A 57,671-nucleotide genomic window follows, 5' to 3' on the forward strand; every position below is an offset into this window, starting at 1 on the left:
CCGGTATTCATGGAGAACTGCCATTTCTGCGATTTCTTAAATTGCTTGTTTAGGTTAATTCCCCCGTTTATCGACGATCTGCCGTCCTTGTTTACCACAGTGGCGGTTGTGAATCCGTTCTCGTCGGTGAGCGTCTGCTGAACGAAACTATTTTCATAAAAGGTTGCGTTGGCATATCCGCTCAGTCCGAGCATTCTTGGTGTGTTGTATTTGTAGAAGTTGCCGTTCAGTCTCCGAACCCTGATTGCGCTCAATTCAGGGTTTCCGACAAATTTGTATTGTGCCGAACTTACTCTTTCCAAAGGCTGCATGTTATACAATGAGGGCAGGTCTATCCACTCTGAGTAAGAAACGGAGAAGCGATCGTAGTCGATGGTTAATGAAGGGAACCAAACCGTAAACCGTTGTCGGATATCATTCGCGGAAGCATTAAACTTGTTATTAACGTTTTGAATCTCCAAGTCGATGGCAGCCCTTATCCTAAGTTTGGGGTTAACCTGGTAGTTCAATAAAGGTTTGATGTTTTGGAAAAAGCCTGTCCGCACAAAATCATTGCTTTGGTCATCAATAAACCGGTCGTATTGTGTGGTTGAAGGGTTTAAATCATAACTTTCGACGGGTTGTGCCCAGCGGTAGTATCTGCTGTTTGTGAAAAATTCGGCTGTTAATTTTTTCGTGAGCGGCAGGTTGTACAATATGGATAGGCCCGACCATCGTGTACTGCTGCCTGATTTAACATGCCTGTCCAGCAAAAAAGGTTCGACCGTAGATGTTAATGGAGTCAGCTGACTGAAGTTGTATGCATCTGTTCCACTTCCGTCGAGCGTGAGCACATTGTTCAGCGTTAATGACCGTCCTTTTTTAAATCTTTTATAATAGTTCAGATTGTGGGAAAAGGCATCGCTATAAGATCTGTTGTAGTTGTGCCCGTCGGTCTCGCTGATTCTGTCCACTATTGTATTAGACAGGTTCAAGAGACTCTGATAACGACTATTTCCGGGTGAGAAGTTCATGGCGGGGCGATAGCGCAATACCGTGTTTGTGTCCGGTTTCCACTCCATCAAGCCTCCTACAACATGTGAGTACGAGCTACGGCGGGATGCATCGGTCCGCCAGGAAGTGACTACAGTATTGTCGAGAAACTGCTCATTAAGCACCCTGGTTTCATTGGAGTGAATGGTGTTGCCAAAGAAATAGGCGAGGTTAAGTTTCAATCTGGTGCCATAGTCGTTGTTGACATTTAGTCCGCCCGAACGGACGGTCGTGAACCCGCCGCCCGGGCTTCCACCGAAGTTTCCGTTATCAACCAGATCACTTCCCGACCGGTTGAAACCGCCCATACTAAACAATTCGTCTCTGCTAAAACCGGTGCTGTTTAAATTGTTGGTGGCACCTAATACGCTAAACTGAAGTGTGTCGCGGAAACTGCTCAGTATACCGCTGGCCTCGTATCGGTCGCGCGTGCCGGCGCCGCCCGCAAATCTGCCGATAGTACTCTTCTTAACCGCACTTTTTAGTTTAAGGTTGATAATGTTCTGAAGGTTGATCTCGCTTATTCGTCGGTCGGGATCATTCTCACGATCCAGGTACACCTGTATTTTGTCTATCAGCTCTGCATCAAGGTTCTTCAGGGCCACGAGCTGGTTGGTGCCGAAAAACTCCTTGCCGTCAATTAATATTCTACTGGTACCGCGACCGTTTACCAGTATTTCGCCGTTTTCATTTACCTGAACCCCGGGCAATAGTCGCAGCAACTCCTCCACAGCAGCGTTAGGCCGGGTCTTAAAAGCTTCTGCGTTAAACTCAATGGTGTCCTTCTTTAGCATCACCGGGGTTTGTTCACCTTTGATGACGATCTCGTCAAGGCTTCTACCGTTCAGCTTTATGATGCCGAGGTTGAGCTCGCCTGGCTTGAGCATTAGTTCACGTCTGTATGTGTTATACCCTACATACGAAACGATAAGTTTTAACGGCCTGGTAGTGGGCAGTCTTGACAACTGGAATGTTCCGTCGTCTTTGGTAACGGTGTAAGACACTAACGAGGTGTCCCGCGCATTTACAACGGCTACGGTCGATAGTCCGAGGTTTTTGTTGGTTAAGGAATCGCTTACCACACCTTTTATAGAGGCCGTGTTTTGGGCATACGAAATGCCGCCGGCAAGGCAGAGCGAGAGCATTAAGAGGATCTTCTTCATGAAAGCGTTGATATCTGGTTGTATTCTGGGATTAAGATAAGGATTTTCAATTAAACAGGAGTTAAGAAATATTTTGACATTTATTTGCGAAACTGATTGGTTGCGTATATATTTGCAACCAATCAGTTTCGTATTACAAAAAATGAGAAGAGATATTTTTCAGGCCATAGCGGATCCCACCAGGAGAGCTATTCTATTGCTTCTGGCTGTACAATCCATGACACCGAACGGTCTGGCCGAACATTTTGATACAACACGGCAGGCGGTGTCTAAGCATCTCCGGGTGCTCACAGAATGTGAGATTGTAAAGCAGCAGCAACAGGGCCGGGAAATTTATTATCATTTAGAGGCGGAAAAGATGAACGAAATAGAGCAATGGCTGGAGCGCTTCAAACAACTTTGGAGAGCGCGTTTTGATCAGCTCGACGATGTGCTGGAACAACTTAAAAAGAACAGAATATAAAACCTGAAATCTTAATGATCATGAACAAAGCAATTCTTTTTGATTTTATTGTAGACAAGGAGGCAAAAAAAATTAATGTAAGCCGTTCCTTTAATGCACCACTTGAGCTGGTCTGGGCGGCCTGGACCGACGCTAGCATACTAGACCTGTGGTGGGCGCCTAAACCATGGAAAACGGAGACTAAGTCGATGAACTTTCGTGAAGGCGGTCGCTGGCACTATGCCATGGTTGGCCCCGAAGGCGAGCGACATTGGTGCCTGTTTGATTATGACGAGATCGAACCAGAGCGCCGCTACTCCGGCCAGGATTCGTTTTGCGACGAAAATGAAGTACTTAGCACCGAAATGCCTCGGATGCGCTGGAATAATAAATTCGCGGCCAATGAGGAGGAGCGCACTATGGTTAATGTAGAAGTTAGCTTCGACAAACTGGAGGATCTCGATAAGATCATCGAGATGGGCTTTAAAGAGGGCTTTACGATGGGAATGACCAATCTCGACGAATACCTGGATGCCCGGCTTAATCGTTCTGCCGGCTCCTGATCTGTTTATAAGGCAGCGACAAAGAAATTTTTGTGCCGCTGCCTTTTACAAAAGTTATCCTCATATTATTGTATGGCCGCTACCCAATCAGAATGCTTACACATTTCGCACTCGCTTTGGTTGTATTCAGTCGTGTTTCCGCAATGCCGGCAGGCCTGGCGCTGGGGATCGTGCTCGAACTTGTCTATAAATTCCTTATCCCAGTCCGGCAATATGGTCAGTCCCGGTTCGGGTTTGTCGCTGCGTATAAGGGTGAATGTGCCCGGCGCCTCGAGGTATAACCGACGCACCTCGCCCAGATGGCGTATTTCACTGGCGCGGAGTTGAGCAAACAAGCGTTCTCGACTTATCCTGCTGTTCTTCATATTTTCAAGGTGCATCCTGCCGTCGGCCACAAGCGTTGCGTCACTGCCCTGGGAGAACGCTTCAAAAGCTTCATTGCGTGCGGCGCGGCGGGCTATGATCCGCTGATACCAAATCAACACAGCTGCAATGATAATTGCCGGCAAGATGCCCCGGTCCGGGTTCATAAGCGGAACGCCGATCGCTGCGGCCAGTGATACCATAGCCGCCATCTCATTACGGTTCATGTGGGCCGACATCCGTTTGCCCATCAGGCGCATAGACACCATAAGGATAACGTAAATGACCAGTGCCCTGAATATCGCTTCGGCAAAAAAGCTGTAGGGCACCTCGCCGAAAAGTATGCGGTAAATATCTGTAATGTTGATTTGATCGGGTTTCATGATGTTACTGGATAGCTGGTTGCCACTTCATTTTCTTGCAGTTGCTGCAGTGCTCGTGTTTGCCCTCGTGTTGCTCCTGAATATGTCCGCAAACCTCGCAGGCAAGCATACGCTCGGGCATGGCCAGTATGTTTTGTACCTCCCTGTCTTCTGGCGGCAACACCGACAAGCCCGGGCGGGGTTCTCTGAATTTGTATACATTGAAGAGTCCGCATGCTTCAAGGTACAGTCGTTCCACTTCACCCAGGTTAAATATCCCTTTATTGCGCAACACGGCATATAATTGCTGCCTTGAAATTTTCTCTTTAGTGAGGGTGTCGATCTGCAATACGCCGTCTTTTATGAGCAGGGATTCCCGGCCGTTTATCACTTCTTCTGCCTTGGCATTTTTGAAGCCAAGCAGACCGAGTCCCCGCTGAAAGGCCAGTGCACACAACAAAATAAGCAAGCCGTGCAGTATGCCCCGCTCGGGCATTTGCATGGGAACTGATACGATAGCACCGAGGGTGATCATCACGGCCATCTCCGATAGCGTAAGCTGTCCGCTCATCCGCTTGCCCATGTATCTGAGGATAAACAGCAGAAGCACATAGGTGATTACGGTCCTGATCAGTACTTCGACCAGAAAAATGGCCGGGGCGTTGCCCACAAGAATGCGGTACCAGTCGGTCCAGAGTATTTCTTCCTTTAGCATTGTGTGGCGAATTTTTATTAGTCTTTTCGGATAAGCAACAATTAAGTGGGTTGGTAGTTCTACTGTTTTGCAGGCATAAATACCTGTTTCATACGATCAGGAGCCTTGCCCGGCATGGGGTTTGAGTTTCATATTGCAGAACAGATAGACGATGATGAAGACAGTGCTAAGATTTATGATGCCCGTAATTTGTATGATGGCTATGGCTATGGGCTGCAACCAGGGCTCGCAGGACAGGGATATAAGAGGTGCTATTGCCGCCAAGACTAAAACGGACATTCATTTTGCGGGTGTGCAATACACTGTAAAGGATGGTGTAGTAACGCTTGTCGGGACCTGTCCAACGTTAAAAGCGAAAGAGCAGGTCTTGAAGACACTTAGGGGCATCCGGGTTATCAAAGATGTTAAAGATGAACTGCGTATTGCTCCGCTTGTGCTGGATTCGACGCTGGTGTTCAGGCAGGCGGTCGACAGTGTTCTTGCGCGGTATCCTTACGTGCTGGCTAAGGTTTCTGATAGTGCTATAGCTTTGCAAGGTGAGGTGATGTCAGGCGAATTGGCTGGGTTGGCTAAGGCGCTGAAACAGGTTAATCCTTACGGGTCCGTGGATACGACCGGGCTGCGCGCGGTTAATTAATGCTCGCTACGGCCGGTTCTTCTTACCCAGATCGGGAAGGTTGACAATCGTGTCTTCATCTGCCGACTCTTCAGGCATGCTTTTGTCTGTACGGCCTTTGTCTTCGTCGTACGTAAACCCTGAGCCGCGTACGGTTTCCGCATCTTTTTGAGGTTCTCTGGGCTTGTCGCTGTTTCGATCTTTTTCGTTCTGATCCATGATGTGTTTTTTCTTGAACAACGATTTAGCTGGTAGAATGGTTTTCTTCCATAATAATTTATATGTATGTACATATTTATCTTATATTTGGTTTGCTAACCAGTATACTATGAACATCACCCACCAATCGAAAGTCTTTTTTCTTTTATGTAGTTTTTTATTATGTGGCTCAATGCTGCAGGCTCAGCACACGGTATGGACCGTCGGCAAAGCCGATAACAAAGCAGATGAATTTGCCCTTGGCCCCAACCGCTACCAGCACTTTTTGGAAAGCGATTTTGGTTGGGAGGACCGTTTTTTCCTGGTAGGACATTCCCTTGCAGCGAATGATTTTCCGTATGTACTGCCTGGTCCGCAAGACGGATGGGGAGGTACCGGTCCGACAGCCGGGCTGCGCACACATCAGGCTAATATTCTGTTTGGTTTGCAAAGTGTCCCGGCCGGGGGCAACTGGAACTTAACCATTGACTTGGTTAGTTACCAGGGGAGCGGCCCACCACTGTTTAAAGTGGTGGTCAACGGCCAGCCCTTCGTTCGTCAGCTCCCTAAAAAGACCTTAGACAAGTCGGTGGAGGGCGATCTAACCAATGCGAGCGAGTACAAAATAGAAATTCCCGTGTCGCCAAAGACCCTCCGAAAGGGCGGGAACGAGATCACGATGACCACGCTAAGTGGCTCCTGGTTGTTGTTTGATCAGGTGAAGCTCACCGGCCCGACGGGCGTTAAGCTGATTAAGCCGGAGAAGCTATTTGTGCGAAATGTCAGGGCGGCCGATTATGAGATCTCCGAAGGTGGTCGGTCGTTGCAGCCCCTGCTGGTCGACCTGCAGCACTTGTCGGGTAAACCGCAAGTTACGGTTAAGCTGGATGGTAAAACCGTGTTCACCACGCAGCTCGATAGTGCCAGATATGACTTTGAGGTCCCGATGCCACAGGTTAAATCGGCCAGGGAAAGCAAGTACGAGATATGGGCTGATGGCACGGTGCTGGAAAGCGGACTTGTGCGGCGGTCGCCCCAACCCATGCGTACACCTGCGGGATATGTTGATACAAAGATGGGCACTGCGCATTCCCGCTGGATGATAGCGCCAGGTCCATGGATGCCTTTCAGTATGGTTAAGCTTAGTCCCGATAACCAAAACTCGGGCTGGCAGGCGGGTTACGATCCAAGCTTCGAAAGTGTAGGGGTGTTCAGTCATATTCATGAATGGACGATGGCCGGTTTGGGTATGCTGCCGGTAAATGGTCCCTTGAAGATCAAGACAGGAGATGAGCGCAATGGCAGCGATGGGTATCGGTCACAAATAGATAAGACGACAGAAGAGGCCCCGCTGGGGTATTATAAAGTGCTGCTGAGCGATTACCAAATTAAGGCCGAACTTACGGCTACCACACGCTGCGGTTTCCAGCGTTATACGTATCCCAAGGCGCTTGATTCCCGCGTGATGATCGATCTGCAAATTCCTTCGGAATACCCTTACCAGCTTAAGAATGTTGCCCTGAAGAAGGTGAGCGATTACCGGATTGAGGGTGTAAGCAGGCAGTTCAATAAAAGCGTGTGGTCCGACGACGCTGGCCAGGATTACAACCTGCATTTTGTGATCGAGTTCGACCGGCCGATAAAGAGGTTTGGTACCTGGGCTAACGATGTGGTGGGCGACGAAGACATCATCAATTCCGGAGATCTGGCTGATGCGGGTGCGTTCGTTGAGTTTGATACGCGCAGTAATCCTGTGGTGCAGGTCCGTACTGGTATATCGATGGTAAGCATAGCTAATGCTTCAGATAACCTCAAGAAGGAGATCAGCGTACCTTATGGCTGGAGTTTCGAGAAGGTAAGACAGGGGCATACCGATACCTGGGATAAGCTCATGGGACGTCTTTCAATAAGCAGCAACGATAGGCGCGAAAAGATTCGTTTTTATACCAATATGTACAGGGCCCTGGCCAGTCGCAATACCTGGAGCGATCTGGACGGGAGTTGGGTAGACGCTTTCCAGAAGGTTCAGAAACTTAAAGACCCCAATGCCGTTGCGCTTGGCTGCGATGCGTTCTGGAATACGTTCTGGAACTTAAATCAGTTCTGGAACTTGGTTACGCCCGAGTGGTCGTCGAAATGGGTGAAATCACAGCTGGCCATGTATGATGCCAACGGCTGGCTGGCGAAAGGTCCGGCCGGAATGAACTATGTGCCCGTGATGGTGGCTGAGCATGAGATACCATTGATTGTGGGCGCATACCAGATGGGCATTCGTGATTACGATGCCAACAAAGCCTTGCAGGCAGCGGTGAAAATGCAGACGACCCCGGCGCAGAAGGTCGGGATGGGCTATGCGGGCAATCGCGACCTGGTTTCTTATCTGGAGCATAAGTATGTGCCGTACGATAAAGGGCGGTTTTCCAATACGCTGGAGTATGCTTACGACGATTGGACGGTATCCCAACTGGCCAGGGCGGTGGGCAACAAAGAAGTTGAAGAGGAGTTTGCACTAAGAGGTAACTACTGGAAAAATGCGATAGATAAGGAGACAGGTTATGCGCGTTTGCGCAAGGCTGATGGCAGTTGGATGCCAGATTTTGATCCTTTTAAATCCGGGGCCAACGAGCACTATGTAGAGGGTAACGCCTGGCAGCTAACCTATTTTGTGCCTCAGGATGTGCCTGCACTGGCTAAGGAGATTGGTGAGAAACGGTTTGTCGACCGCCTCTCCTGGGGCTTTACAGAAAGCAACAAACTCAGGTTTAATGCGCCGGGCGACCAGTACTGGGACTACCCGGTGATACAGGGAAACCAGCAGTCTATGCATTTTGCTTTCTTGTTTAACTGGGTGAAGAAACCTTGGCTTACACAGCATTGGAGCAGGGCCATCATAGACCGATATTATGGCGATGGCCTGGCAAACGCTTATCTCGGCGATGAAGACCAGGGGCAAATGAGTGCATGGTTTATTATGGCCGCATTGGGCCTGTTTCAAACCGACGGCGGTTGCAGCGTAGATCCGGTTTATGAGATCGGCAGTCCGATTTTCCCTCGGGTCACCATCGATCTTGGTAAACAATACGGCCGCGGACGGACATTCACCATAGAAGCCCGGAACGCGTCGCGGGCCAACAAATATGTGCAAGGCGCAGTGCTCAACGGTAAGCCGCTGGACTCCTTTAAATTTCCTGCTTCGGAATTGCTGAAAGGCGGAACCCTGGTGCTTCAGATGGGCGATAAACCGAATACCGAATGGGGCTTGCACTAATCAGCTAAACATTTGTCGTATAACGCTGTTGTTATGTAAAAAACCTACAGCTATGAAAAACATCAGATTGATACGCGACATTTTTGATCGTACATCCGAAAGCAAAACACCCGCTGTGATTGCATTGGTAGCGGGACTAGCCGTTGGTGCGGCATTAGGCGTTTTATTTGATCTAAGGAAGAAGATTGCCGGACTTACAGACCGCCTTCGGGGTGGCCAGGAAAGTGAGGAGCCAGCTGAAATGTCGCATCCAAGACAACATGTAAAGGGTGGACAAAAGAAACCGAAATCGGATATCAAGGCCCTCATTCATGAGGCGCATGAAGCGCAGGCGGGTGCAGCAGAAGATACTCGCGAATCCGAATCGTAAAATAAAAATGGCCGCATAATCGATGCGGCCATTTATTTTCACAAGAATGTTAGAACGAATAGCGTAGTGTTGCGCCAAAAGTTCTCGGATCACCGAGTACACCTGCATACAGACCAGAGTTACCCGCTGCTGCCTGTAGTTGTTCGAAATAGTTGGCATCTCCGATATTTCTGCTCCAGACGAAGATGGAGAATTTATCGCCTCTAAACCCGGTACGTGCGTTAACCAGGGTATAACCTTCCACATTCAGAACCCTCGACGGGGTGGGGTTTGAAGAGTATTTAGAGCGGTAGCTGATATCACTTGCTATAAACCATCTGCCTTCAGCTGTCGACAGTTTCCCTGCTGTGCTAAGTTCAAACCCGCCAGAGGTGTTCCATTTTGATATGCCGGGCAGTCTGCCGCCAGAGGCGTCCTTGAATGCCACTTGAGTGGCCACACCATTAATCGGTTCGGTGTGTCCCGTTTCTTCCAGTGGAAGCGGCGCATTACTAAACTTGTCATATTTTCCGTCCAGGTACGCAACAGCCGCATTTAAAGTCAGAAATCTTCGTAACTGATAGCTGCCGTCTACTTCAATACCTTTCACAACAACTTTTTCGGCATTCGCCAGATATCCTCTGTTTACACCAAGTTGCGGTGATTGCACGTTGGTTTGATAGTCCTTAATGTCCGACTGAAAGACGGTAGCATTCAGAATAGCACCCTTCGCGGGCTTTGTTTTTATACCCAGCTCGTAATGTTGTACATACTCTGGTTTTACCACGGCCAGTGATAGGTCGGCATTCTGGCTACCGGTTATAGTTGGCAAGCCTCCCACATTTACACCTACAGGTTTATAGGCCGTAGAGAAGGTACCATAAATGTTCAAAGTGGTGGTCGGACGATATGATATCGTTAAGTTACCAGATAAATTTTCATTATCTGTGCTTGTACTAAAGTTCTGGTTGGTATACACCATAGCTTTAAGAGCCAGCAATTTCGGATCAGTGGTTTGCAGACCGCCGTAAGTTACCCTGTCATAATCCACATCTTTCTTATCATAAGTGAATCGCAAGCCAGGTAAAATATGCAGGTTTTCTGCGAATTCCCAGTCAGCCTGCGCAAAAATGGCAGCACTTAGCGACTTAATGTTAGAGTTGGTCCGGATACCAAAGTTGTCCAAAAGACCAGGAGTGCTGAATAGCGGCTGATCGCCTGTTGTTCCCGTCTGCACAAATCTCCATTGGTCTTTGCCAACTTCCTCTGTCTGATTCAGGCCTTTCAAATTCTGTCCGAGTAAAAAGACGCCTACCACACCACTTATTTTTTCGTTGATGTTGCCCGCGTATCTGAACTCCTGCGAGTATTGGTCGTGGCGAGAGTTACCCTGCGATTTCGTCAGCGCCGAGAATTCTGTAAAGTCCCTGTCGTTGGTCGGGTCCCAGTTCCAGAACCTCCATGCGGTTGTGGAAGTCAGCGTTCCGTTACCAATCTTGTAATCTATGTTTGCTGAGACGCCGCCTATCGATTGATTTTGCTTCCAGGGCGTATTCGTATAGATCTTCCTCGAAAATGGATCAACTTTAGGTTGTTCATAACCCAAGTCTGCAACAATCGCCGCATACTGCCGGAAAGCACTTCTCTCCGTTGTTGTAACACCCGCTACAACAAGCGGATATCCTGCAGGGTGTTGGAAGCTCACATCACCACTAAGCAATACCTGCAGTTTTTCCGAAGGAGTGTAATACAGCTGGCTTTTCAAACCAAGGTTGTTCTGTCCGCTGTAATAGCGCTGTTCAGGAACGTTATAAATGGTACCGTCTCTTTGTGTTCCTGATAATGCCAGTTTCAGCGCCAGATCTTTTGCTATACTACCCGAAACGGAGGCCTTGGCCTGGATAAAATTATAGTTTCCGACACTGAATTCTGCTTTGGCAGTAGGTACCAGGGTCGGTTTTACGGTCGTTATATTGAAAGCCCCCGCTGTGGTGTTTTTCCCAAACAAGGTGCCTTGCGGGCCTCGTAAAACCTCTATCCGTTCAATGTCCAGAAAGTCAGTTGAAGTAGCGGCAGGTCGGGCCTGATACACGCCGTCAACATAAAAGCCAACACCCGGGTCAATACCATCGTTGGTAAGACCAAATGTTGAACCTAAACCGCGAATATTTAATGTCGTATTACGGGCATTCGAGGCATACAGCTGCACGGAAGGAACCAGTTCTTTCAGTCGGTTAACGTTAAAAGCCCCGGCATTCTCTGCGGCCTGTCCTCCTATTACGCTGATCGCGATTGGCACGTCCTGTAAAACTTCGGCACGTCTTCTCGAGGTAACTACAATCTCATCAAGTTCCGCGTTGTCTACCAGGGTTAACTCGAGCGGCGTGTCCTGAAATTTCAGAACCTGAAAATCCTGCGGACTGAAACCCACGGAGCTCACCCGGATGTAAAAAGGAGGTTCGAGCGTAGTAGACAGTGCAAAAGCACCGTTATCGTCTGCGATCACGCTTGTGCGCGTACCGCGGATGGACACATTTGCACGGGGCACATTAACGCCCTTCGCGTCTTTAACAACCCCATTTATGGTCGTTTGGGCAAAAGCACTTACAGAGAGCGCGAGTGAAAGAAACAAAAGTAAATGTCTTTTCATTTTTTTAAGATTAGGTGTTACTTACAGATATTGGCAGACAGATATTTTCCTGCTGTCCAGGGCAGCAAATATATAAGTAAATTCCTAAAGTCTATAAAAAAGGTAGATTTTATAGTTTATTACCAAATACAGTCTTTTTGTATGCCGTAGGCGTCATTCCGTACCGGTTTTTAAATAAGGTAGAGAAATAGGTGGGAGAGGAGATCCCCACCAGATAGCTGATCTCCGATACAGAGTGATGCTCATTGGCCAGATAATACTTCGCCTTTTTCAGGCGCCTGTTCATCACATAGTCGGTCACCGTACAATTCAGCAGTGCTTTTACTTTACGGTACAGCTGCACTCTCGAAACGCCAACAGCCTTGGCGAGCTCGTCGACGCTCAATTGTTCGTTGGCAAGGTTTTGTTCCACCAGCCGCGCAAAATCGTTCAGGAATTTCTTATCAATATTGCTTACAGGCGCTTTCTGATTGCCAGATAGCGGAAGATCGCTGATATAATGCGCTTTCAGCACCGCACGGTTTCGCAGCAGGTTCTCCACGCTGGCGCGGAGATAATCAAAATGGAAGGGTTTGGTCAGGTAAGCGTCTGCATTGCTCTGTATGCCCGATATCTGCTGTTCCACGCTATCCTGAGCGGTGAGAAGAATAACGGGAATGTGCGAAGTTCGGACATCTGCCTTCAGCTGTTTGGTGAGCTCTCTGCCTGATATTCCCGGAATGACCACATCGGAGATGATCAGATCGGGTATTTGCTCAAACGCGATATGCAAGCCATCGGTTCCACTATTGGCTGTAAATACCTGGTAATCGTTCTCAAATTTACTGGTCAGGTATTCAAGCAGCTCTAAATTGTCTTCCACAATCAGCAGCGATTGCTCTTTAACGAGGGATATAGGCGAAGGGGCCTCTTCCGGGGCTTCGTGGTAGGGGGCCAACTGCCGGCCAGCGGATGGCTTTCTTTCCGTCTCGCTCAGGTGTGCCTCCCCCAAGGGCAGGTGTACACTGAAAACAGTTCCTTCGCCTTTCTTACTGGCAACCTTTATAGCACCCTTGTGAAGCGCCATTAGTTCTTTAGACAGACTGAGGCCAAGTCCCGAACCTCCGCCGCGGCGGGCGTCCGATTGGTAAAACCTGTTAAATATTTTGCCCTGTTCTTCTTCATCCATGCCCAGGCCGTTGTCCGACACTTCCACAACAGCTTCCCTGTCGTTGCGGTCAACCGACACATAAATGCGACCGTGATCAGCCGTAAACTTAAAGGCATTGCTCAGCAGGTTAAAAAGCACCTTGTCGAGCATATCGGTGTCGAACCATACGGTATTCGGATCTGCCTTAACCAATAACCGAAGGTCTATATGACGCTTCGCTGCGATATGTCTGAAGTGGTCGACGATCTCGCCAACAAAAGCAGTGAGGCTATTGGGTGTTGCATGTAGTTTAAGTTCTTTGTGCTCTATTTTGCGGTAGTCCATCAGTTGATTAACCAATCGCAATAGCCGGTGTACGTTTTTATGGATCAAGTTCAGCTCCCTGCCGGCGGCAGTGGCCACCTTGGTATTTTTCTGCAGGTCCTCCAGCGGGGAAATGATCAGGGTAAGCGGAGTTCTGAACTCGTGTGAGATATTGGTAAAGAAGTTCAGTTTTGCTTCTGTAGCAGCTGCGGCCTTTTCCGACATCTCGATAAGCTGGTTGCGCTGGCGACGGATGGTCTGCAGCGCACGGAACGCCAGTCCACCGAATACCACAGCCAGCACGAGGGTAACCACGATCAGGTTAAGCACAAAGCGCTGGTTACGATATATTTCCTTCTGTTCAGCCATGAGCTTCTGCTGCCTTTCGATGTCTTTTTGCTGATCCCTGATGCGTGCCCATTGCAGTTGCATAAGCTGCACATTGCTACGATCTATGACCACACTTTTAAGAAGGTTTTCTTTCTGAAAGGCCTGTTTGCGCAGGATACGGAAGGCAATATCGATAGCCTCTTTACCACCCGTAGGGTAAAGCACACTTGCCGTAAGGGTCCCCGAACTTACCATATCGAGCCCGCCTCCGGCGCCCGGCAGGGCATCGACGCCGATCACTTTAATGGCGCTGTCGAGACCCAGTTGCCTGAGGGTATGTCTAGCGCTTTGTGCCATCCGGTCGTTGTGCGCAAAAACGGCATCTATATCCGCTAGTTTATCGCGCTCTGCCTGCAGTGCGCGCTTCGTATTTTCAGGAAGCCAGTCGCCATGAACCTGCGCCGCAACCCTAATGCCGGGGTAGGGACGAAAAGCTTCTTTGAGACCGCGCGACCGCTCCATGGCCGGCGAAGATCCGGGTAACCCGGTGATCTCGAGCACGTTTCCCTTAAACCGGAGCAGCCTTGCCAGATACCCTCCCGCCATTTTTCCCACCTGAAAATTCTCCGCACCAATATAGGCCGTGTATACCGACGAAGCGGTCTTACGATCTATCACGATCACCGGAATGCCCTTTTTAAAAGTTTCCTCTACAATATCGGTTAGCGGCAACGCCTCGTTTGGCGAGATGATCAGCACATCAATGCCCTTCTTCAGCATGTCTTTAACCTGTGCAATCTGGGCTGCACTGTTGTTATCCGCATCCGCATACAGAAACTTATGGTTCGGCTGCAGCGATAACTCCGTCTTCATCTCTTCCAGCATCGTCCTGCGCCAGAGGTCGGAGCCCACGCACTGGGAGAAACCGATCGTCCAGACCCTCTCCCTACGCTTATCCTTACATGCCGCCATAACAAGCAGGGATATCATCATCAGGGCAACACATAAACGAGGGATAGTCATCAGCAATTATATCTGGCTTAAGGCACTAAACTAGCTAATATCCTTTTCAATTAAAAGCTGCACTTCCGGCGGCCACAACCGGGGTGTAACCATATTGAAGAAAGCAGGTAACCAAGTTTAAAAACTGATTGTTACGCCGGCTGATTCCTGATTTAAAGCATTGTAAATCAAATAATAACACTTAGTCTAATTTTTTAAAGTTTATGACCGAAAATTTCTGTTCGCTGTTTTGAAATAAGCCTAGATTGCAGCATTAACCATTTATAAACATTTATATGAAAAGTAGATCCGTTGTCGGATGGTCGGTAGTTGTAGCCCTGGGCGGCTTTTTATTTGGGTTCGATACGGCCGTTATTTCAGGCGCCGAGAAATCCATTCAGCAATACTGGAAACTTAGCGTATTCCAGCACGGGCTTACCATTTCTATAGCCTTAATCGGAACGGTGATCGGAGCCATGCTCGGATCAAGGCCGTCCGACCGGTTCGGGCGAAAGAATACATTATACTTTGTCGCCATCGCCTATTTGCTTTCTTCATTGGGAACCGCACTGGCGGAAGACTGGTGGGTGTTTTTGGTATTCAGATTCCTTGGCGGTTTGGGTGTTGGCGCCTCCTCTGTAACGGCGCCAATCTATATTTCAGAAATTTCGCCTGCCGAGAGCCGCGGACGTCTTGTTGGATTGTTCCAGTTCAATGTCGTGCTTGGCATCCTGATCTCCTACCTTTCCAATTACCTGCTCAGTCAAACCGGCGAACACTCCTGGCGCTGGATGCTCGGCGTACAGGCGGTGCCCTCAGTTATTTTTCTTGTCCTGATGCGCTTTATCCCCGAGAGCCCCCGCTGGCTTATCCTTAAAAAGCAAGCCTATGAAAGGGCTTCCAAAACACTTCGAACGATCAATCCGCTCAACTGGGAGCAGGAACTGAATAACATTAAACAGTCACACAACGAGCTCAGTGACAAGAAAGACAGTGAGCGTCTTTTCTCCGGTCGTTATACCAGACCTATCACGTTCGCTGTCATCTTTGCTTTTTTTAACCAGGTGTCGGGCATCAATGCCATCATTTACTATGCGCCGCGAATCTTTGAAATGGCAGGCTTGGGCGCACATTCTTCGCTGCTGTCTACCGTCGGCATCGGTCTGGTCAATTTCACCTTCACATTGCTGGCGCTCAATTTCATCGATAAGGTAGGTCGGCGCATGCTAATGCTCATTGGATCTGCCGGACTCATCATCTCGCTTTTCCTGGTCGCCTATACTTTCTATGTGCAGGCATTTTCTGGCATAGCGATTCCCATTTTTATCATGCTCTTCATAGCCTTTTTTGCCTTTTCGCAGGGTGCGGTCATTTGGGTATTTATTTCAGAGATCTTTCCAAACCAGGTGCGGGCCAAAGGGCAAACGCTCGGTAGCTCCACCCACTGGGTCATGGCAGCCCTGATTGCCTTTAGTTTCCCTTATTTTGCGGAAATACTGGGCGGGGCCGTTACCTTTTCATTTTTCGGTGTTATGATGGTCCTGCAACTTATTTTTGTATGGCGCTTTATGCCCGAAACCAAGGGTAAGTCGTTGGAGCAAGTCGAAAAAAGCATTATTTTACACTGAGAATGAAAGAACAGGAAAAACAAAAAGACCGGCACACAGCCATATGTTTCGGCGAAGTGCTGTGGGACGTGCTTCCCGACGGACCCCAGCCCGGCGGGGCTCCGCTCAATGTAGCTTATCACCTCACCAGGCTTGGTATGCCCGCCAAAGTGGTCAGCAAGATAGGGCAGGACGATAATGGCCTTAAACTGGAGGCCCTCATGAACAACTGGGAGATATGCACCGGTCTGCTCCAGCGCGACGAAAAACACCCAACCAGCCAGGTACTTGCCAGAATGAACAACGGCAATGAAGTGACCTATGAAATCGTATTTCCGGTGGCATGGGACTTTATCTCTGGTACCAGGCAATTGACTGATGCAATGGCTGAGACCGGCTACTTTGTATACGGCAGTCTTGCCTCAAGGCACGATGCAACGCGTCAGACACTGCTTGAACTGCTTGAGGTTCATCAGTCGGTACACGTGTTCGATGTAAACCTGCGTCCGCCTTTCGTTAGCCGTTCGCTGCTTCAGTCGCTCCTGCTCAAGGCCGATATCGTCAAATTCAACGAAGCGGAACTTGACATCATGCAAACGATGTTCGGCGGCAGTTATTCAGGTGAATACAGCAAGGTAGCTTTTATTTCCGAAGCTTTTAATGTGCCTGAAGTGATCGTGACCAAGGGTGAATTCGGCGCGTCATATTATAAAGAAGGGCATGCATTCCACATGGCTAGTCAGGAGGTGAAGGTTGCAGATACCATAGGTAGTGGCGACTCCTTTCTGGCTGCATTCCTTTCTGGTCATTCGAAAAAGACCCAGCCTTCGCAGCTTTTACGCAATGCCGTTGCCATGGGCAGTTTCATCGCAACCCGCAAGGGTGGCTGCCCCGATTATACACTTTCTGAGTACCAGTCCTTTAGCGAATCTCTAACCACAATATAATATCTCAATCACATGAAACACTTAATGAAGCATTTACTAGCTTTAATGCTATGCAGTGCGGCTACCTGCGCGGTTGCGGCCGACATTAGCATTAAAATTACCAAACGTTACCTCAACCTCCCCGTATCGCAGAAGGAAAAGCGGTCGGTGATGAGCTATACCATAAACGGAAAAGAAGAGCAACGCTTCGTGATCCGCCTCTCCGCTAACCCCGAATACTGGGTATTCTCAGACATGAGCGCTTACAAAGGAAAAACCGTCAAGATCAGTTTTGAAGGCGATGCCACTGCTTTGAGTAAGATATATCAGGACGATCAGATCAACGGACAGGACTCTTTGTACAAGGAAAAGAAGCGTCCGCAATATCACTTTTCTACCCGCAGGGGCTGGATAAACGATCCTAACGGTATGGTGTTTTACGAGGGCGAATATCATTTGTACTATCAGCACAACCCTTTTGAAAGGGAATGGGAAAATATGTCCTGGGGCCACGCCGTAAGCAAAGACCTCGTACATTGGGAAGAACTGCCGGTGGCCCTGCACCCCGACAAGATAGGAACCATGTTTTCGGGTTCTGCAGTGATCGATTACGACAATACCTCCGGTTTTGGTAAACCGGGTAAGCCCGCAATGGTGGTGTTTTACACGGCCGATAACCCCGACCGGCAGGTACAATGCGTGGCCTACAGTCTGGATAAAGGCCGGACGTTTACCAAATACAATGGCGGTAAACCGGTTATAGACTCCAAGGAGAAGTGGAACAGTAAAGATACGCGAGATCCAAGAGTATTCTGGTACAAGCCCTCAAAACATTGGGTGATGGTACTCAACGAACGTGACGGACATTCTATTTATACCTCGGCAAACCTGAAGGACTGGACTTTTGAAAGCCATATCACCGGATTCTGGGAGTGTCCCGACCTGTTCGAACTGCCGGTAGACGGAGACCAGAACAACAAGAAATGGGTGATGTATGGCGCTTCAAATACCTATATGATCGGCTCGTTTGATGGCAAAGTGTTTAAGCCCGAGGGCGGAAAATATTATTTTTCATCCGGATCTATTTACGCTGCACAAACCTTTAACAACATTCCAGAATCAGACGGTCGCCGCATCCAGATAGGCTGGGGCCGCGTTCCACAAGCAGGTATGCCCTTCAACAACATGATGTTGCTGCCAACAGAATTGACCCTTCGCAAAACCAAAGACGGCCTGAGGCTTTACAGCCTGCCGGTAAAGGAGGTGGAACAATTGTGTACGCCAGTAAAGAAATGGTCTGGACTAAGCTCCGCTGAAGCCAACGATAAAATGAAGGAATTTTACGATGCTGATAAGCTCCGTATAAAAACAACCATAAAGCTTTCGCACGCCACCGAGGCGGGCTTCAATCTATTCGCGCAACGCATGGTGGGCTACGACATGAATTTCAATATGCTCAACGGCATGTTCTATTCACCACAGGACCCGACCAGTATGGAGCTTACGGCAGATATTTATATCGATCGCAGCTCCATTGAAGTATTTATTGATGGCGGAGCATACTCCTATTCCATGGAGCGCAAGCCCGACCGCAATAACAGGGAAGGTTTCCATTTCTGGGGAAACAATATTGAAGTAAAAAACCTGGAGGTATTTACCGTTAAATCCATATGGGAGTAACTAATACCGGGGCAGTTGCGAACAAATACCTGTACACCCTCAGCGACTACGTGATTTGAGGCCAAGCTAAAACATGAGGGGTGTATTACCGTTTTTTCTGTAAACATCCCTATCATGAATAATCTGACATTGAACCACGAAATTTGCGACTGCCGGCACTCCCTGGAAGGGTATGCCACTTCGCTCACCAACGACTACGATGATGCCAACGACCTTGTACAGGAAACGCTGATTAAAGCCATACGCTGCAGTCACCTGTACAAGGAAGGCACCAATTTAAAAGGCTGGCTTTTCACGATTATGAAAAACACCTTCATAAATAATTACAGGCGCTCGATAAAGAAAAAGTCGCTCGTAGAAACCACCGACGAACTTACTTCATACCAGTTGGCCAACAGTGCCGCAACCAATTTGTGCGACAGGAAGTTTACCAGCGAAGACATAAATAAAGCTTTCGGAAAAGTTGCACCTGAATACGCAATTCCGTTTCTTCGTTATTTTGAAGGGTATAAATACCATGAAATAGCTGCGGAGCTGGGAATACCCCTTGGTACGGTTAAAACACGTATCCATGTGGCCCGCCATATTCTGAAAAAGCAGCTGAAGATTTATGAAGTAAATTATTATAAAACAGCATAGAGATTGGAACTGATTTCTGCATTCGAAATTATACTGCGTTTGGTTGTGGCGATGATACTTGGCGCCGCAGTAGGTTTTGAAAGAGAGCGAAACGAATGGGCCGCCGGTTTGCGCACCCATACTTTGGTATCTGTAGGTTCGGCACTTGCCATGATTGTATCAACCTACGGCTATAGTGACGTATTAGGAGTGGAAGGTTTCGACGTGGATCCTTCCCGCGTAGCGGCTCAGGTTATTAGCGGCGTTGGCTTCCTGGGAGCAGGTACTATTCTTTTCCTGAAACAGGAAGTTGTAAAAGGACTAACCACAGCTGCTGCACTCTGGAGCATTGCAGCTGTAGGCCTTGCCTGTGGCGGAGGTATGTACATGGCGGCTATAGCCGCCACCTTCCTGATGTTGTTTGTACTGGCGGGCGTGAAGTGGCTCGAAAAACGTTTCCTCAATCGGGAGCCCGTGCGCACCATGTCGGTAAAGATCTCTGCCGAATCAGAATTGTCTGTCATGGATATTGAAACTATCCTGGCCCGTTACAATATCGAAGTGAGGAAGATCGCCATTAAAGCTTCAGCCAACGGGGGCAGGGAAATTGTTATTGTCTTCAGCAAGTTTAACAGCAGAAACACCCTGATGAAGGTGATGAATGAGGTTTACGGCATCACAGGAGTAGATGAGGTAGATCTGTAGGGTAACCTTACAGGGTTATAACACCGTAACTTCACCCAAATACTGGCTCGTGCTCTGGTTGCTCTGATCGCTGGTTACAAAAGCAATATAAACCTGGAATTTCCTGCCGGAATATCGTCCGTCCAGGTCAACCTCGTAACGCCCTTTGGCACGAAAAGCCGCACCGGTGTCTGTAAGCGCTTCACCTGCTTCCATATCGTAAAGCACATACATCATTTTCTCACCGTTGATGTAATCTCCACCGCTCCATGTGAGCAAGATTTTGCCGGGCTCCTGTACCACCGCCGCTGCTTCGGTCGACGGCTCCAGATGCCCGTAGCTAACAAAAGCAGCAGAAGGATCGATAAAATAGTCGGGATAGGCGCCAGCAATGGCTCTCGAACTATTGTAAGATTTAGCTGCGCTAAACCCTTCGAACTTGGGAGCATAATTTTTAAATCCCACGCGCAAAAACAGCTTTAGCGGTCGCAACCAATACTGCAGCACTGTAAACGCCTGCTGGTTTGCCAGCTCCTTTTCGGAAAATTCCCTATGCTCATTTACCCGGGGCAAGGAGCGGATGATACCTTCGCCGTTTAGTATATAGCCAACGGCTGTACCAAGTTTGCCAATGAAAGGGCCCATGTAGCCCTGTTTTAATCTAGCCATAAAGGTTTTATTTGGTATTACCAATTTAAGAAAAAGGAAACAAAAAAATCAAACAAGTTCACATGAATTTAATACCAATCCAAAAGGAAGTTTATAGGCTATTTACCCCTATGATCTCCCTATTAAGTCCCTATTAAATGGGTGTTTAATCCCTGTATAAAATCGTCTCTGTTTTTTAGTGATACTTTCGTTGAAGAAAAATTACAAGGGTGCCGCAATGCGATGACGCCCAAAAAAAAGCCTCCATGTCATGGAGGCTTAAACTCAAGCATATTGTCGGAAGGCCAACACCTATTTTTGATTCGCCACGGCTAACATATGGTAAGTGGATTCGATTACCTTATCTATATTAAGCTGAGGATCTTTATAAAAATACACCATAAGAATTTGCTTTGATTCATCTGCAATCAGCACATGCCTGTGATATACGAAATCTTTTATAAAGGGCTGTTTGCAAGCTTTCCGCGTAAAAATTTTTCCGTATATCGCGTTCCAATACTTTGCCAGAGTATCAGTGTGGATATCCCGATTGGGTTTGTCAGCATTATTCCTGTTAGAAAACACCACTTTCGCGTTCTGCTTCCAATTTACCTTAGTGCTCATCGGTTTTCCATCTGGGCTTGTCCAGTGACTATTCTGGGAAATTCCCAGACCTATCACAACTGTACGATCTTCATTTATTAGCACTTCCATAAATCCAGCTTCATATTGATCAATACAATGCCACTTGCCGTAATTGGCCTCTTTCATTGACAGTTTCTTATAGCCGTTTGGTATTTTAAACTTTAGGCCTGCTTTATCAACCTGAAAAGTCCAAGCGGAATCAAACTTTTCATCTGACCATGGTGCGCTTTGTTGGGCATTCGCTATATTGGAAAATGCCAACCCAAACAGAGTAAATATTACAAAACAGAAACTTTTCATCTTTTTCTATTGTTGATTAACACCTACCCGTAGGCTCCAATCTATCTGATACTCCTGAATATAAGTATGTGCGTCTAAGATAGGGTCGTAACAAGGATAATAGCCCCCACTCTGATTTCCTGTAAGAACGACCGTATGCGATCCTTGTCCTACTATCACCTTACCGCCGCTATTTAAGAAATTCACCGTGTCAAACGAACTGTTAAGAATTGTATTAGACACACCGTGACTGGTTAACATATTGGAGATTATGGTACTGCTTGTAGCAACGCCTGTTACTACATATTGGCCGGACGGAGCGTAGGGGTCTAATTGTACCGTGCCACCGTTTGCTGCAAATTGTTGAAATAAAGAGCCAGCATTTAGATACTGTCCGGTTGCGTAATCGGCTGCGTATGCTACCGCACCGAATGCACAGAGCCCGTTGCTATCTGAAGGAATTGAGTAAATACCAATCTGATATGCCAATTGGCCATCCACCATGGTAAGAGTCCAAGGGTCTGATGGGCCGCCAGCAAAACCACCGGAACCTCCCGATCCTCCCGATCCAGCTGCTCCTGAATCTCCCGAAGGCAAACTAGTGTCAATGTTATAGTATACTCCGTCCTCCACATCACCGGAATCAACAGCCTCTAAAAACTCATCCCATGAGTCATAACCGTAATACCCGCCGTATCCACCTCTAAGCGAATTAAGCTCATCTAGAGAGAGAGGTTCCATTTCATTTTCTAAAGCAGCGAGGTCAAATTTTAATTTTTTCATACTTTGTTAGGTTAATTGGTTAATTGATTATAATTATGTTTGATTAATTATTGCTATCTAAGAAAGTTGACCATTGTCCTGAAGTTTTGATTTACCGATCATGGTAGTATGACCTTATTAGGCGGATTCGATAGAGCGCAGTAAAAATCTTGACTGATATTACTCCAGTAGACTCTTATTTTTGACGGGCTTGTAAGACATAGTTAGCGTTACTAGGTGATAATTAGAGTGTTATAATTTTTAGTAATACTATGTCTTTTTTTTGACATTTGCAAGTGTTTAGAGAAAATTAAAAAATTCGGCTACCTTAGAGCATCAATGGTTGCCAGTAAGTAAAATATGAGCTAACTTCATGCTATTTAATCCAGGAGTGCATCCAGTAATGTATCATTGCAACCTCCGGTGGTCGTGGTGGCATGACGCGTATTTCGTCATAATCGTACAGGAAAACGTCTTTTAGAGGTACCAGATTCTGACTTTTCCACTTATCACACGAATAGTATACTTCCCGCATCCTAAAAGGTCCTGAATACCAAGGTGTTTGTAAAGAGTCTCGAAATCCGTGAAGGTAAATATTAATAATATTTTCCAGCACTTTTGATAAGTAGTCTTCATGAGGAAGTGCAGAAAAGGCCTCCGACGCAATTGTTTTGTTCTTTTGGTCTTGCACTAGGTAGCCTTCGCAGTTAACTTCATTTAACTCTAAAAATTTTTTTCTGTTTATTAACTGAACGTCCCAATCTAGATAATGCCCCCCGTAAAAATGCACTATTGCGTATCTAGCAATATCCGCGGCTTCGGCATGATTTCTGGCTGTTAGGAGCGGCTTTAGTGCGGACAGATAGCTTTGTCCAATAAATCGTTGGATATCAACATCATTCCAATAAATAATTTTAAAGCCATCTTTTTGAAGGGTTTTCCATGAGTTTAAACATCTTTTGATTGCATTATCTGGCTTTTTGCCAACGATTTGGTGAATAATTCTAGGAACCATAACTCAATGTACATTTTTTTTATTTACTTTGACGGAAAAGCTTATTAACGTATGTCTCAACCACTTCGCACATTTGTTATCAATCTTAAAAGCCGCTCTGATAGAAGGCAGCATATTTTAAAGGAATTTGAAGGTCGTCCAGAATTTAATTTGGAGCTAGTTGAAGCGAAGGTGAGCGAACGGGGGGGGTTAGGATTATGGCTCACTTTTCAATCAATTTTAAAAAATCTTAGTACTCTGCAAGACGAGTGCATTCTAATCTGTGAGGACGATCACGTTTTTACAAGCAATTATTGTCGCGATTACTTATTCGACTGTATTGAAAATGCTAAGTTATACGGAATGGACGTTTTACTTGGCGGGGTAAGCTGGTTCTCTAGTTGCGTCAGGGCTAAAGACGATATTTATTGGGTAGAAAGTTTTTCAGGGACGCAATTTATGTTAATATTTAAGGGTTTTTATAATACCTTAGCCGAAGCAGACATGCCATGGGAAGGTGCTGCCGACTGGAAGATAGATTCGTTAACAAACAAAAAAGCCTTAATTTACCCTTTTATATCAAGCCAGAAGGAGTTTGGGTATTCAGATACGACGATTAGCAATAACATGCCTGGCAGGGTTAGTAAGTTTTTTGAGGAAACCCAGGCTCGGCTATCTATTTTAGGGCGTGTTGATGATCACTATAAAAAATTCAACAAGTCTGGACGAGCCGGGGAATTATTGCTTCACGATAAATTGTCGACCTATGTAATTAATCTTCCTGAACGTAGTGATAGGCGTGCACATATTGAAAGGGAATTCTCAACTCGACCAGAGTTTGATGTGGAGCTTGTCAAAGCCTACTCTCATCCGGTAGGTGCTTATGGCCTCTGGCTCAGTATAAGAAAAATAATAAAGATGGCCATCGAGCGAGAAGAATCGGTTATCTTGATTTGTGAAGACGACCATACTTTTACGGAAAATTACAGCAAGGAATTTCTCTTTTTAAATATAATAGAGGCTCATCAAAAAGGAGCATGCATTTTATCTGGCGGAACAGGGAAAGTGAATTATGTTGTGCCAATTTCGGAGAATATATTTTGGGTCGATCATTGTCTTTCAGCCCAGTTCTTAGTCATATATAGACGATTTTTCGACAGGATTTTGAATGAACCTTTTGACGAAAAGATAATTGCAGATATGGCGTACTCTCGACTTACAAGCAATAAAATGGTGCTTTATCCTTTTGTCTCCTTGCAGAAAGATTTTGGATATTCTGATGTAACAGAACTTCACAACAGCGAAAAAGGCATAGTAGACCGGATGTTTGCCAACACGCAAATGAGAATTCAAAAAATCCAACAAGCGTATTTACACATTAAAAATACGACTTAAAATGTTAAAACGTCGTGTTTCAACTTATTTCAAAGTCTTTGGTTTTGTAAGGGCCAGATATAATTGTGGTTGATAATAGAACATAAAAGCGGTTGTTAAAGTCGAGATGTTCGAATAAAATTGCACTTAGTTGTAGAAAAAGGTTTACAGACTTCGTTTTTTTGATTGCAGCGTGTCTAGTTATATGGATGTTTGTGCGTGTCTCGTTGTCTACGTCGTGCTTTCTAAGTTGATTTAAATTCGATGCTTTATAAGCTGAGTGTTTATTTAAAGACATTTTCACCTCCTCAAGATTAAATTTTTCGTTCAAGAAGCAGAGTGTTTCCGAGAGACCCTTTTTTAGCTCATCCCGTGCGCCAAAAATTGAGAATGCTAACGCATATTGTATTTCAGAGCCGAAATTAAAAAGGTTATTTCTATCAAATTCTTTTTTCACTGATTCAGAACATATCAATCTTGTTATTTCCGTTCGCCACCAAAGCAACAGGTTTGAATCAAGTAAGCCAGTGTTGCTCTTATATGGGACGTATTTCCCGAAGTAAATACTATTGTTTGGAAAATTCATGAAGAGTTTATCTGGTTGAATTTCAACGAAACGATCGTGATTGGGAAGCGCATTTAAAAATGTCCCCACACTGCTTCGAATATAAGCTAGAGCGTTATTTATCTCTTTTTTTTGCAACATGGTTAGTCTTACGTTTTCACCTTGGTCGGTAGAAAAGTGAATGTAATAATCCGCTCTGCTTAATTTTAATGCCTTGGTTAACGGGACGACACAATCCATTATTAATATATGCCAAAACTGTCTGCTGCAGTAAATTGAAACTAGAATTGAATTTTCGTAACCCATCATGTAAGAGTTGACGCTAGTGAGATTTTACCGAAGCCGTTTTGATTTACTTGAACCCTCGAATTGTTCAAATTTTCATCCATAATTACCCTGTTATACATTTGATGAAAGAAGAAGATAACCTCGTCCCTTAATTTCTTGCTTGAGACTTTATAGTACTTGGACTCGTCAACTACAGAAATGTAAGTGTCAAGATTTCTATTCGTAAGAGTCATTCTTGAATTTGGAGTAGCGACTTCGTAACGTCCATTCTCTAAATTCCATGTTCCTCTGGTCCACGTTGGCTCTAAGATGGAAAACTTGAACCTATCACGATCAATCGGGGCGGGTCTATTTGATGTTGACTCGTACGTCACGTTATTAACAATTGTCGCACTGAAAGATGTCCGATCCTGTAACAATAAAAAAACTTTTGATTGCCATGGAAGTTCATACCGAATAAAAATTGCATGTAAATCTTGGTGGCTAAACGTATTTTCTAGTCTTGTTTCGTCCGAATGCTTTAAGGCGCCTAAAAAACGCTGCTCTGTAATTACAGTCTTCGTTAAACCATATAGCTGTAAGCGGTTTGTGAGATCGTAATCCTCGAAGCCGTAATATATCATCCTCTCATCATAGCCATTTATTGCCATAAAATCGGATTTCTTTACGCATACTCGTCCAAGTACATCATTCTTTATTTTTGACTCTCCTGATTGAGTAGTTAAAAAAATGGAGCCATTTTTTTGAAAACGCTCGTTTATGTATTCGGCAAACCCAGCCCCTGTAAAGTTGTCTGCATCAATGTTACAAATCACCTCTCCTGTTGCCAATTTAAAGGCTGCATTCCTAGAATGTGGCATGCTGTATCTAGTCGGATCAGTTGTTCGGTAGTACTTCAATCGTCCGCGGGTTATATGATGTGAGAAGGTACTCGAAATGAGAGCTTCGAGCCCATCATTGGAATTATAATCTAAGACTACAAATTCTAGCGGTTCGTAGTCTTCATTGTGGAGAATATTTTGAAGTAAGGTCCTTTCAACATGTGAAGCTCTGTTCATACATGTAGTACAGAATGAGATTGCTAATTTTTTCATAATATCCCATCGTGCTTTTTTCGCCGACGTTTTTTAGTAATATTAAAATTATTTTTGGTAAGTTGCAAGTAAACCAAATAACAATGCTCTTTTCTACGTAAATAGCCCTCTTATGAAGTTTAAGCAATTTCCCGTTGATAGGCAACTTGATTTGATGGACTGCGGACCGGCATGTCTGAAGACGATTTCAAAATATTATGGAAGATTCTACTCGCTGCAACATTTAAGGGAAATTTGTGGAATGTCGCGGGAGGGAGTGTCGTTGCTAGACCTTAGTTACGCTGCCGAAAAAATTGGGTTTAGGACACTTAGTCTCAAGGTGTCAGTCGATGATCTAAGGGATAAAGTGCCTTTGCCAGGCATTATCCATTGGCAAAATAGTCATTTTGTCGTGGTGTATAAGATTCGGAAGGGAAGGGTGTATATTTCAGACCCAGCGCGAGGGCTTGTGGTTTGCAGTATAACTGACTTTGAGGAGCACTGGTATCAGCGAGAAGTTAAAAAAGGTGTAGTTCTAGCGCTAGAAACGAAAGCAGATTTTGTTGATCTAGATGAGCAGGAAAGAGTTAACCGGAAGAAGACACTTGGCGGGCTTATGAGATATTTCACGGTTTATCGGAGAAGCTTCATGAACCTTTTCATAGTAATGTTTATTGTGACGGTACTGCAATCGTTATTGCCATTTATTTCTAAATCTATTATAGATGTAGGGATACACAGGCAAGATATAGATTTCATTAATATCGTCTTGGTTGCCAATCTAGCAATTATTGTAAGTGTAACGGTGTCGAACATTGTCAGGGACTGGATTCTGATCCATATAACGTCAAGATTAAATGTAGCTCTCATCTCCGACTACTTAATAAAGCTGATGAAACTGCCTATCTCTTTCTTTGAGACGAAGATGACAGGGGATATTTTGCAGCGGGCAAATGATCATGAAAGAATTAGGACGTTCGTCATGAATAATTCCTTGAATATGGTGTTTTCCATACTCACATTTCTTGTATTTGGTGTGGTTTTGTTGATATATAACAAGTTGATATTTTATACATTTTTTATTGGCACTACTATATATGTTATCTGGGTCTTAGGCTTTATTCGGCTCAAGAGAAAGCTCGATTGGAATTACTTCGAACTTGTTTCAAAAAACCAAAGTTACTGGGTTGAGACGATAGAAGCGATGCAGGACATCAAAATTAATAATTTTGAAAAAGCAAGGCGCTGGAAATGGGAAAATATCCAGGCAAAGCTTTATCGCGTGAACCTTCGCAGTTTATCGGTTAACAACGCTCAAAATCTTGGTGCACAATTCATTGAAAGTGTAAAAAATTTACTCATTACTTTTTTTTGTGCTAAGGCTGTTATAGCCGGGCAAATCACTTTTGGTGTTATGATATCCACGCAATTTATTATCGGACTATTAGCAGGACCGATACAACAGTTTGTGCAGTTCATCATTTCAGCCCAATTTGCGCATTTAAGTTTCTTGAGGTTAAATGAAATCCATGAACTTGACGATGAAGATAGTGACACTGGACAGAATAACATTGACTTGCCTAAGAGCCAAGATATAGTGGTGAAAAATGTTTCTTTTCAATATTCTCACAATGCTCCAGCGATATTAAAAAATATCCATCTAAGAATCCCTGAAGGCAAAGTAACAGCCATTGTAGGAGATAGTGGGAGTGGCAAGACAACGCTTCTAAAACTGCTGTTACGCCTTTATCGTCCTTCGTATGGAGAGATATCGCTCGGTGAAATGAATATTAATAATATAAGTCTTCGTCAATGGCGAGACAACATTGGCGTAGTCCTGCAAGATGGGAAGATTTTTAATGACACTGTCTTAAATAACATAGTCCTAGACGCAGATAAGATAGATTATGATTTGCTGATGTCAGCGGTTCACACAGCAAACATTGCGGAGGAAATAGAGCGATTACCTTTAGGATATCAGACCATTTTGGGCGAACGGGGTCGTGGTCTTAGTGGAGGTCAAAAGCAAAGGGTATTGATTGCAAGAGCATTATATAAAAACCCGTCTTTGCTTTTTTTTGACGAAGCTACTAATGCATTGGACACGATAAATGAGCAGAAAATAATCGAATCTTTAGAAAATGTCTTTGCGGGAAAAACTGTAATCGTTGTCGCTCATCGTTTGAGTACGATTAAAAATGCCGACCAAATCGTCGTCATGCGCGACGGGCGTGTTGTTGAAGTGGGTAAGCATTCAGATCTGATTAAACTTAACGGTCGATATGCAAAGTTAGTCAGCTCGCAGATAGACTTAATTCCGACGATTAACGAAAACTTAGCCGCTGAGATTGATGATTCTGCAAGTACAGATCTTCCAACTCTTATTGTAAAATAAGCTCGATTTATGGAGAAGGACTTACAATATATAGACCGTACAGAAGAAGTGCAGGAAATCATTGAGAGGATGCCTACAAGGATGAGCAGTATCATCACACTTTTTATTTTTGGTTTAACGGTTTTATTAATTACCCTTGCTTGGTTCGTAAAATACCCAGATACAGTAACGGGCAGTATTGTCATCAATTCTGCTCAGCCGCCAATTAGGCTTGTTTGCAGCTCCCCTGGAAGGTTAAAACTGATAAAGGAAGAAAACCTTTCCCTGGTAAAAGAGGGTGAATATATTGCGATGATTGAGAACGCTGCTAACCTTAAAGACCTGCTCAAATTAGAACGCTGTTTAAAGGCAATCGACCTATCTATGGGCAGTCTATCAGATGCGAATATGCCAAAGGAGCTGTCACTTGGGGAGTTAAATATACCCTACTACAAGTTTTTGAATGTGCTAACACAGTTCCAAAATTATTATACTGAAAATAGTTACGATAAGCAAATAGACGCGCTAAATAAAATGATTGTACAGTATCAGGAGATGCTAGATATTTCAACTGCACAGACTGCTATAAGCACCAAAAATCTGGCCTTCGTCAAAAAGTCATTTAAGCGCGACTCAATACTTTTTTCTAAGAGAGTGCTGTCGGAATCAGAAAGCGATAAATCACACATTAGTATGCTATCGGCAAGTGATGCCCACCAAGCCATTTTGAAACAAACGATGAGCACAGTTAACAGTTTGAAACAAGCTCAACATGAACTGAAGCAAATAAATATTCAAAAAAATGAGAAACGGAAGCAAATAGAACTTGATGTCGCTACCTCTTTCGTGGATTTGCTAGACCAGGTGAAAAACTGGGAACAAAAATATGTTTTTAAGGCTCCAGTCAATGGTAAGATACAGTATTCTAAATTCTGGAATAATGGGCAGTTCGTTCAGGCTGGAGAAGTCGTCGTCTCCATAGTACCTAATGATCATTCCATCGTGGGTGAGATGACCTTGCCGTCCACGGGGGCCGGCAAGGTTACTATTGGTCAGAAGGTGATAATTAAACTCCAGGATTATCCTTATTTTGAATATGGCAGTGTAGAGGGAAAGGTAAGTTCTATTGCCCTTGTTTCAAACAAAATAAACACAAAGGAAGGTGAGGTTGAAACTTATTTAATTAGCATTTCATTGCCAAAAAAATTGAAAACAAATTACGGATCCAACCTTGCTTTTAAGTCAGAAATAAAAGGAACTGGAGACATTATAACGAAGGAGAGGCGGTTGTTAGAGCGCTTTTTTGATAATTTGCGGTACAAGAGCAGAGAGTAGGTTATGGTAGTTGTGATGTTAAAAGGTGGCTTAGGGAACCAGATGTTCCAATATGCATTTGGTAGGTTTATATCGGAAAGGTATGCCACACCTCTGTTTCTCAACACGAAAATTTATGATGAGGGAAGGTCAAATCGCGGCTTTGATTTAGATGTTTTTAGACTCAGCAAATGTACCGCAGGTCATGAGTCATTTATACAACGACCCGTAATCGAAACCAACATACTTTTTATTAACGAGCGATATTTTCATTTTGATCCTTCACACGTTGAATACCTAGACACGATATGGGATATTAAGACAAAATTGATCGTCTTAACGGGATATTGGCAATCTTATAAATACTTTGCACCCATAGAAAACAACATACGCTTTGATTTCACTTTAACCGCTAGTCCGGCAGACAGGTGGTTGAGACTTCTGCATCTTATAAAAGATTCGGAATCTATAATGATAAATGTTCGAAGGACAGATTATTTGCTTAAATTGGAGTACCATGGCGTCGTATCAACTGAGTACTTAACTCAGGCAATTGCAATTATTAAACAAAAGATTAGACAGCCTAAGTACTTTATCTTCTCGGATGATATTCCTTGGTGTAGAAAGTATTTGGGGCATATTAAAGAGGCTATTTTTGTAGACGAGACCTATTACGATGTGAAATATCAATTATATTTTCAATTGATGACGAACTGTAAACATTTTATTTTATCTAACAGTTCATTCTGCTGGTGGGCCGCCTGGCTTGGTGCTACATCAAATAGCATAGTCATCTATCCTAAGAAATGGTTTGCAGTACCGCATTTAGACATAAAAGATCTCACTCCATTGTCTTGGACCGGGCTGTAGTGAGTACAATTGAATTTTAAGATGAATAAGTATTTTACAGTCGATGGTTTCAGAAGAACTTCAATAGAAGCAGACGATAGAATCGTTGAGAGGATAAGGATATCGTGGACAGAGTTTACTAAGGAAATTGTTCCATATCCAAATACAAGCGCTGGTAATGGCGTCGTGATCTGCGCTGGTGGTGCGCGTTATTATATTTGCGCCTGGGTGTTGATTAACGTTTTACGTGTTAAGGGGTGCACGTTACCAATTGAAATTTGGTACGTTGAGAATGAATTGTCAGACTTCATGGTTGCTGAGATATCGAAGTTTGGTGTTGACTGTAGAATAGTCTCGGGGGGGTCGGCTAACGTTAGGGGGTTTCAAATAAAGCCTTACGCAATTTTGAATAGTAAGTTTGAAAACGTCCTATATCTGGATTCTGATGTAATTCCCGTCGTCGACCCTTCATATTTGTTCGATAACTCAGAGTTCTTAAACAGAGGGTGCATATTTTGGCCAGATTTCTGGAAAACTCCCTCTGACAATCCTATATGGAAAATACTAAATCTTAATTTCACACTTTCTCCCGAGCAGGAAAGTGGGCAAATGCTAATTAATAAAAGAGAATGTTGGAAGCAATTGAACCTAGCGATGTACTTTAATCTTCAGCATAGAATATACTACCAACTTCTTTATGGAGATAAAGATACTTTTCGTTTCGCATGGCTTGCTCTAGGAATGTCATTCTATATGGTTCCATACGATCCTTCACTTTGTGGATTTACAGATAGTGATGGTCGCTTTTGCGGAAGTACAATGGTTCAGTACGACCTGGATGGGAGAATGCTCTTTCTGCATAGAAATCTTTTGAAGTGGGATGTTACTTGGCCGAACGAGCGCGTTTGGATGCAAATAAAGAAATTTAAAACCGGTACATCTATCAAGGAGTATTATTTGAAACAGTCTGGTAAAGGCCGTCGTAATATGGACTTAGGCGGAGAAGTTGAAACTATTGAATACATCGAGGGATTGTCAGCTCTTGAGATTGAATGTTTGAATATTTTAAAAGCGTTTCGGCAAACACCACTTTACGCACATATTTTGCACCGTAACTATTTAGAAAATAACCGTAGTGACTTCAGCATGGTTGACTTAGAATAGGCTTCTAAGGGATCAGCGATGATTACTCAAATAGAATGTATTAATATAGGCGTCAAAACCGTAGGCTTTTTCGTAAGCCGAGAGAAGTATGGAGTTTATTTTACAATTAAATGGGGGCAACTCAAGGTAAATGCTAGAGCGATAGCCTATCCGTGTATCAGCATTTGTTGGTTTATTTAGGTTCGGCTGAAAATTGTACCTTCTGTCAGCTTGATGCTCGGTTACGACGACATGTTTGTAGTTCGAAAATTTCCTAACTATTTTGATTATGTTATCGTTGTCTAAATGTTGAAAAACTTGACGAACTAAAAGCAAATCCCCTGCGAGAACATCTTCTTGTGTTATGTCTTTGCAAATAAACCTAATGTTATCTGTTGAATGCCTGTCGTTATTTAACGTGACAAGTTCATCTACTACATCATACCCAGTATAGCGGTATGCATAATGTTCGTTTCGTAATATATTCAAGACATTACGGGAGACGTTAAAATCACCGCATCCGATTTCTATAATATCTACTACATCCTCCTTCATTATAAAGTCAGCTAAAACATTCGCATAGTGGTACGCATTTTTTCCATAGGATCCGGGGCCGGAGAAAAATTCGCCTTTGTTCCCTCCCCAAAGATTTCTCCTATAAATCTCACTAAATATTTCTGAGTTTCGATTCGTCATTAATTTGCTTGACCAAACTTAGTTTTTATAGTATGTGGTCTTCTATAGTATGTGGTCGTCATTATGGGAGTACTTTATAATATTATTTGAACTTTAGAGCGTAGAAACTTTCTGCTGTTACCGCGCCTGTTTGCGCCATTTTATTAAAGTCGTCAAGCGAGTTACACAAGAAAAAGATATATCCACTGCCTTTGCCATTTTTGTGAATTGTGTTCATTAGGCAGAACTTATAGTCACTACCGAAGGAGTTGTTTTTTAGATTTATGAAAGTCCTTGAACCCCAATCGGCGCCGAATTCTGTTTTTGCAGCTTGTGGCGGAAACATTGCACTTTTCATATGAGGGTCCACAGCTCCGCCGCCAACATTCATAGCTATGGTTACAGCCTTAATTTTGGCTGAGTTGTCATCGTCCATCGGCCCCAAGTTCTCCTTGCGTTTGCCACTTTCGCCTTTATAGGCCTCTTCTAATGTATAGCCCATTGGCGCTACAGCGTATCTTATTTCAATAGGGGTATCTTTAAAGGTGATAGCATATTCATAATGCATTTGGCGATTTTTAACGACCGAAACGGGAATGGCGTTCTTTGGTACGTTGAAGTCCATGCCAGCCAGGGTCAACACATTTCGAAACGTGTCTGGCAAAACTGGTTTGATTTGGGCAGGCTGAGCAATTGCCGTACTTATTGCGAGGATCAGAAGACATAAGAGGGAGAATTTTTTCATGTTTTTGAGTTTTAAATCTAATATAGCGAATTAAGTTGACTAATTCACACTTATTTTCGGAAAGTGGATTTAACTTTGCATCTTTGTTGCATTATCATTATTTATTCATGAGAAAACTTCTTTTTGTGTTTGCACTACTCAGCGCAGCAGTTTCAGTAGTTGCGCAGGATAACCCGCTTTGGCTGCGCTATCCTGCAATTTCGCCCGATGGCAGCCAGATTGTATTTGGTTATAAAGGCGATATCTACCTGGTGAGCAGTGGTGGTGGACAAGCCGTGCCGCTGACCTTGAACGAGGCGCACGACATGATGCCCGTTTGGAGTCGCGATGGGAAGACCCTGGCTTTTGCGAGCAACCGCTATGGCAACTTTGATGTTTATACGGTGCCTGTTACGGGTGGAAGTCCCCAACGTTTGACATTCCACAGCAGTAACGACTACCCCTACGATTTTACCGCCGATGGCAGGAGCGTCGTGTTTGGCAGTTCCCGCAACGGCAACGCCGAAAGCGCACGCTTTCATAGTCCGCGCGTATTCCAAAACCTGTATTCTGTTAAGCTAGGGGGCGGTCGCCCGGTGCTGATCAGCGCCGCCGGTATGGAGTATGCACGGTTTAACCGCGATGGCAGTAAGCTTGTCTTTGAAGATAAAAAAGGATTTGAAGATGCCTGGCGGAAGCATCATACCTCATCGGTAACCCGCGATATCTGGATCATGGATGTCAAGGCGAATACCTATAAGCAGGTGTCGACCTTTGAGGGGGAAGACCGTAACCCGGTTTTTAGTGCCGACGACAGCATGATCTATTTTTTAAGTGAAAAGAACGGTAACCAGAATATATACAGTACACCGGCATCGGGGGGCGCAAGTTACACTCAGCTCACTCAGTTTAAAGATAACCCGGTAAGGCACCTGACCCGCGCTTCAGATAATACGCTCTGTTTCTCACAAAACGGCGAGATCTATCTTTTGAAAAACGGTCAGACAGCGAAAGTCCAGATCAGGATCTTGAACGACGGTCGCGATAATCTGGTTAAAACGATGCCTGTTAACGGCGACATTACCGAGTTTGCCTTGAGCCCCAATGGAAAAGAGATTGCTTTTGTAACCCGGGGCGAGGTGTTTGTGACGAGCGTAGAGAACGGTCAGACCAAGCAAATCACTAAAACACCGCAACAGGAGCGCATGGTAACCTGGGCGCCCGATGGAAAGGCTATTATTTACTCGACCGAGCGAAATAAAAGCTGGGACGTTTACCGCAGTGTGATCGTGCAGAAAGACGAGCCTTATTTCTATGCGGCTACAGTAATCCGCGACGAACCGCTTATTGAGGGCATAGCGGAACAGTATCAGCCGGAGATTTCACCCGATGGTAAGGAGATTGCCTATGTGGAGAACAGAAATGTGCTGCGGGTATTCAATATCAAATCAAAGAGCAGTCGCACACTGCTTCCTGCAGGGCATAATTATTCGTATAGTGACGGCGACTGGAGTTTCCAGTGGAGCCCGGATGGCAAGTATATTCTGACCGACGATGAGAACGGCTATATGTCGAGAAGTAATATTGCGATAATTAAGGCCGACGGATCGGGTGAAAGGTTATATCCGGTCAACAGCGGATTTGGTGAGGCTATGGGTAAGTGGGCGCTGAATGGCAAGATGATGACCTGGGCAAGCAGTCGCTACGGGCGGAAGTCGCTCGCCATACAGGGCAACCGCGAGATGGATATATTTGGCGTATTCTTTGATCAGGCGGCTTACGATCAGGCCAACATGACTAAGGCAGATTATGATCTTTTTAAAGAACGTCAGCAAAGGGAGCGCATAGCGCCGAAGGATAGTCTCCCGGCCAAGTCGAAAACCAAAAAGACGGATACCGCGAAAAAAGATTTTGTGCCCGACTTCAACAACCTGGAGAATCGCCGGGTTAAGCTTACCATAAACAGCAGTTCGCTTGGTGGCTATGTACTGAACGCAGATGCAAGCAAACTTTATTATTTGTCGGCCTTTGAGAGCGGTTACGACCTCTGGGTTACGGATACGCGAAGCAGGGAGACAAAGATTCTGGCCAAACTATCGGGCTCGCCCAGCGGAATTGAGATGAGTAAGGATGGCAAGAGCTTGTTTGTGGCCAACAGAGGCAAGCTGGTGAAGGTGGAGAGTGAGAGTGGCCGGGTAACGCCAATTGGCATTAACGGCGATATGGCGCTGGACGCTGCTGCTGAGCGAAGCTATATTTTTGAACATGCATGGCGGCAAACTAAGGCTAAGTTTTACGATCCTAAACTCCACGGGGTTGATTGGGATATGTATTACACCACATACGCCAGGTTTTTACCGCACATCAGCAATAACTTCGACTTCCAGGAGTTTTTGAGTGAGCTGCTGGGTGAACTGAACGCTTCACACACCGGTGGTCGTTTCTCGCCGGCTATCCCGAACGCCGATGAGACTGCTGCATTGGGACTGCTTTACGACGAGACCTCAAGCAGCGATGGTTTGAAGATTACAGAGGTTATTGCGGGTGGGCCGCTTGCCACCAATACGAGCAAGGTGAAAGCGGGGCATGTTCTTGAGGCTATAGACCAGACTACTTTATCAACTGATCTGGACTGGGCCAAATTGCTGAACAATAAAAAGGGTCAGAATATACTGTTAAGCTTTTACGATCCGGCCAGCAAGCAGCGTTGGACGGAACGCATCAGACCAATCGGTATTGCCGATGAAAACAGCCTGATGTATAAGCGCTGGGTAGCCCGGATGGAGAAAATGGTGGACAAGCTAAGCGGTGGTAAGGTGGGTTATGTGCATGTAGAAGGAATGAACGATGCCAGTTTCAGGGAAGTTTTTGATGTGGTAATGGGTAAAAATATGGAGAAAGAGGCGCTGATTGTCGACACCCGCTTTAACGGCGGAGGCTGGCTGCACGATGATCTCAATACGTTCTTGTCGGGCAAAAAATACCTGGAGTTTGCGCCGCAGGGCAACAGGCTTAAAGGCGGCGAACCTAATGTGCGCTGGACCAAGCCGAGCTGTGTGGTGATGAACGAGGCGAATTACAGTGATGCATTCATTTTCCCTTATATATACAAGCAGAATGGTATCGGCAAACTGATCGGGATGCCGGTAGCGGGTACTGGTACAGCCGTTTGGTGGGAGCGCCAGATTGATCCGACGCTTATTTTCGGAATCCCGATGATCGGTACCATCGGCAAGGAAGGCCGAACTACGGAAAACCTGCAGGTTGAGCCCGATATCCGCGTGCCGGTAAGCTACGAAGATTATCTTCGCGGAAAGGATACACAGATTGAGGTTGCTGTAAAAGAAATGCTGAACGCTGCTTCCCGATAGGGGAGGCAGCGTTTATACGAAGCCGGCGAGCGACTTGTCGATGATCGCCAGTGCTTCGTCGATCTGTTCGGTACTGATCACCAGTGGCGGGGCCAGCCTGATCTTGTTGCCATGGGTAGGTTTGGCCAGAAGGCCGTTCGCTGCAAAATCGAGGCATATATTCCAGGCCAGGTCTGAGTGCTCATCACTATCGATAACAATAGCGTTGAGCAGGCCCTTGCCGCGGATCTGTCTGATAAGTCGATTTCGCCCGGCTATTTCCTGAAGTCCGGCACGGAACCGGTTTCCAAGTATCTCTGCATTTTCAGCCAGCTTTTCATCTAATACGACATGCAGCGCTTCTTTAGCCACTGCGCATGCAAGGGGATTGCCGCCATACGTAGAGCCATGCTCGCCTGGCTTAATGGTCAGCATCACTTCATCATCAGCCAGAACGGCCGAAACAGGTAATACACCGCCCGAAATAGCTTTTCCGAGGATGAGTACGTCAGGCCTGGGGGTATCGCTGCTGTGAATATCGTATGATGCCAGCATATTGCCCGTCCGTGCAATGCCGGTTTGTATCTCGTCGGCTACGTACAGCACGTTGTATTTTCTGCACAGATCGTGCACAGTCTTCAGGTAGTCTGGCTCAGGTACCACAACGCCGGCCTCGCCCTGTATGGGTTCTACAATGAAGGCGGCTATATTTTTATCGGACTTAAGTAATAATTCTAATGCCCCCGCATCGTTATAAGGCACATGGACAATCCCTTCTACAAATGGGCCAAAATCTTTTCGTGCATCCGGATCGCTGGATGCCGAAACGACGCTGATGGTACGCCCGTGAAAGTTATCTTTTGCAAAAACAATTTTGGCCTGGTTTGCCGCTATGCCTTTTACAAGGTAGGCCCATTTGCGGCATAACTTCATGGCGCTCTCTACGGCTTCTACTCCTGAATTCATAATGAGCACCTTCTCGTAGCCAAAAAGTTTGCTCATGTATTGCTCCAGATCGCCCAGTTTATCGTTGTAAAAGGCGCGGGACGTTAATGTTAGCCGCTGCGCCTGCGTGGTAAGCGCTGCAATAATACGCGGATGGCAATGCCCCTGGTTTACCGCGGAATAAGCCGACAGGAAATCAAAATATCTTTTTCCGTCTACATCCCACAGAAATGGTCCGCTGCCACGCTCGAGCACCACCGGTAAGGGGTGATAATTATGTGCGCCGTATTGTTCTTCGAGGTGGATGAACTTTTCACTTTTCGGGGACTGCAGACTGGTGTTCATAAGCAATAGTTTTTAGCAAACTTAACATTTTATCAGCTACAGCACCAAGTTGCCCGTGGTATTACTGTATCAACTGCGTTTTTTCCAGGGGCCTGTTATCGCTAAAGTGAGCCCCGGATTCTGGATGTTAATAAAGAACGTGTTCCCGTTTGGCGAAAACACCGGTCCTGCAAATTCAGAATTGCGGTAGCCTATATTTTTTGCGATAACATAGGTCTTGCCTTCTGGCGTAATACCGATTACCCGCGCATCTTTTTTGTCTTCACAGATAATGACGTCGCCCCAAGGCGCAATGGTTAAGTTATCACAATTCTCGAAGGTCTCAATGTTATCGGATTCAATAAAAAGCTCGAGCCTGCCCGGGCTATTTTTCTCTTCCGGCTTACCTTCAAATTTGCTTGGAACGTATTTGAAGATTTGTCCGTGCTTATTGTGCCCTCCGTCTGTACATGCGAAGAATAATTCGCCGTTACCATACCAAATACCCTCTCCACGTGAAAATCTGGCCGCACCCATTTTAAATCCGCGTAACCTGAGGTCTCCATCGGGCGCCTCAACGTCGTCCAGATCGATCCATTCCACCTCAAAGGATTTTTTTTGCGGAAATTTATCGGTGGTAAGCGATTTATAATTGCGTGTGTCGGCACTTTTCCATTCTTTGATGGACAAGCACTGTAATTTTCCGCCGTTGTGCAGTTTGCCATAAGCGTTGGGGAGGTAGCGATAGAACAAACTATCTCCTTCATCTTCTGTCTGGTATACGATTCCAGTGCCCGGCTGAACAGTTACTGCTTCATGCGTAAAGCGACCCATCGCTTTGATAGGTTCAGGGCTTGTAATTCCGATCCGGTCGGTAGCCGGAACCTCAAAATTGAAGCCGTGCTCCTTTTCAAGGCCAAGTCCCTCATTTTTTGGGGTTAAACTGCTCTCTTCGCAGGTAATCCAGGATTTCCAGGGCGTAATGCCTCCAGCACAGTTTCTAACCGTACCCACAAGACTCAGGTACTGACTTTCTACGGTCTGCGTTTTTTCGTTGTAAATTAATGTAGTGGTTCCGCCAACACAAGTTTTATCGCCGCCTGCGAAGTCATATATTTTGTTTTTATCAATTTTATTGATGAGTTCATTGTCCTTTCCGAACGGTCCGAGTATATCAGCGCCCGGACTGTTTTCGTGGTTTCTGATCAGAATGGTTTTGCCGTTGGAATGAGAAAAAGATCCCATACCGTCGTACATGCCTGGCATGAGCAATCCATCGTTCATGAGGTCTCCTTTGCGCGAGATAACTTTGGCGGTGAAACCCTTAGGAAGACTTAGAATGTCGCCCTCCCGATGAAAAAGCGGGCCAAAGCCTGCGCCCGGATCGGCGTCTAAAAGATACATTGCTGCCTTAGCCGCATAATTGTTTAATCCTGTAAAACCGAGGCTGACCAGGGCAGTATTTTTTAAAAAGCTTCTTCTTGAACTCATAACTGTTTGTAAATATTCTTTGCAAAGTTAATTGAAGTGTATTAAGTTAATGTTAAAATGGACTTCCGCTTCCAGGTCCTGTCAGGATGGTTCATGATGCATATCTAAAAAATAATACAGATACTCGTATATCAGATGTAACCAATATAAACAGCATTCAAATGAAATTTCTTTTTTTACTATTATCTTTTTTTTCCAGTGTTAGTGTTTTCGGACAAAAGCTTGGTGTTTATGATCTAAGGGTGGAACATTTAGAAAACCCTTTGTCGGTAGACGCAGCCAAACCGAGACTCGGATGGAAGATTTCGTCGTCCCTGAAAAATACCTTGCAGACCGGCTATGAAATCCGGGTTGGAACTGACGAAAAAGGAATCAGGTCGGGTAAGCAGCTGGTCTGGAATGCTTCGGTAAAGTCAGATCAGTCGGTGTTGGTGCCTTATGGAGGCGCGCCCCTGAAGTCGAAACAGCGTTATTACTGGCAGGTTCGCGTAAAGGATAATCACGGTAATACCTCGCCATGGAGCAGTGTGCAGTATTGGCAAACGGGTTTGCAGGCGGGCGACTGGACCGCAAAGTGGATAGCTGTGGCGGAAAAGGATACTTCCTCGAGAAGTCCGCTTATGAGAAAAGCATTCGATCTGAAGAAGCGTGTGAAGTCGGCCACCGTGTATGTGACGGCCAAGGGGCTTTATGAAGCATACATCAATGGTCGGAGGGTGGGCGACAGTTACCTTACGCCTGGTTGGACGAGTTATAGGAACCATTTGCAATATCAGGTTTATGACGTAACCGGATTGTTGCAGTCGGGCGCCAACGCCATCGGCGTTACCCTGGGCGATGGCTGGTACAAAGGCCGGATCGGCTTTAACCATCAACGTCGCTTTTATGGAGATACCAGAGCACTGCTTATGCAGCTCGAGGTAGCGTATACCGACGGAACGAAAGAGGTTGTAAATACAGATGAAAGCTGGCTTTCGTCTTATGGTCCGATTGTGGCTTCTGATGTTTACGATGGCGAGGTTTACGACGCGCGGCAGGAGAAGACAGGCTGGAGAACGGTCTCTTACACTGCAGATGCAAGTTGGAAACCCGTTCGGATTATAGAAAAGGGTACTGAGCAACTGGTCGGGATGAGTGGGCCGACCGTGAAAAAGCATGAGGTTTTTAAAGCGTTAAAGGTTTTTAAAACCCCTGCGGGAGAAACGGTGGCCGATTTTGGTCAGAACCTGGTGGGTTGGGTAGTTTTAAAAGCAAAAGGTCCCGCCGGTACCAAGATTACCCTAAGTCATGCCGAGGTGCTGGACAAGGCTGGGAATTTTTACACCACCAACCTGCGCTCGGCCAAAGCGCAGAACACGTATATTTTGAAAGGTGATGCTGAGCAATCGTTCGAACCGCATTTTACATTCCAGGGCTTCAGGTATGTGAAGATAGAAGGTTACCCCGGTGAGGTATCACCGGAGCAACTCGCCGCTGTTGCCGTGTACTCGGCAATGGAAACCACCGGTAAGTTAAGCACTTCAAATGCACTGCTTAACCAGTTGCAGCATAATATCCAGTGGGGGCAGAAGGGGAACTTTGTGGATGTTCCTACCGATTGTCCGCAGAGAGACGAGCGTCTGGGCTGGACCGGCGATGCGCAGGCTTTCGCTAATACAGCCGCTTATAACATGGATGTAGCGGGGTTTTTTACCAAATGGTTGAAGGATGTAAAAGCCGATCAGCACAAAAATGGTAATGTTCCTTTTGTAATACCTGATGTGTTGACGCCCAATGACGCCGGGGCCGCAGGGTGGGCTGATGCTAGTACAATTATTCCGTGGTCGATGTATCAGGCTTATGGCGATAAAGGTATTTTGGAAGCGCAGTTTGACAGTATGAAGGCTTGGGTCGACTTTATGACGTCCCGGTCGAAGGACAACCTCTGGAATACCGGATTTCACTTTGGCGACTGGCTTTTCTACCGCCCCGACGATGATAATGACGGTCGCGCTGCGGTGACAGACAAGTATATGATTGCACAATGTTTTTACGCAAACTCTGTTCAGATTCTTATTAACGCGGCAAAGGTGTTAGGTAAGCCGGATATAGAGGGCAAGTATGAGGATCTGCTTAAAAACATTAAAACGGCCTACGTACAAGAGTATATGACCCCGGGTGGGAGATTGATTTCGTCTACCCAGACAGCTTATGTGCTCGCGCTGCAGTTTGATATGTTGCCCGAGTCGTTGCGTGCGCAGGCGGCCGACCGCCTGGTGCAGAATGTGCGGAGTTATGGCAACCACCTGACCACGGGCTTTTTGGGTACACCTTATCTATGCCATGTGCTGTCGCGTTTCGGACATACGAATGTTGCCTACGACCTGTTGATGCAGGAAAGTTATCCTTCCTGGTTGTATCCGGTAAAGATGGGCGCAACAACCATTTGGGAGCGCTGGGATGGTATAAAGCCCGACGGCAGTTTCCAGACACCTAATATGAATTCCTATAACCATTATGCCTATGGTGCGATAGGCGACTGGATGTATAGAAATATGGCGGGCATCAATCAAAGTAGTCCGGGTTACAAGGGAATTGTGATTCAGCCTGTGCCGGGAGGCAAGCTAAGCAGTGTTTCGGCGGAGCTCAGCACGCCTTACGGCTCTGTGGCTTCTGCCTGGAAAATTGAGGATGGCCTGTTTAAACTTAGGGTGCAGGTGCCAGCCAATACGAAGGCAACGGTTATTTTACCGGCACCAATCCTGAAATCGGGAGCTGAAACCGGCACCACGACGACCGTAGGATCAGGTGTTTATGAGTTTGAGTGCAGACTGGATAAATAATTTTAAATAAAGTCTACCGATTTACTAGATTATTTATATATTTGTCGCATAGTCATGTGGCCGAGAGGTTAGGCAGAGGTCTCATAACCTCTAATGGCGGTTCGAGTCCGTCCATGACGACAAGGCAAATAACATAGATTGCCTATCCCGGACATCCGTCGTAAGACTTGTCCAAACTCGTTTATATTTGGTTTGAAAAGGGCTGTATCTGGAGTGATCAGCCCTTTTTCTTTTGGTATATTTGCTTAAGAATATATGACTATGATTGAGTTTGCTTTGGGTGTTTATAAGCGGTTGATGCTGACGGTCGCGCTAGTATTTGCTTTTGCATGCAGTATTTATGCTCAGCAAACATTGATAAGGCTTAAAACGACAAAAGGTGATATTGTACTGATGTTGTATGATAAGACGCCGCGCCATCGCGATATGTTTTTGCGAGAGATCAGCAAGGGGACATATCGCAGCGCAGCATTTAATCGGGTAATCAAAGATTTTGTGAGCCAAGCAGGCGAGTTGGACGATAGTATTTTGAATCGCGAGCAGAAGCATCCTGAGCTCGGCCGCAAAAGATTACCCGCAGAATTCGTCGATTCGTATATTCATAAAGCGGGTGCTTTGGGTGCGGGTCGCGACGACAATCCGGAGAAATCTTCCTATTTTAATCAGATCTACCTGGTGGCAGGGAAAAAGTTTACGGATCTGCAACTGGACGAGCTGGAGAAGAAGACAGGCAGGCAGCTGTCAGCTGCTGCCAGGGAAATATATAAAACGAGGGGCGGCACGCCTCACCTTGATGGAGGGTATACGGTGTTTGGAGAAGTTGTTGAGGGTATGGAAGTGGCCAGCCTGATCAATGGTGTAGAAACCGATACCAGCGATGTTCCTTTAGAACCGGTGATATTTGAGGCGAGGGTTCTGTCAAAGGCCGAGGCCAATCGGTTGAAAAGGCGTCTGGCTGCTCCAATAACGCACAGATAGGTATTCCCGATTAATTCGTATATTTGCCCCCTCGTAAAATTTAAAATATAATTCCGATGTTGAATATTGTTCTATTTGGTCCTCCGGGTGCAGGCAAAGGCACTCAGTCTGAAAAATTAATCGACAAGTACCAATTGGTTCACATCTCGACCGGTGATTTGTTCAGGGCGCATATAAAAAATCAAACTGCGTTGGGGCAGCGCGTTAGTGCCTTAATTGCCGAAGGTCAGCTGGTACCCGATGAAATCACTATCGCTATGCTGGAGGAAGAAGTAGATAAGAATCCGGGGGCTAAGGGCTTCATTTTTGACGGCTTTCCGCGCACTGTGCCACAGGCAAAGGCATTAGATGATTTTCTTGTAAGTAAAGGTACTGAGATCGCGGGGGTTATTGCCCTTGATGTTGATCAGGCTGAGTTGACTAAGCGCATTGCACAGCGCCAGTTGGAAACCGGCAGGGTAGACGATCAGGCCGACAAGCTTCAAAAGCGGATAGAGGAGTATTTTGATAAGACGGTTCACGTATTGCCCTACTATGAATCGCAAGCCAAACTGGCTAAAGTGAACGGCATCGGCCAGATTGAGGATATTTTCTCGGCGCTTTGTACGGTAGTTGACCAATACTAATCGACAGACTACATGTCGCAAGGTTCAAATTTTGTAGATTATGTGAAGATCTGCTGCCGTTCTGGTAAGGGCGGCGCTGGTTCCGCGCATTTGCATCGTGATGTACGGACGGCCAAAGGCGGTCCGGACGGTGGGGATGGCGGCCGGGGCGGCCATATTATTTTGCGCGGAAACGCACAATTCTGGACTTTACTGCATCTCAAATATCGTAAACATATTATAGCCGAAGACGGCCAACCCGGGTCGGGCGCAACATCTACCGGTAAATCTGGTAAGGATGAGATTCTGGATGTTCCGCTCGGGACAATCGCTAAAGATGCAGAGACCGGTAACGTCTTGTTTGAAATCACACAAGATGGTGAGACACGCATCCTAACGCCGGGCGGCCGTGGTGGTCTGGGTAACTGGCACTTCAAGACTTCTACAATGCAAACACCGCGCTTTGCGCAGCCTGGTGAACCGGGACGGGAAGAATGGATGATTCTTGAGTTGAAGGTGCTAGCAGATGTCGGACTGGTAGGTTTTCCAAACGCGGGTAAGTCTACTTTACTTTCCGTGGTATCGGCCGCGAAGCCTGAGGTCGCTGACTATCCGTTCACGACCATTGTGCCAAACCTTGGCATTGTTTCTTACCGTGATGGCAAATCTTTTGTAATGGCCGATATCCCCGGAATCATTGAAGGTGCGTCTAAGGGAAAAGGCCTTGGCTTCCGGTTTTTACGGCATATAGAACGTAATTCAGTGTTGCTTTTTATGGTTCCGGCAGATACTCAGCGTACGATTGCACAGGAATACTCCATATTGAAGTCGGAGCTTAACGATTATAATCCCGAACTCATGCAAAAGCCGCATTTGCTGGCTATTACTAAATCGGATCTGCTTGACGAAGAGCTTACGACGGAGATGACAAAGGAACTTCCTTCCGGTATTCCGTATGTTTTCATCTCTTCAGTAGCACAAAAAGGCATTCAGGAGCTGAAAGACAAACTCTGGTCGGCTATTGATGCCGGTTAAGAAAAGCTTCTTTTTTCATTGACCGGGCTGCAATCCAGGCGCTGAGAATCATAAGGACGGCTCCGGCAAGGAAAGGTGCGCCGGCGAACTTAACGGGTGCCTGGGGCCTGGTGAACCATGCGAAGAGGTAGGTCATCATTAAGGGACCAATGATAGAAGTCGCACTCATAAGACTTGTCAGCGCTCCCTGAAGTTCCCCTTGCTCGTTCTGAGGAACGTTCCCGGACATCACGGCCTGAAGTGCCGGGCCTGCTATGCCACCAAGGCTGTAGGGCACCAGAAAGGCAAACATCATCCAGCTTTTTGTTGCAAAGGCAAATAGCAGAAGCCCAAGCGCATAACATCCGAGGCCAATGTAAATGCTTCGCTCATTCCCAAGTTTCGGATTGATGACACGGATTAGTCCGCCCTGGACACCGGCAATAAGTAAGCCCACGGTCGTAAGCGAGATACCGATGGTAAAAGTGCTCCAGTTAAATTTTTCAATGTTGATGAAAGTCCAGGTGCTCTGCACGGCGTGACCCGCAATATATACGAATACCAGGGCTACGATAAGTCCCCCGAGGCCCTTGTACCGCGTCAAACGGAGAAGTGAGCCTAGTGGGTTTGCCCGCTTCCAGTCGAACGCCCGCCTGTGATCTTTGTCGAGCGACTCAGGGAGAACGAAAAATCCATATACCACATTGATGAGCGTAAGTATGGCTGCGGCAATAAAGGGCACTCTTGGACCAAACTCGCCAAGCAAGCCTCCAAGGGCAGGGCCTATCACAAAACCAAGTCCGAAAGCCGCGCCGATCATGCCGAAGTTTTGGGCGCGGTTTTCATTTGTGCTGATATCAGCAATGTATGCCGTGGCTGTAGTGAAGCTTGCGCCGAAAATACCAGCGATAACACGGCCAACAAAAAGCCACCATATGGTAGGCGCAAAGGCTAGGAAAATGTAGTCGATCCCAAAGCCGAAGAGAGAAAGGAGCAGCACCGGGCGGCGACCATACCTGTCGCTAAGATTACCAATGATCGGTGCGCACACAAACTGCATAATGGCATAGGCGAATGTTAGCCATCCGCTCCATTTTGAAGCATCGCTGATGGTTCCGTCGATCAGGTGTTCAATGAGAAGCGGAAACACGGGAATGATAATTCCGATGCCGATGACATCCAGGAGAAGTGTGATAAAGATGAAACTTAATGCTGCCTTACGTGAACCTGCCATGGAAAAATATTTTTTGGGGACGCAAGGTAGGAACTATTTTTGAATTTTTCTTTGCCGGATAATGGCAGCCGGATTACCCTTATATATCATGTTCTCAGTGAGATTGCCTGCTGCCACTGAGCCTATCGTGAGTACTGAGCCTTTGTGTGCCCATGTGCCGGGTGGTAATATGGCGCGGGCAGCGATCCAGACGCTGTCCTCTATGATAACGGGTCTCGTAAGCAGATCGAAAGAAGCAGAGGTGTAGTCGTGATTTCCGGTGATGATCATGGCCTGCTGGGAGATACAGACATTGTTGCCGATAAGGACGAAGTCTGTGTTTTCAACGGTACATTCAGCAAGCCAGCAGTGGTCGCCCACCCTTAATTTCCATGGATATTTTATCTGGATACCTGGCTTAATTCTCACATCTTTGCCGATTCGGGCCCCGAACAGTTTGAGTATGAACACCAGAATACTGCTGGAAGGAATGATTCCTGAACGCACAAGCAGTGTGCTTGTAAAATACCATAGTGATATTCTGAGAAGGGATGCGCCCGTGGAAAAGCCTTTTTTATCGAAGTTCTTTTTAAGCTGCATTCAGATACGGATTTTTTTGGGTAAGGTTTCGGGTATCTGGTTGATCCAGAAAATACTGAACACTGCGAGTGAAGCATATACAGCGAAATTAAACAGTACATGTTGCAGATCCCACCCATATCCCCGGTTGAAATAGATGGCAACCAGGCAGAGTCGGACGAGGTTCAAGGTTATTATCAACGTTATGCCAGAGAGGAGAAAGATGAATTTACGCAGGGCTTTTTGAGGATAGGCTAATGCGAAGGCCATAAAAACGGAGACAACTCCATAACCGAGACAAGAATATATGATCCGGAATCCGGCGTGGTTAGCAACTGACAATGTTGTTGCTGTAGTGCGTACCTGGTATCCAAGTGTTTGCAATAGTCTCGCCGCAGCCTCGATGTAAAATCTCCGCCATCCTTCGATATAATTGAAATGTTCTTCGATGAAGGGGCTGTAGAAGCCGCCGGGAGCAGACCCTGCAATGGTGCCAGGTTAATGCAATATGCTACAGCAAACACGATCATGAACCGGCAGAGGAAAGCGCCCATTTGATGATCTTGTTCTGCCGGTCCTTCAGGACACTTCCGCGATTCAAGAATTTTGATATCGACAATCAGCCGGAACCAAAAGGCTTGCAGGAAGTGGAATATGTTTCCGCGGATGCCGTCAAGAATGCCCAATCTGAAGATAAGTCGGTAGAAGTAATAAAGAAATGGTCTCACAAGTAAGGGAAGGTCCGCCCAGATCTTTTTACACCAGGCGTTGCGCTCATTCGGGTTGCCAAAAATTCTGCTTTCTGCCTGATAAAGGGATTGATTGCTTGAGTTACTCTCTGCCAGCAAATCGCTATACCTGTTATGCTTCTCGATCCAGAAGTGTATCTTATTTTCCTTGAGGTTCTCCTCAATAATATGGGCGTTTTTCCATATCAGCGTTCTTCCAGGTACTTGAAAGCGATGGTCCATTGCTTCACTCAGATCGGAGAAGCCTGCGGTATATCGGAACATCTTAAGCATATATTTTGGATAATAGCCACCGTATCTTATCCATTTGCCCTGGAAATAGTTTTTCCTGTTAAAGTAGATTCCGTTTACCGTAGCATATTCTGCGTCGCTAAAAGCGGTCAGTTTCTTGGAAAGATCAGGCGCAATATACTGGTCGGCATCCAGGCAGATTACCCATGGCGTATTAACTTGAAACGCATGGAGTGCTGCGTTCCATTGCTTCGGATGATTTTCAAAGGGGTGATATTTGACTTCGGCTCCGTATTTCTCACAAATAGTTAAGGTTTCATCGCTACTGCCCGAATCGAGCACGTATATCTGGCTATTTAGGTTTCGGATCGAATCAAAGAGCCGTGGAAGATGCATTTGTTCGTTGAGCGTAAGAACGATGAAAGAGATGTGTTGGTTCTTCATAGCGCATTTTGGTAAAGCTTGAGGTATTGGCTAGTAAGGCTCTTTTCGCAGAAAAATGTTGAGGCGAGCGATGGCCCGGTGTCCCGGATAAAGGCTCGTTTCATGCTATCTTGATGGGCCATCTCAATGGTTGTTGCTATTTCGCAGGGGTTCAAACCACAAATCCAGCCCAGATCTAACTGCCTGATCAACGGGGCCAGGCCCACAGCGTTCGAGGCAAGGACTGGTATTCCCGCCATGAGGCCTTCGGCGATAGCGTTAGAGAAATTTTCGTTGTGCGAGGTTAAGGCAAGTAGATCGTGATTCATGAGCAGACCATGTTTTTGAGTCCCCTTTTTATAACCCACCCAGGCAACCCTGCTGTTGATACCCAGTTTTCGGGAGAGTCTTTCCAATCTGTCTATGTATGCGGTGCAACCCGTTCCGGCTATGTTAAGCTGCCAGTCGAAGTTTAGCAAGCTTACGGCTTCCATGAGCTGCTCAAGACCTTTCTTAGGGTCAATCCTGGAAAGAAAAAGTATGCGGAACTGAGCTTTGTCCTGCTGCTCGCGAATTTGCTTAGACAAAGCGATTGGCTTGAAGCTAACGATGTTAAATATGGTCGCAATTGTCTTTGCACTAACAACTTCGGTAATTTCCCGTGCCTCCTGCTCACTAGTGGCATGTATATGACAACGCTGTAACAGTCGGACGCCGGCTATCTTATGCATGAGGTTCTTTATCAAACTATGTCTGTGTTTGAAGCTATAGGCAGATAACATGCCCCTGGGCGAAAGCACAATAGCCGTCTGTGTCATGACGCATATTAGGCAGGAAAAAATAGAGGTAAAGTTCCACCAGGAATGAATATGGACAACGGTTTCGCCTGGATACTTTTTGATTTTCTTATACAAAGACCATAGCAATGATGGAGAAAAGTGACTGGAGCCGCCCGTTACACGACTATAATAGGTCACCCTCACACCTTTTATATACGTCCTTTGACCATTGGTGACACCCCGGAGTTCGTCATGTCCGTTGGCGGTAGTGGTCATAACTTCCTGCCTGACGTCTTGGTCTGCTAATGCTTCGCATAGGGCTGCGACGGAAAAGATCGGTCCGCCATAAACATAGGCCGGCTTATAGGATGGCGTTATGTGGATTATTTTCATGGTTGGAGACTAATGTATTTGTCATTAGCAGTATTTTGTGAATGCATATCATCAGCAACCAGCCGTAGACAATGTTATTTAAGAGAAATTCAAATGCGTTTCCCCTCCAAAGCGGCTGGAAGACGCTATTAAATATAATGATACAGCCAAGCGGATATCCACCGAAGTTTTGTTCGGCATAGTTACAAATCGATTGAGCGAGGACACCGTATAATAACATATATATGAAGATGCCTACTGAGCCGCCAAACAGATATCCGTCAACTACCGGCCGGGTTTTCGCCGAAACGGCTGAAGACCTGTTTGCAACGCCTGCAGTATATACCCTTTCCATGGCCAGCTCCTCCATGCTGGGCTTGGAATCCCAGAAAAAGCGGGGTACGAATACCAATACGGCATTTTCGAGTGCCTGCATACTGTATGGGTTCCAAAGCGGAACATTGCGTACAAAAGTCATGAACATCCCGATTTCACTTAATCGGTGTGTTAGGAAGTCAAGGCTGTTTTTTTCTATGAAAGGTGTTTTTGTTTCATCTGTTAAAGTTTGATAGGCCTGCGCACGAGCCTCCTCTCTGCTTTGATGATGTTCCCAGGATTGTTTCCGGAATACGATAGTAAAAGTGGGAAGGACATAGGTTAATGTCACCAAAAGCGGGACAGCCAGAGCGATAACCCATTTTCTGTAATAAGCAAAACCAATCGAAGCCAGCACGATGATATTTACGATAATATTTTCTTTGTAGCCCGTTAATGTTGAACTGAGCAGGTGTAACAGGAAAAGAGTGCCGCCAAACACGGCGGGAAACACCTTTTTGCCGACCATGCCTTTAATCAGGAGGTAGGCACCGGATGCGCAGGAAATACAGCGCAGCGGTAAGGTCAATTGATATAAACTTGGATGTAACTCTGCGAGGAGCGCGGCGGTGTAAGCCAGGATGCCTATCTGTAAGAAGGGGCGCAGTCCGGCAGTAGTTAGCTTATAACGAAGCTGAATATCTGCTTTTATCCTTGAGATGATACCTGTTGCTATGGAACAGTGCGCAAGGAGACAGAGACGCTGGCACTTAGCGAGGAGTTCGGTGTCCTCCGTTTCAAAAAAAGAGTTTTCGGTGCGGTCGTCAGGGTAAAAACCAGTGTGATTCAAAAAGTAGAATATAGAGGTGCAGCACATGAAGCCGGCAAATATGACCTGTACAAGTATGATTGGTCGCATCACCTGTGCGTATATCGGGATATCTTCAGGTATACACCGCTGAGGAGAAATTATGGTGAGGTAGAAGATGAAAAACGATCCCAGCCAGGCTATGAGGTAGGATGATATTGGATGGAGCTGAACTGCTTCGCTGACAAGCCAGGGGACAAAGATGAGCGAGATGAGATTTGTACGGTTACTGCAATACATTTGTGATATTTTTGACCTGTGTTTCGAATGTCCAGTCCCTAATAATGAGTTCTGAGTTTCTCCCCATCTCCTGTAAGGTTTTCCTGCAGCTTAGCAGTCGATGAAGTTTATGTTTCAGATCAGACAAATCGTTACTTCTAAAAATGTTACCATTCTTCCGGCTTACCAGGTCGGAACACGCGCCAACGGTATCAGACGCGAGTATTGCTCTTCCTGCTGCCATCGCTTCGTTGATCGCAAGGCCCCAGGACTCACTTAAAGAGGGAAGACAAAATAAGTCGCAGGCCTGGTACGCTCCGGGCATTTCACTTTGGTTTAAGAAGCCAGCAAAATGGATGTTTTGTCGCGATTCCGTTAACCTTATATAGTCTGACCGGAGCTTTCCGCTACCTGCCAGGATAAGGTGAGCGTCAGTAAGGTTTAGCTCGGTGAAAGCACGGATAAGCAACTGTACATTCTTAGTTCTTGTGAACTTTCCAGCGTATAGCACTACGGTATCAGACATAGCTATTCCAAGCTTTTTTCTGAGGCAAGGTGACTCGCTTGGTTCCCTGAAGCGTAGGTTGTCGACTGCATGTGGCGCGAATCGTAGTTGTTTCTCGGTTAACCCGTATCTTATGAAGTATGCCTTATTAGCGCTTCCCACATAAAAAGCCATGTCCACGTGGCTGTATACCCAATTTAATACTTGCTTTCGCAATAGCTTCCGCAGTTTGCTTCTGGGCTCAATCAGGGTGGAATCCCCCCTGAACAATATTGATGAATCCTTATAAAAGAACCGCAAGACCCTTAAATGGAAGAGGTATGCCCAGCCATATAGGAGTAAAAAGTCGGGATTAAAAGCCTTAATTTTCTTGATGGAAGACGTAAACTCATACTGATAGCCGTCCAACAGGGGTATATCCCACCGTATTTCCCGCCCGAACGCGGTGTCGTATGCATTCCGTTCTTTGCTGGTATAAAACACTTTCGTTTCAAATTGCTTCGCAAGCAGCGCAAATACAGGCGCATAATATTGTATGGGATGGCTGCATATGATTGCTAGTCTCATTGTCTAATGATTTCTCCTTTATCTAGTGTGAGTTGTCTGTCGCATATCGACTGTATATGGTCATTGTGGCCAACAAGAATAATTGTGCATCCCTTGCGAGCAAGGTCTTTCAGTTTGTTCGCTGCTTTCTCGCGGAATGCTGCATCGCTTGCCGACAATATTTCATCTGCTATTAATATGTTTGGTTCGAGGTGTGTCGCAGCCGAGAAGGCGAGTCTTGCGTACATGCCCGAGGAGTATTTTTTCATGGGTGTGTTGAGGTACTCGGAAATGTCCGCAAAATCGGAAATTGCTGATATGCACTTTTTGGTCGAGACTTTGTTTAACCCTAACATAGCGCCATACAGGTAGATGTTTTCCAGCGCGCCTAATTCCGGATGGAATGGCGCACCGCCCTCCATCATGGGTATCACGCGGCCTCTTCCGATCACGGATCCCGATGTAGGTGTTGTTATCTTACTGATGATTTTCAGAAGTGTACTCTTTCCTGCACCATTACCGCCGCAGATTGCCAGGGTTTCACCCTTTTGAATTTGGAAAGAGACGCCTCTGAGTGCCCAGTGTACTTCAGCCGGAAAATTTTTTGTGGCTGATGTGGAGCGTGAATAGCCGGGTTCAAGTAGTTTTCTGTACCATGCTTTTAAGTCATTACCCAGGGTTCTGGAATTTATCTGGCCGGTATAGTATACCTTTGACAGGTTCCTTACATGTATAGCTGTATCCCTGTTCATATCACGTCGACAGATTTTTGCTCCGACCGGATAAACAGATAGACTCCCGTCACTAAAAGAATGCCTGCACAGGTAGCAGCAACTAGTAGTTGAGATATGTTAAGTACTCCCTTATTCAACAGGATACATCTGAAGCTTTCTATAACAGCGGTCATTGGATTGGCGACGATGAACAAGTAAAGTTGCTTGGGTGCTATTGATAGCGGATAAATGACGGTTGTGGTGTACATCATCAACTGGGTGATGAATGCTGCAAGCAGGGCCAGATCGCGATACTTCGACGTGAACGCAGCAAGGACAAGACCAAAACCTACACTGTGTATAATGAGCACCAGTAGTACTAACGGCAAGATGACCCAATATTTATGGAAATGAATGTTATAGCTTCCGACGACTAAAACGAGGGCTATCAAGAGTGCAAACTGGATAGCGAACCTAAACATCAGGGCAATGGAAATACTTACAGGCACGACCAGTTTCGGAAAATATATCTTAGCAAATAAGATGTTGTTATCCCTCAGTGAAGATGAAACCTTATGTGTGCATTCAGAGAAGTAGTTCCACAAGATAACCCCTGTAAAATAGAAAAGCGGTTTTGGAATGGCGTCGGTCGGCACTTTGACCACCTGACCAAAAACTAGTGCATATACTCCCGTGGTAAGTATTGGCTGAACGATCAACCACATAGGGCCAAGCACAGTTTGCCGGTAAAATGCGGTTACATCTCTAATGGCAAGTTGAAGAACGAGATGGCGGTACCTCCAAAGTGCCGCTACTTGCGATTTACAGGAAGCTTTTTTGTCGTCGACTATCCACACGCTATGGTTATCTTCCATCATGATTCGCATTGCTCCAGAGATTGCTGAATTTTAGTTCGGTATTTTTCATAGTTGAATTCACTAAGTGCCAACGACTGTTGCTGGAATTTGCGCTGTCCGTTTAGAGGATTTGCCAGACTATTCTTTACGGAATTGTGTAGTGCACGAGGGTCTGAGGCATCAACCGTTATGCCTAAACGCCCATAGATGAGGGCCTCTCTGCTGCCGTCAGCATCTCCGGCTATCACCATGCAGCCGCTGACCGCCGCTTCGGTAAACACCATTCCAAATCCTTCTTTTGTACTTGGCATAATGAAAAGGTCAGCCAGCAGGTAATGGTCAACGAGTTCAGCCTCATCAATCTGTTCCATCAAATGAACGCAGTTGCTCAGGTTCAGTGCTTCTATGGTTTTACACAACCGGATGCGTTCGGAGCGGTTAGTTCTTCCTGCAATGAAATAATGCAGCTCAGGAATCTCTTTTTTAAGGCCTGGGATAAGGCAAATAACCCGTTCATAACCTTTTTCACGGTCATGTGTGTTTTTCCTGCAAAGTGTAAACATTATTCGGGCGTCATGTGGCAGGTTGTACCTGCGCAGCAGATAAACAGGCTTTTTGAAGTCTCCGGGTAGCTGCCAGAAAGGATCTAGACAGAGATGGATGGTATTAATTTTGACAAGACCATGTTTGTCCCCCAGCACTTTATTTGTATAGTCACTTACTGCCCATATGTTAACATGCTTCCTCAAAAAGTACCTCTTCCACCATGGCATAGCTCTCCATACTTCTGTTCCGTGTGCAACCAGGACAATTTTAAGCTTAACATTGAAAATTTTTAACAGGATGGCGAAAGCAATCAGGTGGATATGATTAACGATCAGGACTTTAGTCGTGGAATTCAGAATTCGAAATACAAAGCTGAGTTTTCTGCCATTGAAGCCTGTAAAGTATTCCGGCTCAATATACCTTTGATCAGGATCTCCGTCATATAAAGAGTACATTTTAAACTCAGATTGGTAGATGTCCTGTAAAGATTTTGCAAGTATTCGGCCCGATCGTTGGATGCCTCCATTGTCGCTAAAGGTTCTAAGGGTGAGAAGCAGGCAGGAAGATTTCATCTAATTATTATCTTGATTGTTGTAATAGGACATGTATAACTTATCCTGCTTATGTTCGTTTAGCACCAGATATAAATTCGGGACTGGGGTATTGGTTTGTAATGCGCCCATGGTCGCGGAGAGGCTTTTTCTTGAAACGCCATATCGTAAAATAAAGAGGTTGATGTCTGAGTGTTGTATCAGTTCAGCACTGTCGGCCACCAGTCCGGTAGGAGCACTGTCAATGATCATATAATCATAGTGCTCTTTGAGATGGTCGAGTACGTCGCGCATCTCTTTACTGTGCAATAACTCCGCTGGGTTTGGGGGCAGTGGTCCGGAATCGATAAAATCTAAATTTCGAATTTTTGTCGCGGAAATGATTTCATTCAATCCCACCTGTTTGGACAGAAACTGACTCAGTCCAATGGTCGTCTGGGATTTCAGCATTTGGCTAAGGCTAGGCCTTCTTAAGTCGGCCGATACAAGCAGGACCTTTTTATTGATTAGCGTTAGCGCAACAGCGAGATTGGCCGCGACAAAAGATTTCCCTTCTCCGGATATTTCGGAGGTAACGCAAATGATCTTATTGGGCTTATTCGGACAAAGGAAGTTTATTCGGCTTCTAAGCATACGAAATGATTCCGCAGTAGCCGAGCGCGGGTCATCATAAACCGGCAGTATGTGGGCAGATGGCAGGCTCGCCGTATATTTTTGAATGGTGGAGAGAACAGGAACATCAGTAAGCTCCTCTATATTGTCGCCCTGTAGCAGATAGGGCGTTTTGCTTATATGGAAGATGAATAAGACTCCCATGGCACAGCTTGTTAGTGCGGCAAGAGTGTACACTCTTGCCGGCACAGGGAAGCTGGCTTCTGCTGGCGCCACAGCCTTGTCCACGATAAATGCCCCTGGTACTACCGCTGCCCCTGAGATTTCTGCCTCTAAGTTTTTTTCCAGGAGATAGTCATGAATCTTCTTGTTTACCTCAAATTTCGATTCCAGCGAATTTAAATGGCGTTCAATTCCAGGGAACTGGCTTGAGTAATCTTGCAGGCTGTCAAGCTGGTAGTCTATCAACCTTAATAGCCCGTCAATATGATGCTTCTGGGTGTTGACCTTTGAGGTTATCGCTTTTTTACAGAACAGTATTTGCTCGTCGATATTTTTTACTGCAGGAGCTGAGGGCCGTTGAACGGTTAAAAGAGTTTGTCTTTTTTGAAGTAAATCGTTGTGGTGAGAAAACAGGTGTTTAAGTTGTTCGTCTGCTATAGCTTCAAGCCCGTAGCTCACAATTCCATTGCTGTCCGGCGACGACAATCTAAGGCCAAGTTCTGCTATAGAAAGTCTGTTCATCCTTAAAGTTTGTTTATGGGTATTGAGTGCAGATATTTGCTCGTCTTGTTCGTTTAAAGTAGAACTTATTGTTTTAATTCGTTGGTTCTCCTTGTATTGCTGAACTGATGCGCCTGAGTTTGCTGTTTTTTGGTCAATATCTCCTAAGATCTGTGTCAGGAATGCCTTTGACTGGTTGATTGAGCGTGTTCGCTGGGCCTTATCAAAGGTCAGGTAACTCTCGAGAACGGCATTGAGTGCATCTTTGGCAAATTCAGGATCGGGATCCCGTATTTGTAAATTTATCATGTTACCGTTTTGCATATCATTTACATGCAGAGCGCTTGTTATCCGCTGCGCCAATGCCTTAGGGCTGATAAACCTGAAGACGCAAGTGGTGGGACTGTTGCCATTCTTTCTTATTGTGAACTGCAATCCGGCAAGCCGGATTTTTTCGCCGAACTGATAGGTGCCTGAAGACCGGAGCTGCCCCAATTGCCAAGTTAGATGGTATTTGTTGCTATGCCCTATTCTTGAAAATACAAATTCATTGCGTGGCAGGCTGGCCGGGAGCTTGCCCACGGAAATTTTTAAGGGCTCGTGCGGATAAGTCTCTTGAAGTCGGAATTTATCTCTTTTCAAAAAGGCCACTTTATAGTCCAGGGATGCTAAAGCCATTGTTAACACTGTCCTCGACTTAAGTATTAATCGCTCAGATTCTGTCCTGTTAACCCGATCATAAAAGTTCCTCACCTGAAGCAATTCGGATAATTCGGAACGCCGGTCCTCCAGCTTAATGGAAGCTGAAGCTATATAAATTGGCTCTGCAAGCCATAAAAATATTCGCGCTGCAAAAAGCCCGGCTGTCAAAAACCCAATAAGCCAAAGTCTTTGGCGTAGCACCATTTTAAATACTTCAGCATAGTCCAAAGATGAGTTCAATGAGTTTCTGCTGTGCATATCAATTTTTTGAGTGATTGCCGAGATTGTTGTAGTTTGTCACAGTGTATTTAAATTTAATTATAAATTTTTAGAAGAAAATATAAGTTTTATTAAAGAATATATTATCATATTTGGCAAATATAAACTATTATTATGAAAGTGTCTATCGTGACGCCAGTTTTAAATTGTGTTGAATTTATTGGTTCCGCTATTGCGTCTGTAAAGGCGCAGAATCATCCTCACATGGAGCACATCATTATTGACGGGGGGTCAACGGATGGGACAATAGGTCTTGTTCATTCCTTAGCAGGATCAGATATTAAGTTTATTTCAAGGGCGGATTCAAGTATGTATGAGGCAATTAACCATGGGCTTGATGTTGCTGAAGGCGATGTAATCGGCATTTTAAATGCCGACGATTTTTATGCTTCTCCAGATATAATATCAACTGTTGTCAAAACGATTCGTGACACAGGCGTCCTGGCAGTTTATGGAAATTTAAACGTTGTATGCAGGCGCGACCCGGTCAGGATAACGAGAAAGTGGACTTCTTCGCGTTTTCAATGTGGTCGTATGAGACGAGGCTGGATGCCTCCGCACCCTACCGTATTTATTCAGCGCAGATTGATTGGTTCCGGGGCACGTTACTCACTCAACTGCGGCTCGAGTGC

Annotated in this window: 47 protein-coding genes, 1 tRNA gene and 2 pseudogenes (2 of these 50 cut by a window edge); 22 read left to right on the plus strand and 28 right to left on the minus strand. The window is 45.7% G+C overall.

Going from position 1 to position 57,671, the window contains the following annotated elements; all coding sequences use genetic code 11:
* Positions 1-2,195, minus strand: partial view of a TonB-dependent receptor gene (locus tag J3P40_RS15840; RefSeq protein ID WP_256007233.1) — the 5' portion only. Its footprint begins 511 nt before the window's first position; only the first 2,195 of its 2,706 coding nucleotides appear in the window; it begins with the start codon at positions 2,193-2,195; the stop codon falls past the left edge of the window.
* Positions 2,196-2,337: 142 nt separating this feature from the next.
* On the opposite strand from J3P40_RS15840, the gene J3P40_RS15845 reads away from it, so the two are divergent.
* Entirely contained in the window at positions 2,338-2,658 is a 321-nt protein-coding gene (locus J3P40_RS15845; RefSeq protein WP_256007234.1) for an ArsR/SmtB family transcription factor, read from the plus strand.
* Positions 2,659-2,678: 20 nt separating this feature from the next.
* Entirely contained in the window at positions 2,679-3,200 is a 522-nt protein-coding gene (locus J3P40_RS15850; protein WP_256007236.1) for an SRPBCC family protein, read from the plus strand.
* A gap of 65 nt (positions 3,201-3,265) precedes the next feature.
* On the opposite strand, the gene J3P40_RS15855 is transcribed toward J3P40_RS15850, so the two are convergent.
* Together J3P40_RS15855 and J3P40_RS15860 are read right to left on the minus strand one after the other, a co-directional pair.
* Positions 3,266-3,946, minus strand: coding sequence for a DUF421 domain-containing protein (locus J3P40_RS15855; RefSeq protein WP_256007238.1), 681 nt, complete (start codon positions 3,944-3,946; stop codon positions 3,266-3,268).
* Between the two features lie 4 nt (positions 3,947-3,950).
* Positions 3,951-4,640: a YetF domain-containing protein gene (locus tag J3P40_RS15860; protein WP_256007239.1), complete on the minus strand. Its 690-nt coding sequence runs from the start codon at positions 4,638-4,640 to the stop codon at positions 3,951-3,953.
* A 151-nt stretch (positions 4,641-4,791) separates the two neighbouring features.
* Between J3P40_RS15860 and J3P40_RS15865 the strand changes: the two genes are divergently transcribed.
* Positions 4,792-5,277: a BON domain-containing protein gene (locus J3P40_RS15865; protein WP_256007240.1), complete on the plus strand. Its 486-nt coding sequence runs from the start codon at positions 4,792-4,794 to the stop codon at positions 5,275-5,277.
* Positions 5,278-5,283: 6 nt separating this feature from the next.
* Here J3P40_RS15865 and J3P40_RS15870 read toward each other — a convergent pair whose 3' ends face one another.
* Positions 5,284-5,475 carry a hypothetical protein gene (locus tag J3P40_RS15870; protein ID WP_256007241.1) on the minus strand — a complete coding sequence of 64 codons (192 nt, stop codon included), beginning with the start codon at positions 5,473-5,475 and terminating at the stop codon, positions 5,284-5,286.
* Positions 5,476-5,647: 172 nt separating this feature from the next.
* Here J3P40_RS15870 and J3P40_RS15875 point away from each other — a divergent pair, with 172 nt between their 5' ends.
* Complete coding sequence (locus J3P40_RS15875) at positions 5,648-8,722, plus strand: GH92 family glycosyl hydrolase (RefSeq protein WP_256007242.1); 3,075 nt, start codon at positions 5,648-5,650, stop codon at positions 8,720-8,722.
* 52 nt (positions 8,723-8,774) lie between these two features.
* A complete protein-coding gene (locus tag J3P40_RS15880) occupies positions 8,775-9,092 on the plus strand; it encodes a hypothetical protein (protein ID WP_256007243.1) in 318 nt (105 codons plus the stop codon).
* A 49-nt stretch (positions 9,093-9,141) separates the two neighbouring features.
* On the opposite strand, the gene J3P40_RS15885 is transcribed toward J3P40_RS15880, so the two are convergent.
* Together J3P40_RS15885 and J3P40_RS15890 are read right to left on the minus strand one after the other, a co-directional pair.
* Positions 9,142-11,721, minus strand: coding sequence for a TonB-dependent receptor (locus J3P40_RS15885; protein ID WP_256007244.1), 2,580 nt, complete (start codon positions 11,719-11,721; stop codon positions 9,142-9,144).
* Positions 11,722-11,830: 109 nt separating this feature from the next.
* Positions 11,831-14,527: a substrate-binding domain-containing protein gene (locus J3P40_RS15890; protein WP_256007245.1), complete on the minus strand. Its 2,697-nt coding sequence runs from the start codon at positions 14,525-14,527 to the stop codon at positions 11,831-11,833.
* Positions 14,528-14,802: 275 nt separating this feature from the next.
* Here J3P40_RS15890 and J3P40_RS15895 point away from each other — a divergent pair, with 275 nt between their 5' ends.
* From J3P40_RS15895 to J3P40_RS15915, 5 genes are all read left to right on the plus strand, one after another.
* Positions 14,803-16,134: a sugar porter family MFS transporter gene (locus tag J3P40_RS15895; protein WP_256007246.1), complete on the plus strand. Its 1,332-nt coding sequence runs from the start codon at positions 14,803-14,805 to the stop codon at positions 16,132-16,134.
* 2 nt (positions 16,135-16,136) lie between these two features.
* On the plus strand, positions 16,137-17,060 hold the full coding sequence (locus J3P40_RS15900; RefSeq protein ID WP_256007247.1) for a carbohydrate kinase family protein: 924 nt from the start codon (positions 16,137-16,139) through the stop codon (positions 17,058-17,060).
* 12 nt (positions 17,061-17,072) lie between these two features.
* Positions 17,073-18,719, plus strand: coding sequence for a glycoside hydrolase family 32 protein (locus tag J3P40_RS15905; protein ID WP_256007248.1), 1,647 nt, complete (start codon positions 17,073-17,075; stop codon positions 18,717-18,719).
* A 114-nt stretch (positions 18,720-18,833) separates the two neighbouring features.
* Positions 18,834-19,358, plus strand: coding sequence for an RNA polymerase sigma factor (locus J3P40_RS15910; protein ID WP_256007249.1), 525 nt, complete (start codon positions 18,834-18,836; stop codon positions 19,356-19,358).
* Positions 19,359-19,361: 3 nt separating this feature from the next.
* On the plus strand, positions 19,362-20,042 hold the full coding sequence (locus tag J3P40_RS15915; protein WP_256007250.1) for an MgtC/SapB family protein: 681 nt from the start codon (positions 19,362-19,364) through the stop codon (positions 20,040-20,042).
* Positions 20,043-20,057: 15 nt separating this feature from the next.
* Here the strand turns inward: J3P40_RS15915 and J3P40_RS15920 are convergent, their stop codons facing one another.
* The 4 genes from J3P40_RS15920 to J3P40_RS15935 form a co-directional block, all read right to left on the minus strand.
* Positions 20,058-20,690 carry a DUF6266 family protein gene (locus J3P40_RS15920; RefSeq protein WP_256007251.1) on the minus strand — a complete coding sequence of 211 codons (633 nt, stop codon included), beginning with the start codon at positions 20,688-20,690 and terminating at the stop codon, positions 20,058-20,060.
* A 291-nt stretch (positions 20,691-20,981) separates the two neighbouring features.
* Positions 20,982-21,614 (minus strand): hypothetical protein, encoded by a 633-nt coding sequence (locus J3P40_RS15925; RefSeq protein WP_256007252.1) that lies wholly within the window; start codon positions 21,612-21,614, stop codon positions 20,982-20,984.
* A 6-nt stretch (positions 21,615-21,620) separates the two neighbouring features.
* The gene (locus J3P40_RS15930; protein ID WP_256007253.1) at positions 21,621-22,334 is read right to left on the minus strand and encodes a hypothetical protein; all 714 of its coding nucleotides are present in this window, start codon (positions 22,332-22,334) and stop codon (positions 21,621-21,623) included.
* A gap of 397 nt (positions 22,335-22,731) precedes the next feature.
* Positions 22,732-23,370, minus strand: coding sequence for a glycosyltransferase (locus J3P40_RS15935; protein WP_256007254.1), 639 nt, complete (start codon positions 23,368-23,370; stop codon positions 22,732-22,734).
* A gap of 51 nt (positions 23,371-23,421) precedes the next feature.
* On the opposite strand from J3P40_RS15935, the gene J3P40_RS15940 reads away from it, so the two are divergent.
* Positions 23,422-24,744: a glycosyltransferase family 25 protein gene (locus J3P40_RS15940; protein WP_256007255.1), complete on the plus strand. Its 1,323-nt coding sequence runs from the start codon at positions 23,422-23,424 to the stop codon at positions 24,742-24,744.
* Positions 24,745-24,763: 19 nt separating this feature from the next.
* On the opposite strand, the gene J3P40_RS15945 is transcribed toward J3P40_RS15940, so the two are convergent.
* Together J3P40_RS15945 and J3P40_RS15950 are read right to left on the minus strand one after the other, a co-directional pair.
* The gene (locus J3P40_RS15945) at positions 24,764-25,597 is read right to left on the minus strand and encodes a hypothetical protein (protein WP_256007256.1); all 834 of its coding nucleotides are present in this window, start codon (positions 25,595-25,597) and stop codon (positions 24,764-24,766) included.
* Positions 25,594-26,670 carry a glycosyltransferase family 2 protein gene (locus J3P40_RS15950; RefSeq protein WP_256007258.1) on the minus strand — a complete coding sequence of 359 codons (1,077 nt, stop codon included), beginning with the start codon at positions 26,668-26,670 and terminating at the stop codon, positions 25,594-25,596. Before J3P40_RS15950 ends, J3P40_RS15945 begins: the two co-directional genes overlap by 4 nt.
* 112 nt (positions 26,671-26,782) lie before the next feature.
* Here J3P40_RS15950 and J3P40_RS15955 point away from each other — a divergent pair, with 112 nt between their 5' ends.
* From J3P40_RS15955 to J3P40_RS15970, 4 genes are read left to right on the plus strand one after another with little or no spacing between them, the layout of a single operon-like run.
* The gene (locus tag J3P40_RS15955; RefSeq protein WP_256007259.1) at positions 26,783-29,044 is read left to right on the plus strand and encodes a peptidase domain-containing ABC transporter; all 2,262 of its coding nucleotides are present in this window, start codon (positions 26,783-26,785) and stop codon (positions 29,042-29,044) included.
* Positions 29,045-29,053: 9 nt separating this feature from the next.
* The gene (locus J3P40_RS15960) at positions 29,054-30,358 is read left to right on the plus strand and encodes an HlyD family secretion protein (protein WP_256007260.1); all 1,305 of its coding nucleotides are present in this window, start codon (positions 29,054-29,056) and stop codon (positions 30,356-30,358) included.
* Positions 30,359-30,373: 15 nt separating this feature from the next.
* On the plus strand, positions 30,374-31,207 hold the full coding sequence (locus J3P40_RS15965) for an alpha-1,2-fucosyltransferase (RefSeq protein WP_256007516.1): 834 nt from the start codon (positions 30,374-30,376) through the stop codon (positions 31,205-31,207).
* A gap of 21 nt (positions 31,208-31,228) precedes the next feature.
* On the plus strand, positions 31,229-32,350 hold the full coding sequence (locus tag J3P40_RS15970; protein WP_256007261.1) for an alpha-mannosyltransferase: 1,122 nt from the start codon (positions 31,229-31,231) through the stop codon (positions 32,348-32,350).
* Between the two features lie 12 nt (positions 32,351-32,362).
* Here the strand turns inward: J3P40_RS15970 and J3P40_RS15975 are convergent, their stop codons facing one another.
* Both J3P40_RS15975 and J3P40_RS15980 read right to left on the minus strand, forming a co-directional pair.
* Positions 32,363-33,025, minus strand: a complete 663-nt coding sequence (locus J3P40_RS15975; protein ID WP_256007262.1) for a class I SAM-dependent methyltransferase — start codon at positions 33,023-33,025, stop codon at positions 32,363-32,365.
* Between the two features lie 82 nt (positions 33,026-33,107).
* Positions 33,108-33,749, minus strand: coding sequence for a hypothetical protein (locus J3P40_RS15980; RefSeq protein ID WP_256007263.1), 642 nt, complete (start codon positions 33,747-33,749; stop codon positions 33,108-33,110).
* A 107-nt stretch (positions 33,750-33,856) separates the two neighbouring features.
* Here J3P40_RS15980 and J3P40_RS15985 point away from each other — a divergent pair, with 107 nt between their 5' ends.
* Positions 33,857-37,099: a S41 family peptidase gene (locus J3P40_RS15985; RefSeq protein WP_256007264.1), complete on the plus strand. Its 3,243-nt coding sequence runs from the start codon at positions 33,857-33,859 to the stop codon at positions 37,097-37,099.
* A gap of 12 nt (positions 37,100-37,111) precedes the next feature.
* Here the strand turns inward: J3P40_RS15985 and rocD are convergent, their stop codons facing one another.
* Positions 37,112-38,368, minus strand: coding sequence for an ornithine--oxo-acid transaminase (gene rocD / locus J3P40_RS15990; protein WP_256007265.1), 1,257 nt, complete (start codon positions 38,366-38,368; stop codon positions 37,112-37,114).
* 69 nt (positions 38,369-38,437) lie between these two features.
* Positions 38,438-39,838, minus strand: a complete 1,401-nt coding sequence (locus J3P40_RS15995; RefSeq protein WP_256007266.1) for an alkaline phosphatase PhoX — start codon at positions 39,836-39,838, stop codon at positions 38,438-38,440.
* A gap of 161 nt (positions 39,839-39,999) precedes the next feature.
* On the opposite strand from J3P40_RS15995, the gene J3P40_RS16000 reads away from it, so the two are divergent.
* The 5 genes from J3P40_RS16000 (at position 40,000) to obgE (ending at position 45,278) form a co-directional block, all read left to right on the plus strand.
* Entirely contained in the window at positions 40,000-42,660 is a 2,661-nt protein-coding gene (locus J3P40_RS16000) for a family 78 glycoside hydrolase catalytic domain (RefSeq protein WP_256007267.1), read from the plus strand.
* A gap of 50 nt (positions 42,661-42,710) precedes the next feature.
* Positions 42,711-42,780: transfer RNA gene (locus J3P40_RS16005), tRNA-OTHER, on the plus strand.
* 141 nt (positions 42,781-42,921) lie between these two features.
* Complete coding sequence (locus J3P40_RS16010) at positions 42,922-43,638, plus strand: peptidylprolyl isomerase (protein WP_256007268.1); 717 nt, start codon at positions 42,922-42,924, stop codon at positions 43,636-43,638.
* A 56-nt stretch (positions 43,639-43,694) separates the two neighbouring features.
* Positions 43,695-44,264 carry an adenylate kinase gene (locus tag J3P40_RS16015; RefSeq protein ID WP_256007269.1) on the plus strand — a complete coding sequence of 190 codons (570 nt, stop codon included), beginning with the start codon at positions 43,695-43,697 and terminating at the stop codon, positions 44,262-44,264.
* A 12-nt stretch (positions 44,265-44,276) separates the two neighbouring features.
* Complete coding sequence (gene obgE, locus J3P40_RS16020; RefSeq protein ID WP_256007270.1) at positions 44,277-45,278, plus strand: GTPase ObgE; 1,002 nt, start codon at positions 44,277-44,279, stop codon at positions 45,276-45,278.
* On the opposite strand, the gene J3P40_RS16025 is transcribed toward obgE, so the two are convergent.
* The 12 genes and pseudogenes from J3P40_RS16025 to J3P40_RS17845 all read right to left on the minus strand — a co-directional run.
* Positions 45,262-46,491, minus strand: a complete 1,230-nt coding sequence (locus tag J3P40_RS16025; RefSeq protein WP_256007271.1) for a TCR/Tet family MFS transporter — start codon at positions 46,489-46,491, stop codon at positions 45,262-45,264. The genes obgE and J3P40_RS16025 overlap by 17 nt on opposite strands.
* Before the next feature lie 33 nt (positions 46,492-46,524).
* On the minus strand, positions 46,525-47,070 hold the full coding sequence (locus J3P40_RS16030) for an LbetaH domain-containing protein (RefSeq protein ID WP_256007272.1): 546 nt from the start codon (positions 47,068-47,070) through the stop codon (positions 46,525-46,527).
* Positions 47,071-47,433 carry an exosortase/archaeosortase family protein gene (locus J3P40_RS17860; protein ID WP_505558759.1) on the minus strand — a complete coding sequence of 121 codons (363 nt, stop codon included), beginning with the start codon at positions 47,431-47,433 and terminating at the stop codon, positions 47,071-47,073.
* Between the two features lie 722 nt (positions 47,434-48,155).
* A pseudogene (locus J3P40_RS17880) lies at positions 48,156-48,473 on the minus strand (glycosyltransferase); the annotation flags it as partial.
* Positions 48,470-49,624: an XrtY-associated glycosyltransferase XYAG1 gene (locus J3P40_RS16045; protein WP_256007275.1), complete on the minus strand. Its 1,155-nt coding sequence runs from the start codon at positions 49,622-49,624 to the stop codon at positions 48,470-48,472. The gene J3P40_RS16045 and the pseudogene J3P40_RS17880, both read right to left, overlap by 4 nt.
* The gene (locus tag J3P40_RS16050) at positions 49,593-51,026 is read right to left on the minus strand and encodes an exosortase Y-associated Wzy-like protein (RefSeq protein WP_256007276.1); all 1,434 of its coding nucleotides are present in this window, start codon (positions 51,024-51,026) and stop codon (positions 49,593-49,595) included. The genes J3P40_RS16045 and J3P40_RS16050 overlap by 32 nt, the downstream gene beginning before the upstream one ends.
* On the minus strand, positions 51,013-52,077 hold the full coding sequence (locus tag J3P40_RS16055) for a glycosyltransferase family 4 protein (protein ID WP_256007277.1): 1,065 nt from the start codon (positions 52,075-52,077) through the stop codon (positions 51,013-51,015). Before J3P40_RS16055 ends, J3P40_RS16050 begins: the two co-directional genes overlap by 14 nt.
* Positions 52,074-52,808: an ABC transporter ATP-binding protein gene (locus tag J3P40_RS16060; protein WP_256007278.1), complete on the minus strand. Its 735-nt coding sequence runs from the start codon at positions 52,806-52,808 to the stop codon at positions 52,074-52,076. Before J3P40_RS16060 ends, J3P40_RS16055 begins: the two co-directional genes overlap by 4 nt.
* On the minus strand, positions 52,805-53,647 hold the full coding sequence (locus J3P40_RS16065) for an ABC transporter permease (protein WP_256007279.1): 843 nt from the start codon (positions 53,645-53,647) through the stop codon (positions 52,805-52,807). Before J3P40_RS16065 ends, J3P40_RS16060 begins: the two co-directional genes overlap by 4 nt.
* Entirely contained in the window at positions 53,644-54,627 is a 984-nt protein-coding gene (locus J3P40_RS16070; protein WP_256007280.1) for a glycosyltransferase family 4 protein, read from the minus strand. Before J3P40_RS16070 ends, J3P40_RS16065 begins: the two co-directional genes overlap by 4 nt.
* Positions 54,628-54,744: 117 nt before the next feature.
* Entirely contained in the window at positions 54,745-56,736 is a 1,992-nt protein-coding gene (locus tag J3P40_RS16075) for a polysaccharide biosynthesis tyrosine autokinase (RefSeq protein WP_256007281.1), read from the minus strand.
* Between the two features lie 3 nt (positions 56,737-56,739).
* A pseudogene (locus tag J3P40_RS17845) lies at positions 56,740-57,018 on the minus strand (Wzz/FepE/Etk N-terminal domain-containing protein); the annotation flags it as partial.
* A 135-nt stretch (positions 57,019-57,153) separates the two neighbouring features.
* Between J3P40_RS17845 and J3P40_RS16080 the strand changes: the two are divergent.
* Positions 57,154-57,671 carry the 5' portion of a glycosyltransferase family 2 protein gene (locus tag J3P40_RS16080; protein ID WP_256007282.1) on the plus strand. It continues 235 nt past the right edge of the window, so only the first 518 of its 753 coding nucleotides appear in the window; it begins with the start codon at positions 57,154-57,156; its stop codon lies beyond the right edge, outside the window.

Origin of the sequence: Pedobacter deserti (genome assembly GCF_024436415.1) — a bacterium.
GTDB lineage: Bacteria > Bacteroidota > Bacteroidia > Sphingobacteriales > Sphingobacteriaceae > Pedobacter > Pedobacter faecalis.

Bases quoted from the DNA above. Each gene is read 5' to 3' on its own strand.
- J3P40_RS15960 (WP_256007260.1), top strand. From the start codon at position 29,054: ATGGAGAAGGACTTACAATATATAGACCGTACAGAAGAAGTGCAGGAA.
- J3P40_RS15870 (WP_256007241.1), bottom strand. From the start codon at position 5,475: ATGGATCAGAACGAAAAAGATCGAAACAGCGACAAGCCCAGAGAACCT.
- J3P40_RS15885 (WP_256007244.1), bottom strand. From the start codon at position 11,721: ATGAAAAGACATTTACTTTTGTTTCTTTCACTCGCGCTCTCTGTAAGT.
- J3P40_RS15985 (WP_256007264.1), top strand. From the start codon at position 33,857: ATGAGAAAACTTCTTTTTGTGTTTGCACTACTCAGCGCAGCAGTTTCA.
- J3P40_RS16065 (WP_256007279.1), bottom strand. From the start codon at position 53,647: ATGATGGAAGATAACCATAGCGTGTGGATAGTCGACGACAAAAAAGCT.
- J3P40_RS15955 (WP_256007259.1), top strand. From the start codon at position 26,783: ATGAAGTTTAAGCAATTTCCCGTTGATAGGCAACTTGATTTGATGGAC.
- J3P40_RS15980 (WP_256007263.1), bottom strand. From the start codon at position 33,749: ATGAAAAAATTCTCCCTCTTATGTCTTCTGATCCTCGCAATAAGTACG.
- J3P40_RS15865 (WP_256007240.1), top strand. From the start codon at position 4,792: ATGATGAAGACAGTGCTAAGATTTATGATGCCCGTAATTTGTATGATG.
- J3P40_RS16075 (WP_256007281.1), bottom strand. From the start codon at position 56,736: ATGGCTTTAGCATCCCTGGACTATAAAGTGGCCTTTTTGAAAAGAGAT.
- J3P40_RS15890 (WP_256007245.1), bottom strand. From the start codon at position 14,527: ATGACTATCCCTCGTTTATGTGTTGCCCTGATGATGATATCCCTGCTT.
- J3P40_RS15850 (WP_256007236.1), top strand. From the start codon at position 2,679: ATGAACAAAGCAATTCTTTTTGATTTTATTGTAGACAAGGAGGCAAAA.
- J3P40_RS15905 (WP_256007248.1), top strand. From the start codon at position 17,073: ATGAAACACTTAATGAAGCATTTACTAGCTTTAATGCTATGCAGTGCG.
- J3P40_RS15950 (WP_256007258.1), bottom strand. From the start codon at position 26,670: ATGAAAAAATTAGCAATCTCATTCTGTACTACATGTATGAACAGAGCT.
- J3P40_RS16070 (WP_256007280.1), bottom strand. From the start codon at position 54,627: ATGTACTCTTTATATGACGGAGATCCTGATCAAAGGTATATTGAGCCG.
- rocD (WP_256007265.1), bottom strand. From the start codon at position 38,368: ATGAACACCAGTCTGCAGTCCCCGAAAAGTGAAAAGTTCATCCACCTC.
- J3P40_RS15895 (WP_256007246.1), top strand. From the start codon at position 14,803: ATGAAAAGTAGATCCGTTGTCGGATGGTCGGTAGTTGTAGCCCTGGGC.
- J3P40_RS15880 (WP_256007243.1), top strand. From the start codon at position 8,775: ATGAAAAACATCAGATTGATACGCGACATTTTTGATCGTACATCCGAA.
- J3P40_RS16030 (WP_256007272.1), bottom strand. From the start codon at position 47,070: ATGCAGCTTAAAAAGAACTTCGATAAAAAAGGCTTTTCCACGGGCGCA.
- obgE (WP_256007270.1), top strand. From the start codon at position 44,277: ATGTCGCAAGGTTCAAATTTTGTAGATTATGTGAAGATCTGCTGCCGT.
- J3P40_RS16000 (WP_256007267.1), top strand. From the start codon at position 40,000: ATGAAATTTCTTTTTTTACTATTATCTTTTTTTTCCAGTGTTAGTGTT.
- J3P40_RS15860 (WP_256007239.1), bottom strand. From the start codon at position 4,640: ATGCTAAAGGAAGAAATACTCTGGACCGACTGGTACCGCATTCTTGTG.
- J3P40_RS15945 (WP_256007256.1), bottom strand. From the start codon at position 25,597: ATGATGGGTTACGAAAATTCAATTCTAGTTTCAATTTACTGCAGCAGA.
- J3P40_RS15975 (WP_256007262.1), bottom strand. From the start codon at position 33,025: ATGACGAATCGAAACTCAGAAATATTTAGTGAGATTTATAGGAGAAAT.
- J3P40_RS16010 (WP_256007268.1), top strand. From the start codon at position 42,922: ATGATTGAGTTTGCTTTGGGTGTTTATAAGCGGTTGATGCTGACGGTC.
- J3P40_RS15970 (WP_256007261.1), top strand. From the start codon at position 31,229: ATGAATAAGTATTTTACAGTCGATGGTTTCAGAAGAACTTCAATAGAA.
- J3P40_RS16055 (WP_256007277.1), bottom strand. From the start codon at position 52,077: ATGAGACTAGCAATCATATGCAGCCATCCCATACAATATTATGCGCCT.
- J3P40_RS16015 (WP_256007269.1), top strand. From the start codon at position 43,695: ATGTTGAATATTGTTCTATTTGGTCCTCCGGGTGCAGGCAAAGGCACT.
- J3P40_RS15935 (WP_256007254.1), bottom strand. From the start codon at position 23,370: ATGGTTCCTAGAATTATTCACCAAATCGTTGGCAAAAAGCCAGATAAT.
- J3P40_RS16050 (WP_256007276.1), bottom strand. From the start codon at position 51,026: ATGTATTGCAGTAACCGTACAAATCTCATCTCGCTCATCTTTGTCCCC.
- J3P40_RS15875 (WP_256007242.1), top strand. From the start codon at position 5,648: ATGCTGCAGGCTCAGCACACGGTATGGACCGTCGGCAAAGCCGATAAC.
- J3P40_RS15900 (WP_256007247.1), top strand. From the start codon at position 16,137: ATGAAAGAACAGGAAAAACAAAAAGACCGGCACACAGCCATATGTTTC.
- J3P40_RS16060 (WP_256007278.1), bottom strand. From the start codon at position 52,808: ATGAACAGGGATACAGCTATACATGTAAGGAACCTGTCAAAGGTATAC.
- J3P40_RS16025 (WP_256007271.1), bottom strand. From the start codon at position 46,491: ATGGCAGGTTCACGTAAGGCAGCATTAAGTTTCATCTTTATCACACTT.
- J3P40_RS15930 (WP_256007253.1), bottom strand. From the start codon at position 22,334: ATGGAACCTCTCTCTCTAGATGAGCTTAATTCGCTTAGAGGTGGATAC.
- J3P40_RS15925 (WP_256007252.1), bottom strand. From the start codon at position 21,614: ATGAAAAGTTTCTGTTTTGTAATATTTACTCTGTTTGGGTTGGCATTT.
- J3P40_RS15910 (WP_256007249.1), top strand. From the start codon at position 18,834: ATGAATAATCTGACATTGAACCACGAAATTTGCGACTGCCGGCACTCC.
- J3P40_RS16045 (WP_256007275.1), bottom strand. From the start codon at position 49,624: ATGAAAATAATCCACATAACGCCATCCTATAAGCCGGCCTATGTTTAT.
- J3P40_RS15855 (WP_256007238.1), bottom strand. From the start codon at position 3,946: ATGAAACCCGATCAAATCAACATTACAGATATTTACCGCATACTTTTC.
- J3P40_RS15965 (WP_256007516.1), top strand. From the start codon at position 30,374: ATGTTAAAAGGTGGCTTAGGGAACCAGATGTTCCAATATGCATTTGGT.
- J3P40_RS15940 (WP_256007255.1), top strand. From the start codon at position 23,422: ATGTCTCAACCACTTCGCACATTTGTTATCAATCTTAAAAGCCGCTCT.
- J3P40_RS15995 (WP_256007266.1), bottom strand. From the start codon at position 39,838: ATGAGTTCAAGAAGAAGCTTTTTAAAAAATACTGCCCTGGTCAGCCTC.
- J3P40_RS15920 (WP_256007251.1), bottom strand. From the start codon at position 20,690: ATGGCTAGATTAAAACAGGGCTACATGGGCCCTTTCATTGGCAAACTT.
- J3P40_RS15845 (WP_256007234.1), top strand. From the start codon at position 2,338: ATGAGAAGAGATATTTTTCAGGCCATAGCGGATCCCACCAGGAGAGCT.